The sequence below is a fragment of the Sorangium sp. So ce204 genome (assembly GCF_051526795.1).
GTDB classification, from domain to species: domain Bacteria; phylum Myxococcota_A; class Polyangia; order Polyangiales; family Polyangiaceae; genus Sorangium; species Sorangium cellulosum_B.
The window spans coordinates 13,104,461-13,162,131 of sequence record NZ_CP150317.1 but is presented as its reverse complement, the minus strand read 5'-3'; the positions used below and the strand labels follow the sequence as shown (position 1 = coordinate 13,162,131).

The 57,671-nt window shown below is 70.6% G+C and carries 40 protein-coding genes and 3 pseudogenes (1 of these 43 cut by a window edge); 24 read left to right on the top strand and 19 right to left on the bottom strand.

Annotated elements, in window-relative coordinates:
- Positions 1-3,645 carry the 3' portion of an AAA family ATPase gene (locus WMF22_RS49890; protein ID WP_438034322.1) on the top strand. It extends 1,485 nt beyond the left edge of the window, so only the last 3,645 of its 5,130 coding nucleotides appear in the window; the start codon falls outside the window, past its left edge; its stop codon occupies positions 3,643-3,645.
- Positions 3,646-3,727: 82 nt separating this feature from the next.
- Here the strand turns inward: WMF22_RS49890 and WMF22_RS49885 are convergent, their stop codons facing one another.
- Both WMF22_RS49885 and WMF22_RS49880 read right to left on the bottom strand, forming a co-directional pair.
- Positions 3,728-7,264, bottom strand: a complete 3,537-nt coding sequence (locus WMF22_RS49885; RefSeq protein ID WP_438034321.1) for a PHP domain-containing protein — start codon at positions 7,262-7,264, stop codon at positions 3,728-3,730.
- 154 nt (positions 7,265-7,418) lie between these two features.
- Positions 7,419-8,435, bottom strand: a complete 1,017-nt coding sequence (locus tag WMF22_RS49880; RefSeq protein WP_438034320.1) for a porin — start codon at positions 8,433-8,435, stop codon at positions 7,419-7,421.
- A gap of 927 nt (positions 8,436-9,362) precedes the next feature.
- Between WMF22_RS49880 and WMF22_RS49875 the strand changes: the two genes are divergently transcribed.
- The 3 genes from WMF22_RS49875 (at position 9,363) to WMF22_RS49865 (ending at position 12,328) form a co-directional block, all read left to right on the top strand.
- Positions 9,363-9,818 carry a hypothetical protein gene (locus WMF22_RS49875; RefSeq protein ID WP_438034319.1) on the top strand — a complete coding sequence of 152 codons (456 nt, stop codon included), beginning with the start codon at positions 9,363-9,365 and terminating at the stop codon, positions 9,816-9,818.
- A 552-nt stretch (positions 9,819-10,370) separates the two neighbouring features.
- Positions 10,371-11,648 (top strand): AAA family ATPase, encoded by a 1,278-nt coding sequence (locus tag WMF22_RS49870; RefSeq protein WP_437296869.1) that lies wholly within the window; start codon positions 10,371-10,373, stop codon positions 11,646-11,648.
- Positions 11,645-12,328, top strand: coding sequence for a hypothetical protein (locus WMF22_RS49865; RefSeq protein ID WP_438034318.1), 684 nt, complete (start codon positions 11,645-11,647; stop codon positions 12,326-12,328). Before WMF22_RS49870 ends, WMF22_RS49865 begins: the two co-directional genes overlap by 4 nt.
- A 37-nt stretch (positions 12,329-12,365) precedes the next feature.
- Here the strand turns inward: WMF22_RS49865 and fumC are convergent, their stop codons facing one another.
- Entirely contained in the window at positions 12,366-13,763 is a 1,398-nt protein-coding gene (gene fumC / locus WMF22_RS49860) for a class II fumarate hydratase (RefSeq protein WP_438034317.1), read from the bottom strand.
- A gap of 189 nt (positions 13,764-13,952) precedes the next feature.
- Between fumC and WMF22_RS49855 the strand changes: the two genes are divergently transcribed.
- Positions 13,953-14,945, top strand: coding sequence for a fatty acid desaturase family protein (locus tag WMF22_RS49855; RefSeq protein ID WP_438034316.1), 993 nt, complete (start codon positions 13,953-13,955; stop codon positions 14,943-14,945).
- Between the two features lie 13 nt (positions 14,946-14,958).
- On the opposite strand, the gene WMF22_RS49850 is transcribed toward WMF22_RS49855, so the two are convergent.
- On the bottom strand, positions 14,959-15,825 hold the full coding sequence (locus WMF22_RS49850; protein ID WP_438034315.1) for a hypothetical protein: 867 nt from the start codon (positions 15,823-15,825) through the stop codon (positions 14,959-14,961).
- A gap of 107 nt (positions 15,826-15,932) precedes the next feature.
- Here WMF22_RS49850 and WMF22_RS49845 point away from each other — a divergent pair, with 107 nt between their 5' ends.
- Positions 15,933-19,994 (top strand): RHS repeat-associated core domain-containing protein, encoded by a 4,062-nt coding sequence (locus tag WMF22_RS49845; RefSeq protein WP_438034314.1) that lies wholly within the window; start codon positions 15,933-15,935, stop codon positions 19,992-19,994.
- A gap of 8 nt (positions 19,995-20,002) precedes the next feature.
- Entirely contained in the window at positions 20,003-22,438 is a 2,436-nt protein-coding gene (locus WMF22_RS49840) for a hypothetical protein (RefSeq protein ID WP_438034313.1), read from the top strand.
- A gap of 112 nt (positions 22,439-22,550) precedes the next feature.
- Here WMF22_RS49840 and WMF22_RS49835 read toward each other — a convergent pair whose 3' ends face one another.
- The gene (locus WMF22_RS49835; protein WP_437296861.1) at positions 22,551-23,126 is read right to left on the bottom strand and encodes a TetR family transcriptional regulator; all 576 of its coding nucleotides are present in this window, start codon (positions 23,124-23,126) and stop codon (positions 22,551-22,553) included.
- A 292-nt stretch (positions 23,127-23,418) separates the two neighbouring features.
- On the opposite strand from WMF22_RS49835, the gene WMF22_RS49830 reads away from it, so the two are divergent.
- Positions 23,419-24,270: a ketopantoate reductase family protein gene (locus tag WMF22_RS49830; protein WP_438034312.1), complete on the top strand. Its 852-nt coding sequence runs from the start codon at positions 23,419-23,421 to the stop codon at positions 24,268-24,270.
- A gap of 89 nt (positions 24,271-24,359) precedes the next feature.
- Here WMF22_RS49830 and WMF22_RS49825 read toward each other — a convergent pair whose 3' ends face one another.
- The 4 genes from WMF22_RS49825 to WMF22_RS49810 form a co-directional block, all read right to left on the bottom strand.
- Positions 24,360-25,472, bottom strand: a complete 1,113-nt coding sequence (locus WMF22_RS49825; protein ID WP_438034311.1) for an ABC transporter substrate-binding protein — start codon at positions 25,470-25,472, stop codon at positions 24,360-24,362.
- Between the two features lie 98 nt (positions 25,473-25,570).
- A complete protein-coding gene (locus WMF22_RS49820) occupies positions 25,571-26,863 on the bottom strand; it encodes a S1 family peptidase (RefSeq protein WP_438034310.1) in 1,293 nt (430 codons plus the stop codon).
- Between the two features lie 94 nt (positions 26,864-26,957).
- On the bottom strand, positions 26,958-27,263 hold the full coding sequence (locus tag WMF22_RS49815; protein WP_438034309.1) for a hypothetical protein: 306 nt from the start codon (positions 27,261-27,263) through the stop codon (positions 26,958-26,960).
- Positions 27,264-27,282: 19 nt separating this feature from the next.
- On the bottom strand, positions 27,283-27,759 hold the full coding sequence (locus tag WMF22_RS49810) for a double zinc ribbon domain-containing protein (RefSeq protein ID WP_438034308.1): 477 nt from the start codon (positions 27,757-27,759) through the stop codon (positions 27,283-27,285).
- A gap of 170 nt (positions 27,760-27,929) precedes the next feature.
- Here WMF22_RS49810 and WMF22_RS49805 point away from each other — a divergent pair, with 170 nt between their 5' ends.
- Positions 27,930-28,427, top strand: a complete 498-nt coding sequence (locus WMF22_RS49805) for a hypothetical protein (protein ID WP_438034307.1) — start codon at positions 27,930-27,932, stop codon at positions 28,425-28,427.
- Positions 28,428-28,712: 285 nt separating this feature from the next.
- Here the strand turns inward: WMF22_RS49805 and WMF22_RS49800 are convergent, their stop codons facing one another.
- On the bottom strand, positions 28,713-29,678 hold the full coding sequence (locus WMF22_RS49800) for an NAD(P)-dependent alcohol dehydrogenase (RefSeq protein ID WP_437296854.1): 966 nt from the start codon (positions 29,676-29,678) through the stop codon (positions 28,713-28,715).
- 296 nt (positions 29,679-29,974) lie between these two features.
- Between WMF22_RS49800 and WMF22_RS49795 the strand changes: the two genes are divergently transcribed.
- The 3 genes and pseudogenes from WMF22_RS49795 (at position 29,975) to WMF22_RS49785 (ending at position 32,888) form a co-directional block, all read left to right on the top strand.
- Positions 29,975-30,547, top strand: a complete 573-nt coding sequence (locus WMF22_RS49795; RefSeq protein WP_437296853.1) for a hypothetical protein — start codon at positions 29,975-29,977, stop codon at positions 30,545-30,547.
- Between the two features lie 90 nt (positions 30,548-30,637).
- Positions 30,638-32,311 (top strand): annotated as a pseudogene (locus WMF22_RS49790) (RecQ family ATP-dependent DNA helicase); the annotation flags it as partial.
- A gap of 124 nt (positions 32,312-32,435) precedes the next feature.
- A complete protein-coding gene (locus tag WMF22_RS49785) occupies positions 32,436-32,888 on the top strand; it encodes a hypothetical protein (protein ID WP_438037348.1) in 453 nt (150 codons plus the stop codon).
- A gap of 20 nt (positions 32,889-32,908) precedes the next feature.
- Here the strand turns inward: WMF22_RS49785 and WMF22_RS49780 are convergent.
- A pseudogene (locus WMF22_RS49780) lies at positions 32,909-33,775 on the bottom strand (LysR substrate-binding domain-containing protein); the annotation flags it as partial.
- Here WMF22_RS49780 and WMF22_RS49775 point away from each other — a divergent pair.
- Positions 33,769-34,212 (top strand): annotated as a pseudogene (locus tag WMF22_RS49775) (SDR family oxidoreductase); the annotation flags it as partial. The pseudogenes WMF22_RS49780 and WMF22_RS49775 sit on opposite strands and share 7 nt — an antisense overlap.
- Positions 34,213-34,371: 159 nt before the next feature.
- Here WMF22_RS49775 and WMF22_RS49770 read toward each other — a convergent pair.
- The gene (locus WMF22_RS49770) at positions 34,372-35,265 is read right to left on the bottom strand and encodes a fibro-slime domain-containing protein (protein ID WP_438034306.1); all 894 of its coding nucleotides are present in this window, start codon (positions 35,263-35,265) and stop codon (positions 34,372-34,374) included.
- 391 nt (positions 35,266-35,656) lie between these two features.
- Here WMF22_RS49770 and WMF22_RS49765 point away from each other — a divergent pair, with 391 nt between their 5' ends.
- The 3 genes from WMF22_RS49765 (at position 35,657) to WMF22_RS49755 (ending at position 39,971) form a co-directional block, all read left to right on the top strand.
- Positions 35,657-37,906 (top strand): bifunctional SulP family inorganic anion transporter/carbonic anhydrase, encoded by a 2,250-nt coding sequence (locus WMF22_RS49765; protein ID WP_438034305.1) that lies wholly within the window; start codon positions 35,657-35,659, stop codon positions 37,904-37,906.
- A gap of 231 nt (positions 37,907-38,137) precedes the next feature.
- The gene (locus WMF22_RS49760; RefSeq protein WP_437296849.1) at positions 38,138-38,695 is read left to right on the top strand and encodes a dihydrofolate reductase family protein; all 558 of its coding nucleotides are present in this window, start codon (positions 38,138-38,140) and stop codon (positions 38,693-38,695) included.
- A 499-nt stretch (positions 38,696-39,194) separates the two neighbouring features.
- Positions 39,195-39,971 carry a hypothetical protein gene (locus tag WMF22_RS49755; RefSeq protein ID WP_437296848.1) on the top strand — a complete coding sequence of 259 codons (777 nt, stop codon included), beginning with the start codon at positions 39,195-39,197 and terminating at the stop codon, positions 39,969-39,971.
- Positions 39,972-40,150: 179 nt separating this feature from the next.
- Here the strand turns inward: WMF22_RS49755 and WMF22_RS49750 are convergent, their stop codons facing one another.
- The gene (locus tag WMF22_RS49750; protein WP_437296847.1) at positions 40,151-40,534 is read right to left on the bottom strand and encodes a protein kinase domain-containing protein; all 384 of its coding nucleotides are present in this window, start codon (positions 40,532-40,534) and stop codon (positions 40,151-40,153) included.
- 235 nt (positions 40,535-40,769) lie between these two features.
- Here WMF22_RS49750 and WMF22_RS49745 point away from each other — a divergent pair, with 235 nt between their 5' ends.
- From WMF22_RS49745 to WMF22_RS49735, 3 genes are all read left to right on the top strand, one after another.
- A complete protein-coding gene (locus WMF22_RS49745; protein WP_438034304.1) occupies positions 40,770-41,036 on the top strand; it encodes a hypothetical protein in 267 nt (88 codons plus the stop codon).
- 804 nt (positions 41,037-41,840) lie between these two features.
- Positions 41,841-41,987: a hypothetical protein gene (locus WMF22_RS49740; RefSeq protein ID WP_437296844.1), complete on the top strand. Its 147-nt coding sequence runs from the start codon at positions 41,841-41,843 to the stop codon at positions 41,985-41,987.
- A 53-nt stretch (positions 41,988-42,040) separates the two neighbouring features.
- Positions 42,041-42,523: a hypothetical protein gene (locus WMF22_RS49735; protein WP_437296843.1), complete on the top strand. Its 483-nt coding sequence runs from the start codon at positions 42,041-42,043 to the stop codon at positions 42,521-42,523.
- A gap of 1,194 nt (positions 42,524-43,717) precedes the next feature.
- Here the strand turns inward: WMF22_RS49735 and WMF22_RS49730 are convergent.
- On the bottom strand, positions 43,718-43,864 hold the full coding sequence (locus WMF22_RS49730) for a hypothetical protein (protein WP_438032198.1): 147 nt from the start codon (positions 43,862-43,864) through the stop codon (positions 43,718-43,720).
- 515 nt (positions 43,865-44,379) lie between these two features.
- Between WMF22_RS49730 and istA the strand changes: the two genes are divergently transcribed.
- The 5 genes from istA to WMF22_RS49705 all read left to right on the top strand — a co-directional run bounded on the left by istA (position 44,380) and on the right by WMF22_RS49705 (position 49,729).
- Positions 44,380-45,867: an IS21 family transposase gene (gene istA, locus WMF22_RS49725; RefSeq protein WP_438032199.1), complete on the top strand. Its 1,488-nt coding sequence runs from the start codon at positions 44,380-44,382 to the stop codon at positions 45,865-45,867.
- On the top strand, positions 45,864-46,625 hold the full coding sequence (locus tag WMF22_RS49720) for an ATP-binding protein (RefSeq protein WP_438032200.1): 762 nt from the start codon (positions 45,864-45,866) through the stop codon (positions 46,623-46,625). The genes istA and WMF22_RS49720 overlap by 4 nt, the downstream gene beginning before the upstream one ends.
- A gap of 128 nt (positions 46,626-46,753) precedes the next feature.
- The gene (locus tag WMF22_RS49715) at positions 46,754-47,248 is read left to right on the top strand and encodes an RNA polymerase sigma factor (RefSeq protein ID WP_438034303.1); all 495 of its coding nucleotides are present in this window, start codon (positions 46,754-46,756) and stop codon (positions 47,246-47,248) included.
- Entirely contained in the window at positions 47,245-47,487 is a 243-nt protein-coding gene (locus tag WMF22_RS49710) for a hypothetical protein (protein WP_438034302.1), read from the top strand. Before WMF22_RS49715 ends, WMF22_RS49710 begins: the two co-directional genes overlap by 4 nt.
- 1,156 nt (positions 47,488-48,643) lie before the next feature.
- Positions 48,644-49,729 carry a transposase gene (locus WMF22_RS49705; RefSeq protein ID WP_438034301.1) on the top strand — a complete coding sequence of 362 codons (1,086 nt, stop codon included), beginning with the start codon at positions 48,644-48,646 and terminating at the stop codon, positions 49,727-49,729.
- Between the two features lie 293 nt (positions 49,730-50,022).
- Here the strand turns inward: WMF22_RS49705 and WMF22_RS49700 are convergent, their stop codons facing one another.
- From WMF22_RS49700 to WMF22_RS49680, 5 genes are all read right to left on the bottom strand, one after another.
- Positions 50,023-50,484, bottom strand: a complete 462-nt coding sequence (locus tag WMF22_RS49700) for a hypothetical protein (protein ID WP_438034300.1) — start codon at positions 50,482-50,484, stop codon at positions 50,023-50,025.
- Between the two features lie 200 nt (positions 50,485-50,684).
- Positions 50,685-51,761, bottom strand: coding sequence for an SUMF1/EgtB/PvdO family nonheme iron enzyme (locus WMF22_RS49695; RefSeq protein WP_438034299.1), 1,077 nt, complete (start codon positions 51,759-51,761; stop codon positions 50,685-50,687).
- A 161-nt stretch (positions 51,762-51,922) separates the two neighbouring features.
- A complete protein-coding gene (locus WMF22_RS49690; RefSeq protein WP_438034298.1) occupies positions 51,923-54,097 on the bottom strand; it encodes a M20/M25/M40 family metallo-hydrolase in 2,175 nt (724 codons plus the stop codon).
- Positions 54,091-54,471, bottom strand: coding sequence for a hypothetical protein (locus WMF22_RS49685; protein WP_437296839.1), 381 nt, complete (start codon positions 54,469-54,471; stop codon positions 54,091-54,093). The genes WMF22_RS49690 and WMF22_RS49685 overlap by 7 nt, the downstream gene beginning before the upstream one ends.
- Before the next feature lie 280 nt (positions 54,472-54,751).
- Entirely contained in the window at positions 54,752-57,445 is a 2,694-nt protein-coding gene (locus WMF22_RS49680; protein WP_438034297.1) for a HEAT repeat domain-containing protein, read from the bottom strand.
- Between the last annotated feature and the right edge of the window lie 226 nt (positions 57,446-57,671).

Sequence of the window (57,671 nt, the reverse complement as noted above, 5' to 3'; positions counted from 1 at the left end):
GACAACGAGGTGAGCCCGGCGCACCCGCTCGTCATCACCCTCGACGCCGTCCGCGCCGCGAGCGCGGCCGTGACCGACATCCCCCTCGCCCCGCTCTCGCAGGACGACGTGACGGCGCTCGCCTCGGACGCCCTCGGACGCGCGGCGCAGGACGTCGCCCAGCTCTCCGAGCTCATCCACGACAAGACGCTGGGCAACCCGTTCTTCATGGGGCAGTTCCTGCGCATGCTGGGCGACGACGGGCTCCTCCTCTGCGATCCGGAGACCGGCAGATGGACATGGGATCTCGCAGCCATCGAGTCGCGGGCCGTGACGGACAACGTCGCCGACTTCATGATCGCCAAGCTGCAGAGGCTCGCGCCGCCCACCCAGCGCGCCCTGACGCTCGCCGCGTGCATCGGGCACCGGTTCGACCTGCGCACGCTCGCGACGATCTCCGAGCTGCCGGCCGCGCAGGCGGCGCAGGATCTCTGGGCGGCCATGCAGGAAGGGGTCCTGCTCCCCATCGACGCCGACTACCGGCTCGTTCACCCGGAAGACCCCTCCCACGGCGAGCCCGCGACCGACGCGTCGCTCGCCGTCTCCTACCAGTTCTTGCACGATCGCGTCCAGCAGGCGGCCTATGCCCTCATCGCGGACGAGCACAGGTGCGCCGCCCACCTGCGCGTCGGCCGCCTGATGCTGGCCAGCCAGCGCGGGGAGCCGCAGGAAGAGCGGCTGTTCGACACGGTGAATCATCTCAACGATGGCGCCGCCCTCATCGCCGATCCCGGCGAGCGCGATCTGCTCGCGCGCCTGAACCTGCGCGCCGGGAGGAAGGCCAAGGGCTCGACCGCGTACGGGGCCGCGGCGGAGTACTTCAGCGCCGGGCGGAGCGCGCTCGGAGACGACGGCGCCTCGGGGGATCACGCGCTGCGCTGGGCGCTCACGCTGGAGGCGGCCGAGTGCGAGTACCTGTGCGGCCGCTTCACCGAGGCCGAGGCGCTGTTCCAGCGGCTGCTCGAGGTGGCGGCGTCGGACCTCGATCGGGCGCGGGTCCAGAGCCTGCGGATGAAGCTCTATCAGGTCGCCGGCCGCTACGACGAGGGCGTCACCGTCGGACAGGAGGCGCTGCGCCTGTTCGGCGTCGAGATCCCCGGGGCGAGCGAGGAGATCGGCGCCGCCGTCGCCGCCGAGGTCGCGCAGATCCCGGAGAGCATGGCGGGCAGGAGCATCGAGGACATCCTGCACGCGCCGCTGCTCGCCGACGAGCAGATCCGCGCGGTCATCAACCTGCTCGCCGACTGCGCTCCGTGCGCGTACATCGGGCGGCCGGGCGTGTTCCCGCTCATCGCGCTGAAGATGCTGAACCTGTCGCTGCGGCACGGCAACACCGAGGCGTCGTGCTTCGGCTACAGCGTGTATGGGCTCATGCTCGTCGCGGCGTTCGGCGATATCCCGTCGGGATTCCGCTTCTCGGAGATGTCGATCCGGCTGAACGAGAAGCTCGGGGACGTCGCGCTGCGGGGGACGCTGCTGCACCTCCACGGCGATCACATCAACTTCTGGGTCCAGCACATCCGGAACGATCTCCCCATCCTGGAGCGGGCGTTCCTCGCGTGCATCGAGGCCGGCGACCTGGTGTACGCGAGCTACCTGGCCTTCGAGACCGTCTGGCAGGTCTACGAGAAGGGCGATCCGCTGGCGGAGGTCGACCGCGTCGCCGAGCGCTTCGCGTCGTTCGCGCGCAAGACAGGCAATCACGCCGTCCTCGAGACGATCCGGCTGGAGCAGCAGTTCCTGCGCAGCCTGAAGGGGCTCACGGCGGCCGACGCCTCGCTGAGCGAGGAGGGCTTTGCCGAATTCTCGGAAGAAGCGTGCCTGGCCGCGCTCACCCGGGCGAGCTTCGGGTGCGGTATCGCCTTTTACCACATCATCCGGCTCATCCTCCTCTATTCCCACGGCCGCCTCGAGGAGGCGCTCGCCGCCGCGGAGGCGGCGCGCCCGGTGCTCGGGGCCGTCATGGCGATGCCGATCGAGGCGACCTACCACTTCTATCTCGCGCTCACGCTGGTCGCGCTCGGCGAGCGCGACGCGCGCGAGCGCGAGCGGCACGCCGGGGCGCTCTCCGCGTCGCTCGAGAAGCTCGAGCTCTGGGCGCGCCATTGCCCCGACAACTTCCGCGTGAAACACGTCCTGGTCCTGGCCGAGGCGGCGCGCGCCTCCGGCCGCGACGTCGAGGCGATGGGGCTCTACGACGACGCCATCGACGCCGCCCGCCAGAGCGAGTTCGTGCAGTACGAGGCGCTCGCGTCGGAGCTTTCGGGCCTCTACTACGCTCGCAAGGGCCGGCGGCGCATCGCCGCGCTCTACCTGGACGCGGCGATGCACGCCTACCGGCAGTGGGGGGCAGAGCGGAAGGCCGCGGAGCTCGCCCGGCAGCACGGGCTCGACCCGCTCCCCATCGCACGAGGGCCCGCGGCGGAGCACGAGAAGGCCGCCGCGAGGACGAGCTCCCTGTCGGTGAGCCACCCGCTCCTCCACAAGCTCGCCGACGTCGCGGCGGTGCTGCAGACGACGCAGGCGATCTCCAGCGAGCTCGTGCTCGGGAAGGCGCTCGACCGCGTGATGCGCGCCGTCCTCGCGAGCGCCGGCGGACAGCGCGGCTTCCTGGTGCTCGCGCGCGAGGAGCGATTGTTCATCGAGGCGTCCGTCACCATGGATCCGGAGTCGGTCGAGGTGGAGCTCCGGCGTCCGCTGGAGGAGTCGTCGGCCCTGCCGGTCAGCGTGGTCCACTACGTGGCGCGGACGCGAGAGCTGCTCATCCTGGACGACGCCGCGGCGAGCCCTCGCTTCGCGGCGGATCCCTACCTCGCCGCGCACCGGCCGAGGTCGGTGATGGGCCTCCCGCTCGTCCACCAGAACCGGCTCACGGGCGTGCTGTACGTGGAGAACGCGCTCGCGAGCGGCGCCTTCACCCCGGAGCAGACCGAGCTGCTCCGCCTCCTGGGCGCGCAGGTCGCGGCGGCGCTCGAGAACGCGCAGCTCTACGGCCGGCTGCAGGAGGTGTCCGACAGGCACCGCGCCATGAACGATCGGCTCGAGAGCGAGGTGCAGCGGCGCACCGAGGAGCTGTTCTCGGTCAACGAGCGCCTGTCGCAGAAGGCAGACGAGCTGAACCGGGCCAACGAGCTCTTGCTCGAGGAGCTCCGCGAGCGCGAGCGCGCCGAGCAGGCCCGGGCGGCGCTCCAGGAGGAGATCATCGGGGTGCAGCGGCTGCGCCTCTCGGAGATGGCGACGCCCATCATCCCGATCACCGATCGCGTCCTTGTCATGCCGCTCATCGGGACGATGGACGCGGCGCGCGCCGCGCAGGTGCTGGAGGCGACCCTCGCCGGCGTGGAGCGCCACAACCCGTCCACCGTGATCATCGACATCACCGGCCTGAAGCACGTCGACGCCGGGGTCGCCGACTCGCTGATCCGCACCGCCTCGGCGCTGCGGCTGCTCGGCGCGCAGGCGATCTTGACCGGGATGCAGCCGGAGGTCGCCCGGGCGCTCACGCAGGGCGGGATCGACCTCCGCGGCATCATCACCCGCTCGACGCTCCAGAGCGCCGTCGCCCACGCGATCACGCCGCCCCGGACCGCACGACCCCACGGATGAGCGGGCGGCGCGCTCCGCCGTCGCCCCCGCCCGTTGGTGAGGTCTGCGCGCGGGCCGCGCGCGCGCGGCCATCGTTTGGGCGCTACGGCGACGCCTGCTTGCCCTCGCAGCGGCCCAGCACGAAGATCCCGCAGACGCGCTCGTTCACCAGGCACTGCTGCCCTTCCGGGCACTGCGACGGATCGAGCACGGCCGGGTCGCACGGCCTCGCGCAGAACGGGGGCGGGCCGCGCGGGGCGTCGTAGGCGCCGTTGCCGTCGCGATCGAGGAAGATGGGGTTCGTGACCGCGTAGGGCACCACCGGGTACCAGTCGGGGACCGGCGGCGACGCCGTGAAGAACCGGGAGAGCGCCTCGACCTGCGTGAACGCGAGGCTCGCGACCCGGGGCAGCTGGAGCTCGCCGAACGACACCGGCAGCGCGACCGGCGTGAGGAGGTTCTCGTCGCGCAGGCCCATCGCCACCACGACGACCCAGCCGTCCGACGGCGGCGCCGGCAACTCGAGCCGCTCGTCGACGTCCACGATCGCCGACGGCCCCGAAGGCGGCTCGAGCACCCGGACAAGGCGGCCGCTCACGTAGACCTCGACGCGATCCACGCCGAACCAGCTCGCCGTCTCGATCCGCAGGTCGAGCGGCACCGTGTCGCCCGGGGCGCGCGCCACGCCGCCGAACGTCGCGCCGCCCACGCTCGCGCGGAGGAATGGCCCGTAGGTCGCGAACGCGCTGCCCGCGCGGAGCGCCCCGGTCGCCTCCTCGAGATCGAGCGCCGCCGGCTGGTCGGTCCGCGAGCGGAAATAGGTGCGCGGGAAGCCGGGCTCCAGCGAGGCGCCGTGGCTGTCGCTGCTCCCCACCTGCGTCGGCGAGAAGCCGTGGTCGAGGTAGCGGAACAGGTCGTCGACCTGGCCCGCGTGGAAGGTGCACGGCCGATCCGCGTCCTCCGGCGGGACCGCGCCGCCCTCACCTCCAAGGCAGAGCGCCTCCCCGTCGGCCGCGGTCCTGTCGAAGTCCCAGACGGCGTCCTGCTCCTCGGGTGTCCTCGTCAGGATCCGCTTGGTCACGCTCCAGGCGAGCGCCGAGCGGGCGCGCTGCTGGCACGCCGCGTACCGCTCGCCAGGCTTGCACGCCGGCAGGCCGAAAGGGAGCTCGGCGCACGCCGCGCGGAGCGACGCCTCGTCGTTCGCGGCGTCGATCCGGGACAGGCACCGGTTGAAATCGACGACCTCCTGCACGGTGGGGGTCCGGAGCAGATCGAGCCGCTTCCCGTTGAAGACCTCCATCGCGTCGAAATCGCAGCTGCCCGCCTGGAACAGCGGGTTGCTCGCCTCGAGCGTCGGGATCGACCGGCGCAGCGTGAAGGGGTCGACGCCGAGCTGGTCGATGTACCCGATGAACCCGTCGCGCGGATGAGCGACGATCACGAGCGCGTCCTCGCCCTCCGCCGCCGTGGCGCGCACCCCGTCGATCACGTCCCCGCCCGCGCGGCAGACCCAGTCGAAGGCGCCGTGATCCGGCACGTCGAGCTCGTCGTAGCGGAGCGGGAAGCCGATGAAGTGCCCGAGCTCGAGCGTCGAGACCTCGGCGCCGACCGCCGTCTTCAGGTGCGGCTCGAGCCCCAGCTGCCTCACCGCGGGCGCGAGATCCGTGTGCACGTCGTGGTCGGTGGTCACCGCGACGTCGAGACCCTCGACGACCGCCGAGGTCACCCGCTCCTCGAGCGGCAGGCCGCTGTCGAAGCTCGGGCGCTGGTGCAGGTGCATGTCGATCGACATCCAGCCCGTCGAGTCGACCTCGCGCGGCACGACCGCCTCGATCCGCCGGACCTCCCCGGCGCGCACCTCGAGGTCGGGGATCTCGAACCGGCCGAACTCGGGCCCGCGCGTGGCGAGGACGCGGTAGCGCCCGGGCTCGATCTCGACAGCGCCCTCGCCCGTCGCCGATCGCTCGATCTGCCGGACGCCGCTGCCGAGGCGGCCGTGGCCGAGGTAGACCCGCCTCGTGCCGTCGCCCTCGAGCGGCAGCCCCGCGGCGTCGAGCGCGACGAACGTCAGCTTGGCTGGCGCGAGCCGGCCGCCCTCGTCGACCACCCGGTACGCGATCCGCGCGGGGCTCGGCAGCTCCGCCGCCACCGAGACCGTGGCCCCGGCGCCGAGCGCCACGCGGATCGGCGCCGACACGGCGGTGCCCTCGGGGTTCTCGGCGACGAGCAGGTAGCCGCCGGGCGCGAGCCGCGCGTGGAAGTCACCGTCCTCCACCGGATCGAGCCCGAGGTCGGCGTCGATGGAGCTGAGCAGCCCCACGTCCCCCGAGCGCGCGAGGTTCGCCTCGACGAGCGCGTCGACGCTCGCGAAGGCGGCGCCCGGGTCGGGGTCGCGGAAGACGTGGACCCGCGCGTTCGGCACGGGCGCGCCCGTCGACCGCCACCGCACGGCGCCCTCGAGCGATCCGGTCGGCGTGCCCCGGGCGCCGTAGACCACCTCGGCGACGCTCGCGACGTCGCCCTCGCCCACGGCGAAGTAGCGCTCGTAGGTGAACGACCGCTTCCTGTCGCACGCCTCGTCGTCGGAACCCGCCGCGAGGCAGCTCCGCCCGGCGCTCAGGAAGGCCGTCGCCGCGCTCGTGAAGACGGGGACGTTGACCGTGGAAGGCGGGCCGCCCTCCGTCGCCTTCGTGAAATAGCCGTAGCTGACGTCGCCGCCCGCCGCGGCGACGAAGTCGAAGCCGAGCGGCTGCTGGAACGTGTCCCGGCCGGCGAAGAGGGCGTCGAACACCGCCTTCTCCTCGTCGAAGCCCATGCCGGGGCCGAAGATGTCGTTCTGGTTGCCGAAGAAGACGAAATCGCCGGCGACGATCCCGCCCTTGCGCTCGGGATCTCCGTTCCGCTCGTCGCCAAGGATGCCCCTGAAGATGTCCGAGGGTCCCGCGTAGTTGTCGAGCGAGAGCGGCTCCCCGCAGGCGCACGCGGGGCAGCCGTCGCCGCCCGCCGCGAGGCCGTCCTCGCACTCGAGCGCGCACGAGGCGACGCTCGGGCACCCGAGCACCTCGTCCGGCAGGAGGAGCGTCGTGCGGATCGTGACGAACCGCTCGCCCGGGCGCAGGACGTAGTCGGTGCGGAAGCGCATCGCCGGCTTGAGGCCGTCGAACAGGAGGCCGAGCAGGTCCTCCTGGGTCTTCAGCACGCCGAGCGCGTGGAAGAGGAAGCCGCCGTCGCCCTCGACCCGGACGACCGCCTCCTGCCCGTCCGAGCCGTCGTTGACAACGAAGACCTCGGTGGCGCCCGGATCGGGCACGAGCAGGTTGGCGACCGGGAACGACTCGGCGAAGCGGTCGCGGCCCGACGCGCTCGCGAAGCGCGGATCGGGGCGGCGCAGGTCGGCGTCGACAAGCGAGCCGCCGTAGACGCCCGGCCCCGGCGAGTGGCGGGGGCCGAGGATCGCGACCCGGATCTCGTCGTTTTCCAGGAGGAAATCGCCGACATCGGCCATCGCCACCGGGCCGCCGACCAGCTCGAACCGGTTCTCGATCGGCTTGGCGCGCAGGAGGTTCGGATCGTCGCAACCGACCAGGCCGACCGGGCCGAGGAGGGCGACCAACGCGAGGGCGGAGCGGCGTTTTCGCATGGCGGACTGCTAGAGCGACAAACGGGTTGAAACCCCAGAAAAGAACAGGAATTTGAACCGCCAAGCGCGCCAAGGACGCCAAGATTGTGTTTTGTTCTTGGCGTCCTTGGCGCCTTGGCGGCTCATTTCTCGCTCGATCAACGTGATCGGTGTCCTAGAGGTTGAGCTGCAGCTGCAGCGCCACGGCGTCGTTGTCCAGCGCTATGCCGTGGCGCTCCTGCCGGTGGGTGAAGTCGACCTGCGCCTTGAGCGTGTTGTCGATGAAGTGGTAGCTCGCGCCGGCGGTGAGGGCCCAGCTGTCCGTCTCGTCCGATAGATCGAGGTTGGGATCGAGCCACTCGAACCGCGCGTTCACGCCGAGCTTGATGCGCTTCACGAAATACCCCACCTCGCCGACGAGCCCTATCGACGTGACCGGGGCGAGCTGGCCGAGCGGCTGCGTCGGGGTGCTCTCGGGGTCGCTCTGGTTCCAGAGGAGCTCGGCCAGCGCGTGCGCGCCCGCGGCCTGGACCAGGACGTCGGCGCCAATGCCGTGGATGTCGCGCGTCCCGCCGTCGCTGAAGAAGTAGCTCGCGCCTGCGCCGACGCGGAGGCGCGAGACGGCGAGGTCCTGCACCGAGCGCGGGAGGGGGCCGAGCGGCTCGGTGGCGAGCCGCGCGACGTAGGCGACGTTGTCGAAGCGGTTGCCGAAGCTCGCGGCGTTCTCGACGTAGCCGGCGAAGAACTGATCCGAGCGCTGGAAGCCGTTGAACATGCCGGCGAAATAGCTGAACGCCCTGCCCCGGAGGTGCCCCTCGACGTGGAGGCCGACCTGGCGGGCGGGCGCCATGGCGCGCACGGCGAGGGGCCGCTCGATGAGCGCGCCCTCGCCGGCGCCGGCCATCGCGGAGCGGCTGAACGGCACGTCGTGCGCGCCGAAGTAGAGGTTCGCGAACGGGAAGTGGGCGTAGCCGATCCACGCCTCGGAGAGCCGCGCCGAGCCGTCCGCGCCCCCGGCGAGCTCGCCCGAGACCGCGAACGGCACATACCCGGCGAGCCTCCCCGCGAAGCCGACGCGGGCGCGCCGCAGGCGGAACCCCTGCCCTTCGGCGACGTCGCCTGCCTGGAGGAAGGCGTCCTCGCCCACGTAGGGGACGGCCTGCGCCTGCACGAGCACGAGGGGAGAGAGCACGAGGCGGCCGATCGCCAGCTGGAACGGCGGTCCGCCAGCGGCCGGCGCGGAGGCCGATCCGGCAGGAGGCGGACTGGCCGCTGACGCGGGCGGCGCTGCTGCGGCGGGCGGCGCAGCGCTGGACGGCGCGGCGCCGGCAGGCGCGGCGCCTGCTGGAGGCGGGCTGGCGGCGGGCGCGCCTGGTGCGGCGACAGCGGACGGCGCGACGCCGGTAGGCGGTGCGCCCGGCGCGGCCGCCGGGGTGCCGGGCGCGGCGCCTGCAGGTGGCGTGGCCGGCGCGCCGCCGGGGGGAGCCGCGCCGGGCGGCGGCGCGACCGGGATGGCTGGCGCGACCGGGATGGTCGGCGCCGCGGGCGGGGGAACCGGAAGCGCGTCGGCGGCTGGAGGCTGGGCTGGCAGCTGCTGGGCGGGTTGCGCGCTGGCCTGCGGACACCAGAGCGCCACCGCTGCCAGAAGGAGAGCGGCGAGCGCAGCGCCGTCCGGCGCCGTGCTGCCCCCGCGGCGCCGCGGCCGGGCACATCGAGGATCCGTACCGCGACGAGTCCATGCGCAAGGTGTCATTGGCGTCCGTGCTGGCCGGCGGGCGAGAGGAATCGCGACGAACTCGGCGACAGCGCCGCTGGCAGGCGCCTTCGTCTATCCCACGTGTCGACAGGGTGTCAACGCGCCGCCTCGCACCCGCGCGCACCGGGCGTGTTGCCCTTTCCGGGCAGCTGCGATGGGCGTACACTGATCGCTCCCGAACCCCGCGGCGCTCGACGTCGATCGCCGCCCGTTCCCGGAGGCGGGCTCGCCCCGCCGCCGCGCGGAAGGCCGGAATGACCGGCGCTCCGCGCGGTCGACCTCTCGCTGGATGTCCGTCAGCCGCGCGAAGGCGCGCAAAGGAGGTGGTGAATGAGGGTGTGCAGGAGAGCGCATGGAGCTGCCGTGGCGCTGCTCGCGGTGCTGGCTGCGCCTGGCCTGGCGCAGGCGCAGGAGGTCGGGCCGCCGCCCCGGTCGCCCGCAGAGCGGACTGCGACGGTGCTGTCCGACGCACAGTTCAAGGCGCGGTTGGAGACGCTGGCAGCGGAGCTTCCGTCCGCGCAGATGGGACGTAACTGGAAGCGTGTGGTCGACGAGGCGCTACAGCGGGTGAGCGACTTGCCGCAGGCGAGCGCGCCGGCGCTTCCGTCCTCGGATATATTCCAGGATCCGGAGGCGCTGGTGGGGCTCGACGACCCGACGCAGGGGTTTCCGGAGGCGGGCGCGACATTCGAGCTGGGCCGCTATGAGGTCACGCTTGCGCCGGTGGTGCTCCCCGTGTCGCCGGTGGTCTGGAACCTGCCTGGCGAGCAGGGGATCCTTCCCGGCGCGCACGTCCGGCTGCCGTGGGCCGTTCCTTAGTCCAGCCTCCGGGTTGAGAAAAAACTCTGGCCGGAGGCTGTCGACAGCCTCCGGGTTGAGAAAAAACTCTGGCCGGAGGCTGTCGACAGCCTCCGGGTTGAGAAAAAACTCTGGCCGGAGGCTGTCGACAGCCTCCGGGTTGGGAAAAAACTCTGACGGGAGGCTCTCAACAGGGCTTTGCCCTGAGATCCTTGTTCTTGGGCAGGGTTTCTGGGCGAACGGACGGCTTCTAGAGCCCCCACGGCGCCCGAAGAGGGCGCTGGCTCTCCCCAGGCACCGTTCGCCACTGGGAGGCGGCTCGGCGAGATCGAGCGGGCCGTGCTGATGAAGCGGACGTGGGGCTTCGACTCGCTCCGCTCCCCCAGTGCGATCGCAAGGTTGCGGGCGCCCGCCAGCGCTTTCCCCTGCGACAGAGAGGTTGCCGTCTCCGCGGCCTCTGGTGTACGTCGGCAGACGCGGGCAACGGTTGCCCCGCGCTCGCGAGCCGCGCCGCCGACACGATGCCGGGCACCATCGACAAGAACCCGAAGCAGATGAAGCGAACCCGCGCCCATGCTTGAGTCGATTCACCTCAAGAACGTCGGCCCCGCGCCCGAGATGACGATGAATTTGGCGCCGAGGCTGAACCTCGTCACGGGGGACAACGGGCTCGGGAAGAGCTTCCTGCTCGACGTGGCGTGGTGGGCGTTGACGCGGACGTGGGCCCGTCACCCCGTCGTCCCCACGACGAGAGGCGCGTCGATCTCGTATTCGTACACAAAGAAGACACCCAGGCCCTACGCCTACACGAGCAAGTACGACCCCGCCTCCGAGCGATGGAGCGTGAGCCAGGGTCGCCCCGCGATCCCTGGGCTCATCCTCTATGCGCAGGTGGACGGCGGGTTCTCCGTCTGGGATCCGGCGCGGAACTACTGGACGGAAGACGCGCCCGATCGCCCGAACGCCTACCTTTTTTCGGCGTCCGAGGTCTGGGCAGGGAACCAATACTGCGAGGGCCTGCTTCGCGACTGGGGTTCGTGGCAACGCGAGAAGAGCCGTCCCTTCGAGCTCCTGAGCAAGGTCCTCGGAGCGCTGTCGCCATCGAGCGACGAGAAGGAGAAGCTCCAAGCGGGCGATCTACGCAAACTCACGGTGAGCGACCCGCTCAGGTACCCGACCTTGCGCATGCCCTACGGCGAAGACGTCGCCGTCATCCACGCCTCGGCCGGGATGCGCCGGATCATCGCGCTCGCCTACCTGCTCATCTGGACGTGGGAGGAGCACCTTGCCTCTGCGAAGGTGCGCGGCGAGCCACCGGCGAGAGAAGTCGTCTTCCTCATCGACGAGATCGAGGCCCACCTGCATCCGCAATGGCAGCGACGCATCGTACCGGCGCTCTTGCAGGTGATGGACATCCTCACCGGGCAACACGGTTCGCGTGTCCAGCTCGTCGCCGCGACGCACTCCCCGCTCGTCCTGGCTTCGGTCGAGCCTCTCTTTGACGCCGACAAGGACGCCTGGTTCGATCTCGATCTGGACCGCACGAGCAAGCCCTATTCCGTCAAGCTGACGCCGCGGACCTACGTGCGCCACGGCGAGATCGGCAATTGGCTCACGAGCGAAGCGTTCGATCTGAAGGAGCCCAGATCCCTCGAGGGCGAGCGAGCCGTGAAGACGGCTCTGGCGCTGATGGACCGAGAGGCGGCCTCCGACGCCGCCGTCGTCGCTGCGGACAAGGCGCTGAGAGACGCCGGTCTGCCCGACATCGACCCGTTCTGGGTGCGATGGGGGTACTTCCGCGACCGTCGAGCAAAACAGGCACCGGCGAAGCCGAGGCGGAAGCGGGCGTGATCCCGGTTGTCCTGGCCGCCGAGCCGCCCAGCTTCGATGCTCTCGTTCGCAAGCGAGGCAAAGAGGCGATCGCGAGGCTCTTGGGCAAGCCTGTGAAGGGCAAGGGGGGCCGCAAGCCGAAGAAGACCTACCCTCGCGAAGAGGACATCCCTTCGGAGAAATTCCCGGCCCTCTGGCGTCAGCCTCGTGAAGCTGACAGCAAGAGCACGCTCGACGACATGATGGACCTCTACGGCCAGCGGTGCGCGTACCTCGCCATGCACATCGAGAAGGCGACGGGAAGCCCGACGGTCGACCACTTCATCCCGACGTCGGCGAACTGGCGCCTCGTCTACGAGTGGTCGAACTATCGGCTGAGCGCCGCCTGCGTGAACACGGCCAAGGATGTGCTGGATGTGGTGGACCCATTCAAGGTGCAGGCAGGATGGTTCGAGCTCGACTTCGCGACGTTTCACGTTCAGCGAGGACGCGGCGCGCCGAACGCGCAGCATGCGAAGATCGACAACACCCTGCCCATGTTGAACCGTCGTGAATGTTGGCAACAACGGGAAGAATACGTGAAGCTCTATCGGCTCGGCCCGGGAAACAAGGGGATCGATCTCCCGTTCCTGGAGCACCGCGCGCCCTTCATCGCGTCCGAGCTGCGGCGCCAAGGGATGCTCGTGCGAGGTGACGCCTGAGGCTCGCGCCCGGTTGGCGCTTCCGTCCGCTGCGGCCTCACCCCTCCCCGGAAGGCCCGATCATCCTCTCCGGCCGAACGATCTCGTCGAACTTCCCCCCGTCGAGGATCCCGAGCGCGAGCGCCGCCTCGCGGAGAGTCGTCCCTTCCGCGTGCGCCTTCTTGGCGATCTTCGCCGCGCTGTCGTAGCCCACGTGCGGGTTCAGCGCGGTCACCAGCATCAGGCTCTCGCGCAGGTTCCGCTCGATGCGCTCGCGGTTCGGCTCGATGCCCCGCGCGCAGTGCTCCTCGAACGACGCGCAGCCGTCGGCCAGCAGCCGGATCGACTGCAGCACGTTGTGCACGATGAGCGGCTTGTACACGTTGAGCTCGAAGTTGCCGCTCGCCCCGCCGATGCCGACCGCGACGTCGTTGCCGAGCACCTGGGCGCACAGCATCGTCATCGCCTCGGCCTGGGTGGGGTTCACCTTCCCCGGCATGATCGAGCTGCCCGGCTCGTTCTCCGGGATCGTGATCTCGCCGATCCCGCAGCGCGGCCCGCTCGCGAGCCAGCGGACGTCGTTCGCTATCTTGGTCAGGCTGCAGGCGAGCACCTTCAGCGCGCCGTGCGCCGCGACGAGGGCGTCGTGCGACGCGAGCGCCTGGAACTTGTTCGGCGCGGTGACGAAGGGCGCCCCCGTGAGCTCGGCGATCCTGGCGGCGACCTTCGCCGGAAACTCCGGGTGGGCGTTGAGCCCCGTCCCGACCGCCGTGCCCCCGAGCGCCAGCTCGTGGAGCGGCGGGAGCGCGCGCTCCACCGCGGCGATGCCGGCGTCGAGCTGCGCCACGTAGCCGGAGAACTCCTGCCCGAGCGTGAGCGGCGTCGCGTCCTGCAGGTGCGTGCGGCCGATCTTGACGATGTCCACGAACGCCGCGCTCTTCTGCGCCAGGGTCTCGCGCAGCCGGCGGACCTCCGGGAGCAGGCGCCGCTCGATCTGGAGCGCGGCGACGACGTGCATGGCCGTCGGGAACACGTCGTTCGAGCTCTGCGACCTGTTCACGTCGTCGTTCGGGTGGACCGGCGATTTCGAGCCCATCACGCCGCCGCTCATCTCGATCGCGCGGTTCCCGATGACCTCGTTCACGTTCATGTTGGTCTGGGTGCCGCTGCCCGTCTGCCAGACGACGAGCGGGAAATGGTCGTCGAGCTTGCCGTCGATGACCTCGTCGGCCGCCGCGACGAGGAGCGCGCACCTGTCGGCCGGCAGGAGCCCCAGATCGCGGTTCACGAGCGCCGCCGCCTTCTTCACGGTGGCGAGCGCGGCGATCATCTCCCGCGGGAAGCGCTCGCCCCCGATCCGGAAGTTCTCGAGGGAACGCTGCGTCTGCGCCCCCCAGTAGCGGTCGTCCTGCACCGCGATCGGCCCGAAGCTGTCTTTCTCGATGCGCGTCCCCATGGCCGCGTCTTAGCGGCGGCGAACGCGCCCCTCAAGCGGCGCGAAGCCCTGTCGCCGGCCCGCGCGCAGGCGCGTAGGCGCATTCGCGCCGCGGGGGCAAAAAGCGGGCGTGCTCTTGTTTTCCCGCCTGTTTTTTGCGAAGTTCCGGGCCGCGCACGCGCGAGAAACACGGAGATCAGCATGGCCGGCATGGACACAGTACCGCGGGAGCTGCTGCAGGCTGCCTACAGGCGCAACCCGATTCACCTGCTCAAGATCCCGCTTCATTTCGCCATCTGGGCCGCGGTCACGTGGGTGCTGTACGCGACGCAGCACCACCCGCTCGCCATCCCGATCGGGGTCGCCTGCTCGTGGTTGATCGCCAACATCGTCCGCGGCCTCGGCGCCGTGGCGCACGACGCCGTCCACGGCAGCTGCTCGCGCTCGAAGCTCGCCTCGTACGTCATCGCCCTGCTCTGCTGGGCGCCGACCGGCATGAGCGTGACGCTGTACACGAACTACCACCTTCATCATCACAAGATCGCGAACACGTACCCTGACGTCGACAACTTCGTGGTCACGGATTACACGCGGAACCCCGTCCTCGCGAGGCTCCTGCTCCTCGCCGTCTACACGTTCGCCTATCCGCTCTACTTCCTCGGCTGCATGGCGCGGTACGTGAAGCGGCTGTCGCCGCTCCAGCGCGTCAAGATGAACGTGGAGCTCCTCGGCTTCTACGGGCTCATGGCCTTCTTCTTCTGGGTCATGCCGCTCCAGGTGTTCTTCTTCTTCTATGTCCTGCCGTTCGTCTTCGGCGCCATCCTCGCCAGCGTGACCTCGATGATCGAGCACTACGAGATGCTCCCGGGGGAGGACGCCTACAGCTCTCGCACCTACGGGACGAGCGCGCGCGTCACGAACTTCCTCTGGAACAACGTCACGTACCACAACGAGCACCACAAGTTCCCGGGCATCCCGTTCTACAACCTGCGCAGCTTCCACGAGGCGGCGTATCCCTACTACGATGAGCGGGTGAAGTCCGCCTGCCACCCGTCGATCGTCGGCGTCGCCCTCTCGCTGTACGGCCGTATCCTGAAGCTCGACATCGCGAAGCTCGACGAGCGGTACCGCGGCCTCAACAAGGACGACGAGCGGCGGAAGATGATGGCGCTGAACGGCATCCAGCCCGGCGCGACCGCCTGAGCTGGACGAAGGCTCAGTCCGCGGCGAAGCAGTAGATACGGCCCGCGCCGCCCACCGCCACGAGCTGCTGCTGGCTGCAACCCGCGGGGGCGTGCACGGAGTTCCACGAGTTGTAGGGGGCCTGGCTGTTCATGTTCGGACCGAGGCCGTCGGAGTGCCCCACCTGCGGCCCAGGCGTGGCGGTGGACGACGTCCAGTCGTTGCACGTGGCGGCCAGGGCCGTGCCGTCGGCCGCCGAGCCCGTGAGGATGTCGTGTTCGATCGGCGTGGGAGAGCCCTGCCACTGGCCGTTGATGCGGTTGCCCTTGTGATCGACGAAGAGCTCCGGGTTGCCGCCAGGCAATGCGTGCAGCGCCTCGACACTGGCGGCCACCGTGACCCCCTTGGCGTTGACCCAGGGCCCCTTGCCGATGCGATCGCGGGCATCCTCGGTGCTCGTGCTCAGGTACGCGCGCCACGTGCGGCCGCCGGCGCCCACTTCGGCCGCCAGCGCCTGGCAGGTCGCGTCCGCGCCGGCGATCCCTCCGAGATCGCCGCCGCTGTCGCTCGGGGTGGATACGAAGAAACCCAGCGATGACGTGCCCGGGTCCCCGCCGGCCCCGGTAGCGGGCCCGCCTGCTGTCCCCGCGCCGCCCTCGCCTGCGCCGCCCGAGCCTGCGCCGCCCGAGCCGCTCGTCGCACCCGCCCCGCCAGCGCCGCCTCCTCCGACGCCCGTGGTCCCGGACCCGCCGCTGCCCCCGGTACCGCTGCCCGAGGCGCTGCTGGCCGACGTGCTGCTGCTGGTCTGGTCATTGCTCGTACCGCTGGAATCGGATTCATCCGAGCAGGCCGTAGAGGTAACGAGGAATGCTGCGGAAAGGACGAGGTAGATCTTGTGCACGGCAGAGCTCCTGAAAGGGCGAATGGCGCGCACGATACCGACAGCTCACCCCTTGCCGCAACAGGATGCGCATTTCCGGCACTGTGCCCCCCTGTTACGCTCGCGCCATGGCGCGCACGGCCCCCGTCCCGAATATCCCCGCGATCCCCGGCATGAACCCCGGCGTCTTCATCATGGGCGGGGGCGGCGGCGGCGGCGGCAAGGGCGGCAAGGGCGGCAAGGGGAGCGGCAAGGACCAGGGCGCCGACGGCTCCGACGGGGGCGACGGCGCCAGCGGAGGGGGGAAGTCGGCATGCGGCGGCGCGGGCGGCGATGGCTCCGGCTGCCCGAACCACCACGGGTCGAAGAAGAGCGGAAAGGTGTCGAAGGGCGACCCGGTCGACGTCGCCACCGGCCGCGTGTTCACCGATCCCGTGGTCGACCTCGAGCTGCTCGGCCCCCTCGGCTTGCGGTTCGTGCGCCGCTACAGCACGAGCGCCCACGAGCGCGACATCGGCCTGGGCTTCGGCTGGATGCACTCGTTCGCGTGGGCCGTCGAGGTGCGACGCCAGACCACCGTGCTGTGGACCGACACGGGCGCGGCGGTCTCGTTCGACCCCATCGCCGAGGGGGACGCGGGCGTCGGCCCCGACGGCTGGGTCCTGACCCGCGACGCCAGCGGGTTCGTGCTCGATGACGCCGCTGGCACGTTCTACCTGTTCTCCGAACGCGACGGCGCGACATACCGCCTCTCCGCGGTACGCGACGCCCATGGCAACACGACGCGGCTCACCTACCGCGAGGGGCGTATCGAGTCGATCACCGACGCCGCGGGCCGCATGGTGCGCGTGCGGCGCGCGCCCGACGGCCGCATCGCCGCGCTCGATATCAAGAACGCCCCCGAGCGAGGGAGGTGGGTGACGCTCCGGAGCTACACCTACGACGAACGCGGCGACCTCGTCGCCGACTCGGACGCCGAGGGCTGCGTCACCCGCTACACCTACGACGATCACCGGCTGACATCGCGCACGGATCCCGAGGATCTCACGTTCCATTTCCGGTACGACGAGCGCGGCCGCTGCGTCGAGACCTGGGGAGATCACCCCGATCCGGAGCGCCTGGGCCTCGCGAAGGGCGTGCCCGATAGGCTCGCCGATGGCACGAAGGCGCGGGGGATCTACCATTGCGCGCTCGTCTATGGCGAGGATGGGTATTCGGAGGTGGCGGACTCGATCACCGTTCACCGCTATTTCGCCAACGAGTTCGGCAAGCTCGACAAGGCCGTTTCCGGCGGGGCCGTCTACTGCCGCACCTACGATGAAAATGGCAATCTCCGCTCGTTCACCAACCCGCTCGGGGCCACCACGACCTGGGTCCGCGACGCCCGCGGCCGCACGCTCCGCGTGAGCGATCCGCTGGGCCGCATCACCGTCATCGAGCGCGAGCCGGACGGGCACATCCGTCGCGTCACCGATCCAGGCGGCGGCGTCACGGAGGTGACGCGCACCCCGGGCGTCCTGTACTGGACCGATCCGATCGGCGCGACCTTCGAGGTCCGCATCGAGGCGCGGGGGCTCATCACGGAGACCGTCGCGCCGAACGGCGCGCGCACGCGCTTCGCCCACGACGCGCACGGCAACGTGATCCAGAAGATCGACGGGACAGGCGCCGTCACCGAGCACGTCTACGATTACTGGGGACGTTGCCTCTCGGTGCGCGACGCGCTCGGGCACATCACGTCGTACGCCTACAACGATCGGGGCGATCGCGTCGCCGTGCGCCACCCGGACGGGGGCGTGACCCGCTATGTCCACGACCGCAACGGGGACGTCGTGCGCGTCGATCACCCGGACGGCACCTCGACGCGCTTCGATCGCGGAGGTCTCCACAAGGTCTGCGCGATCCGGCGCCCGAACGGCGAGGTGAACCGGCTCGGATACGATCGCGAGGGCCACCTCGTGCAGGCCGAGAACGCGCGGGGGGATGTGTACCTCATGCGCTACGACACAGCGGGCCGCATGGTGTACGAGCGGACGTTCGCCGGGCTGGAGAAGTACTACCGGCACGACATGGCCGGGCAGCTCCTCCACGAGAAGACCGGCGCAGGCGAGCTCACGGAGTTCACCTATGACGCGGCCGGACAGCTGGTACGGCGCACCCTGCCGGACGGGGCCACGGAGTCGTTCGAGTACGATCATTGCGGCCAGCTGATCGCCGCCGTCACGCCCGCCGGGGAGCTCACGTTCACGCGCAATGCCGTGGGCTGGGTCGTGGAGGAGCGGCAGATCGCGTCGGGGGAAGCGTTCTCCGTGCGGCGCACGTACGATCTCATGGGCAACGTCGTGCAGCGGACGACGTCGCTGGGCCACTCGGCCGCCTTCGCGCGGGACGCCTGCGGCCGGGCCACGCAGGTGGTGCTGGACGGGCGCACCGCGGTCGGGGTCGCGCACGACGCGCTCGGGCGCGAGATCGCCTGCGCGCTGCCGGACGGAGGGCGCATCCAGGTCGTCTACGACGCGCTCGGCCGCATGGCGCAGCGCTGGGTGGGCCACCCGGCGCAAGCCAGCGCGGGCGCCGGCCGGCCCGAGTGGGTCGGCCCTCGCCCGCCGGGGACGACGGTGTACCAGGCGTTCCGCTACGGGCCGTGCTCGGAGCTCGTCGAGTCGTGGGACGACGCGCTCGGCCGGAGGCTGTTCGAGCACGACCCCGCGGGACAGCTCCTGGGGATCCGCGATGAGCGGGGCCGGGGGCAACGCTTCGCGTACGACGCCGCGGGCAACCTCCACGAGCCGGACGGCGAGCAGCGCGCTTACGGCGCCGGGAACCGCCTGGTGCAGAAGGGCGGCACCACGTACGCGTGGGACGAGTCGGGCAGGCTCACGAGCGCGCGCGACGCGGAGGGGCGGCTGACGCGGTACAGGTGGAACGCCCTCGGGCTGCTCGCCGCGGTCGAGAGGCCCGACGGGAGGGTGGTCGAGCTCAGCTACGATCCGTTCGCGCGACGCATCGGGAAGCGCACGCTCGAGCGAGCGCCCGACGGGCGGCGGCGCGAGGTGTCGAGCGTGCGCTTCGTGTGGGACGGCGGCGTGCTCGTCCACGAGATCAAGCGCGTGGCGCAGGCGGCGGGGGATCCCGTGGTGGAGGAGCGCACGTACTGCTTCGAGGAGGCCCGGTACGCCCCCTGGGCCCACCGCGACACGCGCGTCGCGGACGGGCGGCGCGAGGAGAGCCCGTGGTTCCATTACCTCAACGACGACGTGGGCGCGCCGGAGCGCCTGGTCGGCCCCGCGGGCGAGGTGGTGTGCGAGCTCGACCGATCCGCGTTCAGCGCGAAGGTGAAGGAGGGCGGGCGGACCACCACGCCGCTCCGCTTCCCGGGCCAGTACGAGGACGAGGAGACGGGGCTCGTCTACAACCGCTACCGCTACTTCGATCCCGCGCTCGGCCGGTACCTGAGCGCGGACCCGGCGGGGCTCGACGGCGGGTTCAACGGCTTCGACTATGCCGGCAACGCGCCGACGCGGTTCGTCGATCCGAGCGGGCTGATGCCGTTCTCGACCGTCCGGAACGCGGCCGGGAAGAACCCGGAGGGCAAGGATTTCACCGATCCAAAGAACCGACGCGGGGTGGCGGCGGATATCGAGGGCAAGAGCCAGGGAGAGCGCGGCGGGCCGAACGCAGAGGCTCACCGCGAGAAGTTCGGCAAGGACGACGCCATCACCGAGGCTGTCAAGAACGCGCAGAGAGCGCGCGAGCCGCAGAAAACCCCGACGGGGGACACAACGTGCTCGGAGGTGGACGCGCTGCACAAGATGGCGCGCCAGATCCGCGCCGAAGGAAACGCCCAGCGAACCGCGAAGGGGAAACCTGAGATGACGAATGAGGAGGTGCGCGCCGAGCTTCAGAAGCGCTTCAGGAACGGCGCGACGATCGAGACCACGAACGAGGATGGCGAGGGCATGGCGCCTTGCCCCATGTGCGCGCAGATCTTCCGAGAGCTCGGCCTCCATCCGGCCAACATCGGAGAGGACGCGAAGGGCGGCGTGCTCGGCCCGAATCAAAAGAAAGAGACCAAGGTGAACAAGACGGGTCGGTGGGACGGTACTTTCACGCAGAGCAGCCAGGATACAAACTCTCGACGAGAGAACATCCGGACGGTGCGCTCCACGACCCCCCCGTTCACCACCTGACGCGTGCGATGACAACCCCCCCGCCCCGGATCCCCGCCCCCGCGCCCGTCGAGCGCGCCTTCCGCTGCGCCTGGCGCGAGGCGTCGCGCACCAAGCTCGACACCGAGGAGCACACCGCGCTGGCCGCGCTCGGCCGATGGCTCGACGAGCCGGACCTGCCCTGTGCGATCTTGCACGGCCCGCGCCCGAGCCGGCGCGCGGTCGTGGCCGCCCACCTCGTCCGTGCGCAGCAGCAAGGCACCGCCTACGCTGCGCAGCTCGTGCCGATCGGGCCTGATCTCAGGCTCGAGCGCGACCTGGTCGCGCTGCTCACCTCGCGGCTGCGCGCCGATTATGTGGGCGGCCCACCTCGGCTATTGCGCACGCGGATCGCGGAAGAGCATCTGCGCGTGGGGCCGACAGAGGGCGAGCCGTCGCTGCTGCTCGCGATCACCGACGTCGAGGAGGCGGAACCGCTCGTCTCCTGGCCAGCGCTGTTCTCCGCCGTGGGTCCCCGCGTCAAGGTGCTCGCCACCGTCGAGGGCGACGACGCCACAGCCCGCGCGTGGATCTCGCGCCTCGGCTTCGATCTGGCGCGCACGCGGATCCATCCGCTGCCGGTGCGGCCCTGGCCTGTGCCGGGCGACCCCGCGGAGTTCCTCGAGACCGCAGGCGCCGCATCAGCCAAGCTCCTCGGCCTGCTCTCGGTCGCCTACGGCCGACTTCGCGACGACGAGATCACGACCGCCCTCGGGGCCCACATCGAGGGTGCCCTCGCCGGGATCGAGCCGCTTGTCACGGTCATCAAGGGCACGTACGCGTTCCGCTCGAACGCGGCCCGCCGCGACGTAGAGGCGCACCTCGACCACGACACGCGGGACGCGTCACGCCGCCGTCTACTATCGCTCCCGCCGGCCGGCTATCCGTGCGCCTACGCGCGCGCCCACCTGGAACACGCCGCCGCGCCGCTCCAGGCATTCGCCGCGCTGGTCACCGAGGAGCACCTCGCCCGCTGGATGGCCCGGCCCGAGGCCTACCTCGGCTTCGTCGCCGACCTCGAGCGCGTGCGCCGCCACGCCATCGAGCCGCTTCCAATGAGTCACGAGGCAACGGCCCTCGCGGTGCGCGCGGCCCTTGTCGAGGCGAGCGTGAACCAGTGCGCCCGCCGCAAAGACCACGGTGCCCCGGTGGGCGTCGAGCCGTTCGCTCGGAAGGCGCCGATCGCGGACGAGCGAGATCAGGCCAGGGCGCTCACTGCGCTCGGCGCGGCGATGACGGCCGGCCCGGCGCGCGCCGAGGTGCTCGCGTGGGCCACGGACGCCGCACGGCACACCACGGACGTCGAGTTCCGCGGGGATGTCCTCCTGAGCCTCGCCGACGTCGTCGGGGGCGAGGCGGGATACGCGTTCGCGCGGGAAGCGCTCGCCGCGTATCGGACCACGGAGAACGCGGAGGAGCGAGCGCGCCAGATGCTCTTCGTGGCGAAGTGGTTGCCTCAAGAGGAAGGGATCGCCGTCGTGCGCGAGGCGCTCGCCGTCCTCCGTGACAGCGGCGGAGATCCTGGCGATCTCGACCTGTTCGCCGACCGCTACCCGCGTGCGGTCGCCGAGGCGCTCTGGCCCGACGCGGAGGCGCTGCCTGGGCCCGCGCGGGCGCGAGCGCTCGCCGCGCTCGCGCGCGGCCTCGGCGATCCCGAGCGCGTACGCGCCGCCTTCGCCGCGGTGGAGCAGCACGTCAACCCGTACGACCTGCTGATGCAACGGACTCTCGCGGAGCTCGTGCCGTTCCTCGACGCCCCGGAGGCCCGCCGCGCCGCAGCGCTCGCACCCCAATTCGGCGAGCGCGCCGCCGAGCTCCTCGAGAGCCTGATCCCGCGCCTCCGGGCGCTGGGCGATCCCGCCGAGGACCTGCTCGAGGCGCTGCCAGTCGAGGCGCGCGTGCGTGCGCTGGCCCGGAGCCTCCCCTTCGCCGCGGAGCCGGCGCGGCAGCTGGCGCGGATCGACGAGGCCATCCAGCAGGCCGAGCCGCGCGAGCGCGGCTGGATGCTCTTCGACGTCTGCCCCTGGTTCGCGGCGACGGGCCACAGCGACGCGCTCCTCGCCGAGGTCGCGCTGCTCAGCGACGGTGGCCGCCTGACCGCCCTCGGCATCCTGGCGCGCCACGATCCCGCGCACGCCCCCGAGTTCACGCGTCAGGCCCTCCCACTGGCCCTGCGCTTCGGCGCCGACGAGCCGAGCCGCCTGCTCGACCTGGTCCCGCTGGCCCGCCATTTTCCGGCCGAAGGGGCCGTCGCCGCCATCGGCCTCCTGCTCGACGCGCTCGCAGGCGAATACCGCGGTGCCGCGCTCGCAGGCGACGGCGTGACCCTCGTGAAGCTCGCGCCGCTCATCGCCGCCCTCGCGGGCGACGACGGCCTGGCCGGCGCGGCGCACGAGGTGGTGCGGGTCGCCGCGTGGTTCCCCTGAGCGCCCCGGTGCTCGCATGCTGCCGTCGTCGCCTGCCGCGCGCGCGCCTCGACTGGCAGCGCGCCGGCGGCATCCTCGGCGGCGGATGGCGCCCGGGCCCGGCACGGACCAGCTACCGCTTCTTCGTCGCCATCGCCTTCACGACCGCGTCGACCGCCGTGACCAGCGAGCGCCTGAAGGCGTGCAGCCGCTGCTCCGCCGCCGATCCCTTCGCGACCGGCTGGTTTGGCGCGAAGCTGAACCAGGACATCGACAGCCCGAGGAGGAGGACGAACAGGTCCTCGGCGCACAGCTTCGGTGTCGCCCCGAGGTCGTAGGCCGCGGCGAGCTCCTGCACCTTGGCGGTCGCGACGTCGTGCTGCGCCTCGTCGGGGAGCTCGAGCTGCCTCCACATCATCATCCGCACGCTCTTCGGATTCTCGACCAGGTGATCGAAGACGCCTGCGACGAAGGCCGGCAGGTCCGACGGGTCGAAGGGCACGGCGTCGAACGCGATCTGGCACCGCTCGTCGAGCACGCTGCGGAACAGGCCCTCCTTGGAGCCGAAATAGGCGTAGATCGCCTGCTTGTTCGCCGAGGCCCGCTCCGCGATGCGGTCCACGCGCGCGCCGGCCAGCCCTCGCTCGGCGAACTCGTCGAGCGCAGCGTCGAGGAGCCTCTTCTTGGTCGCCGCCGAATCGTAGCGCATGGGTGGCTCCTTCATGGAGCACACGCCGTGGCGCGCGGCAAGGAGAGCGCGCCGCCGCCTCGCCCAGTTGACACGGCCAAGGCCGCTCCCTAGATTTAAACCATCCAGTTGGTTTAACGCCGATGCGCGCGCGCCATCGATGACGATGACGATGACGATGACGATGGCGCCGCGCGGTGTCGAGATTGCAGGCGCGGGCGTTGCCGGAGCGCCAGGGCGCTGCCGGCCGCGGCGCGGTGACGACAACGGCGCGCAGAGAACAGATCTTTCCACAGGAGCCACGGAGTAACGCATGAAGATTGCCATTGTCGGCGCCGGTAGGATTGGAAGCACCTTTGCCTTTCAGCTCGCGCGCGCGGGGCACGAGGTGACGGTGGTCGCCCGCGGAGAGCGGCTGGAGCAGCTGCGGCGGGACGAGGCGATCGTGAGCGCCTCGGGCGAGCGCGCGGCGGTGCGCGTGAGCGCCGCGCTCGACGCGACGACGGCGTGGGATCTGGTGCTCGTGACGGTGCTCGCGTTCCAGGTCGACGCCGTGCTCCCTGCGCTGACCGGGAGCGCGGCGAAGGCCGTGATGTTCATGTTCAACACCTTCGAGCCGCTGGGCCGCCTCCGAGAGGCGGTGGGCCCGGCGCGCTTCGCCTTCGGCTTCCCTGCGATCCTGGCGACCCTCGAGGACGGCAAGCTGACGTCGAAGGTCGTCACCCGAGGCATGGTCACCACGGTGACGGACGCGGCGTGGGCGAAGGTCTTCACGGACGCCGGCATTCCCGCCGTCGTGCACGCCGACATGGAGAGCTGGCTGCGCACGCACGCGGCGCTCGTCGCGCCGGCGATGGTGGCTATCGTCACGGCGCACGCGCGGAACGCAGGCGTGTCGTGGGCAGAGGCGATGCGCCTCGCGCGCGCCATGGAGGAAGGGCTCCGCTTGGTGCGCCACCTCGGAAACACCATCACGCCGGAGCCGATGGTGACGCTGAGCCGCCTGCCCACGCCGGCGGCGGCCGCGCTCCTGTGGGGGCTCAGCAGGGTCGACGCCGTCCGCAAGACGGGGGCCGTCGGGCCTGGCGAGCCGCGCGCGCTGATCGACGCGATGGCCGCCGCGGCGCCGGGTCAAACGCCGACGCTGCTCGCCATCCGCCCCTGAACCCCTGAAGGAGAAGGCAGCGAGCCCATCTGGACTGCTCGCTCTCGAGCTTCGAGCGGCGCCTCCGGCAGGCGGAGCTGCGTGCTCTCTCAGCCGGCGTGAAGGATCCGAAAGCGATCGGGTTCCGCCGGATCTCGATCGACGACCTGGACCGGCGGCCAAGCCCACTGCCAGACGCTGATGCCTGGCGCGCGGGAGAACCGGATCTGCCCGCGGGTGCCTTCGACCGCGACGCGCGCCCAGGATCCGGCGGTGCGCGCCCGGTCCGCGCCGTGAGAACGCAGCACATCGGTGAGGACGGCGACCGTGTCGTAGCCCTCGAAGGCGACGAAGGAGGGCGCTTCGGCCAGCCGCTCGCGCAGGGCCGTCTCGACTCGGGCGCCGAGCGGGCTGAGGCGCTCGGGCAGGTAGCGCAAGAACGGGATCGCGGCGCTGTCGCCCCCCAGCAACGCCGCCCATTCGGCGAACTCCGGCTGCCCGGCCGGAGCACCCATCATGATCTCGGCGAGGCCCTGGTCGCGGCGGACAGACTTGACGATCGACACCGCCGGCTCCGGGTAGCCGACCAGAAGAAGGAGGGCTGTCGCGCGATTGCCGGCGAGCTCGTCGCACACGGCCGCGGGGGTGAGCGCGCGCATGTCGAGCTCGATGACGGTGCCGCCGCGTGGAGCGAGGTGGTCCCGCAGAACGCGGGCCCCAGACGCCCAGTAGACGCTCGAATCGGCTGCTACGGCGATGCGCCTGTGGCCCGCGCCGAGGAGGAAGTCCGCGTAGATCCGCCAGCCGTGGGACTGCGCCGGGGCGAGGCGCGCGACCCATTCCGTCGGCTGTTCGGTGAGCGCGTCGAGGACCGCTGACGAGCAGAGGAACGGCAGGCCGAGGGCGTCGGCCCTGGCGGCAGCGGCGCGAGCGACGACGCTGTGATACTCCCCCGCCAAGGCAGCCACGCCCAGGCGAGCCAGCTCATCGACGGCCGCCGCGGCCCGCTGTGGATCGGCCGCGGTGTCTCGGACCACCAGCTCGATGGGTCTTCCGGCGATCCCGCCGGCGTCATTGACCTCGCGAACGGCCAGCTCGAGTCCAGCGAGCAAGTGCCGGCCTGCCTCGACCCAGCCGGGCCGACTCAGCGGAACGAGAGCGCCGAGCTTGACGGATGATCCGTCGGTCCGCTCCGCTTCAGGTGGCGACAGTGGCGTAGTCATGCGTTGGCGTCACCCGTGTAACGATTCGTTACACCATACCTGCCACGCAGAGTAGCAAGGCCCGATAGCACGGGTCCATCCATTCCGCGCGCTCGCTCCTACAAGCGCTCGACGAGGTAGCTCCGGGCCTTGTCGTCGAAGTTGTGGGCGGCGAGGTTCGCGTCTGCCGTGAAGACGCGCTCCTCGGCCGAGTACCGCCAGAGCCCGTCGTAAAGCGTCACCCGGAAGCCGGGGGGGACGCGGACGGAGCTGACCGCCTGGTCCCATGGGCTGCTGATAAAGTAGCTGGAGCCGACGCCGTAGATCATCGAGTCGCCCGAGTAGTTGGCGTTCTTGTAGAAGGTGACGACGTCGAGCTGCGGGTCCGAGGCGTTCGAGACGACGAGGCTCGAGATCGCGTCGTTGAAGCCCGCGGCCAAGAGGTCCGTGTCCGAGGTGAAGATGCGCACCTCGCCCCCGAAGTTGTGGTGGATGAAGGCCGTGACCCGGAGCCCGGCGGGGACCTTGATGGCGCTCGCGCGGTTGTCGCCGATGACCGTCAAGTCCGAGAGGTTGTGGTGGCCGATCCCGAGGCCCTGCGAGATGCCGGAGAAGTTCGAGAGATCGTAGAGCACGACCTGGTTGCTGGGGTGGACGGTGGGGCCGCCGGCGATGGTGGCGTCGATCCAGGCGCGGTGGCGCGCCACGTCGACGCCGGTGACCGTCGCGTGCAGGTTCGAGCCGTTCTGCCCGTTCGTGGCCGAGAACACGGCGACCTGATACCCGTCGACGAACCACGGGCCACCGGAGTCGCCGCTCCAGCCCGCGCCCGTCACGCCGTTCGCCTTGAGCTCCTCGACGGAGTGCCAGCCGTTGATGTTGATGGTCGCCTTCTTGAGCGACGGCGCCATCACCAGCGGCGTGCCCTCGCTCCCCCAGCCGTAGGCCGTCGCGTCGCTGCCGATCCAGGTCGACGTCGCCCCGGCGAGCTGGACGAACGGGCCATCGGCGTCCTCGGTCAGGTGGAGCAGCGCGATGTCGGCCGCGGCCGAGGGCACCTCGACGGCGTCGACCTCGATGCGCTGACCGCTGCCGTACGTGTTGCTGCCGACGCGCACGGCCGACGTCTCGCCCTCGTCCGCGATGCAGTGCTGCGCGGTGAGCACCCAGCGCGCCGCGACGAGGGTGCCTGTGCACTGGTAGAAGTCGCCCGTGCTCCGCACGTCGTAGAGCTGCACGGCCCAGGGGCTCGCCTCGGCGAGCTCGCCGCCGATGATCGCGGACGAATGCGACCCCAATGCATCGAGCGTCTCGTCGGACGCGCCTTCAATCGAGCAGCCCGTGGAGAGGCCGAGCGCGGCGCCCGCGCACACCACGAGACCAAGCGGATGACCAAGTTCTCTCTTCTTCATTCTGCCTCCACATCATGATTCTGTTCAGACGATCGTTCGCGCCGACGGAGTCCGCCTCCGCCAGGAGCCAGCGCTCGTCAGCCATCAGAAGCGATCAGAGCGACAGGGCTTGTGATTGCGTCGTGCCGAGCTCGGCGACGGCATCTCCAAGCAGACCCATGGGGGCACCAGGCTGAAACCGGTGAAGGGGCAGCCGGAGCGGCAGGCCCGGAGGCGAGCGTACGAAATCCGCCCGCGACGGCTCAAGAATCGCGCCCAGAGTATGCTGCGCTACCCGGAGCGGCGCCAGGCGGCGATCTGGAACAGCCGCGTTCGAGGCGTGGAACAACGAGGCGGCATCGCGCCGCACCTCGCGCGCGCCGGCAGCCACCAGCGACGCCTTGACCCCCTCGGACGTCACCTCCGGCGGACGCGATCGATCAACGATACGGTCCCTGCCGCGGCGCCTCACCATCGAGCGCCGACACGTGCTCGTCGAGCCCCTCGAGGTCCTTCACGTGCCACTCGACCAGCATGCAGCCCGCGCAGATGTACGCCTCGAGCTTGCCGACCCTCCGGCTCCTCCAGATGCTCGGCTGCGCGATGGCGAGCTCGCTCCCCCCGTTGGCGTCCGCGTCCAGGACCTTGGGCGCGTGGAGGATCTTCCTCGCGCCGCACGCGGGGCAGCGGAGCTCGTCGCGCATCGACGCGGATCGCCGCTCGAGCAGCGCCTGGACCTCGCGCTCGAGCCGCCCCACCCGCTCCTCGAGGGAGCGCTCCGCCGGCGCCCTCGCGGCGTGGGGATCGGTGACGGGATCCGCGACGGGCGCGCTCGCGGCGCGGGGGAGCCGGGCGCCGCAGCCCGGGCAGAAGACATGGGCCTCCGGGTTCGAGCGGCCGCACGTGGGGCAGTGCATGCCGACAGGATACGGGCGATTTCCCGCCCCTCGTGTCAGAAAAGCGGTCGCGCTCTCCGAGCGGGGAGCTCGGCGAGCCCCTTCTCCGCGAGGGGCTCGCACGAGGCGCAGCTGCCCGAGTGGCGCGAGCGACCAGCCTGACCCGAGCCCAGGAAAGACAGCGAGAAACCATGTCTTGGTTCAAGAGAGAGAGGCGTTCGAAAGGCGACCCGCAGGCGAAGGGGAGAGGCGCGGAGGCGTTCCGAGAATACCTGGATGAATACAAGCGTGAGCTTCTGACGCTCATTGCTGAACGAGAGTTCTCCAAGCGTGCGGCCGAGCCTCTCGCGCCGTGGCTCTGCTACCATTTCCCTCTCCAGTTCGATCGGCGGGAGCTCGACGCGCGGGGCGTCGACTTCCTCGTCTACGCCGAGAAGGACAGCTTCTTCTGGCATACGCTGGACGGGGCTGCGTGCATGAAAGCGTTCCTCGCGCATTTCAGGGCGCTTCCTCTCGATGGTCGAATCGCGTACTTCAAACGCTTTGATCTGGGGCCAAGCTGGGTAGACCGAGAGGCGTGGTTCGATCTGGCGTTCGATGACGAGCGGGTCGGCGATCCGGACTACGACCTGGCGCACGCCGAAATCTTTGGGCCGCGCTCGACACGCGGTGAAGCGCCCCGCAGCTAGTGCGACCAACAGGCTGAAATCGCCTGAAAATCGCAGAAATTTCGAACCGCCAAGGCGCCATGAGACGCCAAGATATTTGTATTAGTCTCATGGCGTCTCGTGGCGCCTTGGCGGCTAATTTCTCGCTTGAACGACGTGCTCGGCGCTCCAGAACATCGAAAAAGCTACGGGAATCACCGCCATTGATGAGATGGCGGCCCGGGTCGTTCACGAGACGATCGGTCGCCTGCTCGGGCTGCCGGTGGCACCGGAGCGGTCAGCTAGCCTGGACCGAACGAAGGCCTCTCACGGGATGAGCTTCAGCACCACGTTCCCCGTCTTTTGTCCGGACGCGACGTAGGCATAGGCCTCCTGGATCGCATCCAGGGTCACGGTACGGTCAATGACGGGCCGAACGTGGCGCTCGGCAACGAGCCGGCCCATCACCGCCAGAAACGCCTTTCGGTCGACGGGTATCGGGAACACGACCCGCTGTCGGCCGAGCGCGGGCGTGATCAGCGCCAGGATTGGATTCTGCCAGCCAGGTCCGGGCTCCGAGGAGACGTACACGCCCCTCGGGGTCAACAAGCGCTTGCAGGCGCCAAACGTGCTCTTTCCGACCGTGTCGAACACGTAGTCATAAGCCTGCTCGTCCCGGGTGAAGTCCGCTTCCTCGTAGTTGATGACCCTGTCGGCCCCCAGCGACCTCAATAACTCCAGGTTCCTGGTGTTCCCCACCGCGGTCACGGTGGCGCCCCGGTACACGCACATCTGCAGGAGCGCGGATCCGATCGCCCCGGTAGCCCCGTTGATCAGCGCGCGTCGCCCCTTCTCGAAGGCCGCTCGCTCGAGGATGCTGTGAGCATACCAGGCGCCCTCCAGCGAGGCTGCGGCCTCTTCGAAGCTCAGGCCGGTGGGCATGCGCGCGACCGAGTCATCTCCAGAGATGACGAGGTACTCCGCGTGAGACCCGACCCCGAGGTCGTTGATCCCCCAGACATCGTCGCCGACCGCAAACCCGCTGACGCTCGCGCCGACCGCCTCCACCCGCCCCGCGAAGTCGATACCGAGCGTCCTGGTCCTCGGCCTGCGAAGACCGGTCACGAACCGCATGATGAACGGGTGAGCCGAGAGCAACGCGAGGTCGGTGCGGTTCACCGTGGCTGCGTGGACCCGAACCAGCAGCTGGTCATCGGCCGGCGTGGGCACTGCCACGTCTTCGATCCGGATGACTTCCGGTGTGCCATACCGTTCCCGTCGGGCGGCTCTCATGGGTTAGTGATACCGGACGTAGCTGAGCGTGTCCATGATGCTCATCGTGGGCAGCCAAGCCGCCCGCGGTCGTGCTCCCGGCCTCGGCGCTCCAGAACATCGATCAGGTTTGCCGTTCTAGCCGTGCTTCGGCTGACGCGTCGAGGCCGTTTGCAGAGGCGCGGTAGATTGGCAGGCTTCTGATCAATACCGAAGTGCGCCGTCCGTCGCGACGGGACCCATCGCCGCCATGAACGTCACCAGGATAAGGTCGCAGGTTGTCTTCGGACGCGAAGGTGCTATCCTGTTCTCTCATCATGGACGTTATCTTTCGACGCACCGGCGAGCGGCGGTACGCCGTCGTCGTGGAGGTCGCCGGCAAGCAGCCCCAGGCGATGGATCCGGCGCCTGGGTTCGACGACCACATTCCGCACGACCTCGTCCACTACGTCGTGGAGGCCGAGCTCGGCTTGACGTCGGGCGTCTTCGGTCGTGCCGCGAGCGGCGGCGGCACCTTTATCTCGGCCGCGCCGGGCGACCGGAGCCCGCGCGAACGGGCGCGCGAGCGGCGCAAGCAGCTGCGCCGGGAGACATCGCTTCGCAACGCGGACGAGGGCAGGCAGCACGACATGGTCACGTCGGAGCGCCTCGCCGCCGCCTGCGACCTGATCTGGAGGCGCCGCCAGGGGCAGCGCCCGGATGCCTCGCGGCCCGCGCCGCGCGCGTCGCTCTCGGGCGAAGATGCCCGGCGAGTCGATCGCGTCGTCGTCCGGCTCGAAGAGCTGGCGCCTCTGTGGAACCAGCTGCCGGTGGGCGGTGAGCTCGCCTTCACATGGCCGAGCGTCGTGCCGAGGGCTCCAGGCCGGCGAGACGAGCGCCGCGTGGGCTGATATCGGTGATGTCGGTTCCGCGGGAGAGCCGCTCACTGACCCGGGCTTGTCGCTGTGTTCCTCGGCGCGAGCGAGGTGTAGGATGCCCCCTTGAACCAGCCCACACCATCCGGCCCCGATCTGCTCGACGTCCTCGAGGCGCGGTTCGGCTTCCGCGAGCTCCGCCCGGGCCAGCGCGCGGTCATGGATGCCTTGCTCTCGGGCCACAGCGCGCTCGCGGTCTTCCCGACAGGCGGCGGCAAATCGCTCTGCTACCAGCTCCCCGCGCTCCTGCTCGACGGGGTCACGATCGTCATCTCTCCGCTGATCGCGCTGATGAAGGATCAGATCGATTTCCTCAGCGCGCGCGGCATCGCCGCGGTCCGGCTCGACTCGTCGCTGTCAGCCGACGACGCGGCGGAGGCGCACAGGGATCTGCGCTCGGGCAAGACGAAGCTGCTCTATGTCGCCCCCGAGCGGTTCGTGAGCGAGCGGTTCATGGCGCTGCTGAAAGAGCTCAAGATCGCCATCTTCGCGGTGGACGAGGCCCACTGCATCTCCGAGTGGGGACACAACTTCCGCCCCGACTACCTGAGGCTCGCGGACACCGCCCGGGCGCTCGGCGTGCCGCGCGTGCTCGCGCTGACGGCCACGGCGACGCCCGGGGTCGTGCGCGACGTCTGCGCCACCTTCGGCATCCGCGAGGAGCACACGGTCATCACCGGCTTCTACCGGCCGAACCTCGAGCTCCGCGCGACGGCGGTGAGCGCGACCGCGCGCGACCGGGTCCTGATCGAGCGCCTGCGATCCCGGCCGCCCGGCTCCACCATCGTCTATGTCACGCTCCAGAAGACCGCCGAGCACGTGGCCGAGGAGCTCGCTTCTGCGGGGCTGCCGGCGCGCGCGTACCACGCCGGGATGGAGGCGGCGGAGCGCGCGCGCGTGCAGGACGACTGGATGCAGAGCGACCGCGGCATCGTCGTCGCCACCATTGCGTTCGGGATGGGGATCGACAAGCCCGACGTGCGTTATGTCGACCATTACAATCTCCCGAAGAGCCTCGAGAGTTACAGTCAGGAGATCGGCCGCGCCGGCAGGGATCAGGCGCGCTCGGTGGTCGAGGTCTTCGTGTGCGGCGACGATCTGCCGGTCCTCGAGAACTTCGCCTACGGCGACACGCCGACCGAGGACGCGCTCCACGGGGTGGTCGGCGCCGTGCTCGCCGCGCCCCAGGTGGAGCTCGGCCTGCACGCGCTGGGAACGCGCCACGACGTCCGGCCGCTCGTGCTCCGCACCGCGCTGACCTACCTCGAGCTGATGGGCGCGGTCCGGCAGCTCACGCCGTACTACGCCGGCTACGAGGTGCGGCTCCACCGCAGGCTCGAGGAGGTCATCGCGTCGGTGAAGGGCGAGCCGGCGCGGTTCCTCGAGGCGCTCTTCGGCCATGCGAAGAAGGGGCGAGTCCTGTACGCGATCGACCCGGCCGCCGCCGCCGCCGCGCTGGAGCAGCCGCGCGAGCGGGTGGTGCGCGCGCTCGAGTACCTCGAGCGGCAGGGGCTCGCGGAGCTCAAGGTGTCGGACATCCGGCACCGCTTCGTGCGCGTCGCCTCGACGGACGACGCGGGCGCCCTCGTCGGCGAGCTCCTCGCGCGCTTCGCGAGGCGCGAGGACGCCGAGATCGGGCGCGTGCGGCAGGTGATCGAGCTGCTCACCTCGGAGCGCTGTCACGCCGCCGCGCTCGCCGCGTACTTCGGCGAGCGCCTCGACGCCGCGTGCGGGCGCTGCACCTTCTGCCGCGCCGGCGTCGCCGTGACGCTGCCGGAGCCGGCGCACGCGCCGCCCATGCCGGTGGGGCTCGACGTCGCCGCGTTCACGGCCCTGCGCGCGGCGCACGCGGGCGCCCTGGGCCATCCTCGCCAGGCGGCGCGTTTCCTCTGCGGCCTCTCGAGCCCGGCGACCACCCAGGCCAAGCTCGCGCGCGATCCGCTCTTCGGCGTCCTCATCACGCGCCGGTTCGCCGAGGTGCTCGACTGGTGCGCCGGGCTCCCCCGCCTCGCCGGCGCCGCAGCGGCGACCTGACCGAGGCCAGCTCCGCCTCGGCATGCTCGACACGCTGCTGGCGATGATCGAGACAGGCGAGATCGCCCACGACCAGACCCGAATCGAGCTGCTCGCGGCCATCACCGCGATCCTCGACGCCGGCCGCGCGGTGGACGACCTCCGCCGAGACGTCACCGCCGAAGACATCGCCGCGAGCCTCATCGGCATCTTCACGGTGGCCCCCAAGCCCCAGCGAGAAGCTCTTGCCAGTCGCCTGTTGGACCTCCTCATGGACGGACTGCGGCCTCCCGTCCGCCGGTAAGAGCCGTCAGCCTCCCGGGTTCATTTCGGCTTCGCGGGAGAGCCCTTCTTCCCTCCCACGTCTTCGTCCCAGTACGGCGTCCCGAAGGCGGTGACGAGATGGTCGGCGAGCGCGCGGAGCTTGGCCGAGGGGCGCCGCCCCTCCGTGTGCGCGATGAAGATGAACTCGGGCTCGGGCTGGGCGCCGACGTCGATGACGCGCAGCTCACCTGCCCTGAGCGCCGCGCCCACGATGAACATCGGCAGAAGAGCGACGCCGAGGCCGGCGACGGCGGCGTCCCGCATCATGTCGCCGTTGTTGACGCGGAGGCCGACGCGCGCCCGCACGAGCACGGCGCCGTCCGGCCCCGGGAAGCGCCAGTCGGCGATGCCGCGGTTCGTGTAGAAGATGCCCCGATGCGTCTCCAGCTCGGCGATGGACGCCGGCGCGCCGTGGCGCGCCAGGTAATCCGGCGAAGCGACGAGGACGCGCTGGCTCGGCGCAAGGCGCCAGACCACGAGGCGCGAGTCGACGATGGGCCCGTGCCGCACCACCGCGTCGTGGCCGGCGGCGGCGGCGTCCACGCGCCGGTCATCCAGATCGAGCGTCAGCTCGATCCTCGGGTGCTGTAAAAGGAAGGGGTAGAGCGCCGGGCCGAGGTGCATGCGCCCGAAGGTCACCGGCGCCGACAGCCGGAGGGGGCCCGCCAGGGTGCCGCGCCGCGCGGCGAGATCGGCGGTCGCGTCCTCGACCTCGCGGACGATCCGGACCGCCCGCTCCAGGAACGCCGCCCCATCTTCCGTGAGCGACAGCTTGCGCGTGGTGCGGTGGATGAGGCGCGCGCCCACGCTCTTCTCGAGCTCGGCCAGGCGCTCGCTGACGACGGACTTCGACAGGCGCCTTTCGCGACACCCTCGCCGTGAACCTCACCGGCGCGTTCCTCGGCGCCAAGCACCAGATCCTTGCGATGCTGAAGCACGGCGGAGGGTCGGTCATCTTCACCTCGACCTTCGTCGGCTACACCGTCGCGTTCCCGGGCACCACCGCGTACGCCGCGAGCAAGTCCGGCCTGATCGGCTTGACGCAGGCCCTCGCCGCCGAGTTCGGGCCGCAAGGCGTGCGGGTCAACGCGATCCTACCGGGCGCCGTCGACACCGCGATGTACCACGAGGTGAACAGCACGAAGGAGTCGCAGGCGTTCATCACGAGCCTCCACGCCCTCAAGCGCGTCGCGACCCCGGAGGAGGTGGCCCGCTCCGTGCTCTACTTCGCTTCGGACGACGTCTCCTTCGTCACCGGGACCGCCGCGCTGGTCGACGGCGGCCTCTCCATCACGCGCACCTGACGCGAGGAGGCGAGGGGGAGTCGAGGCGAGGAGGCGAGGGGGAGTCGGGGCGAGCCCCGCCGGGCCGAAGTGAGGAGAGGCGGCCGCGCGGGCTCCTGCGCGCTTGCGGACACAAGCTCGCGACGTGCACCACCGAGGGGGGTCAGCGGGCGACCGAGCTCAGTTGACGACCGGGGTGAAGCAACCGATCGACGTGTCGATGCGGAAGTTCGACTCGGTCGTGTGGCGCTCGGCGAAGAAGAAGTCGAGCGTGTAGCTGTTGCCCGGCGTGATGCCGAACTCCTCGGCGCGCGCGTCGAGGTCGATGGTCGCGCTCTCCGGCCTGTGAACACCGCCCAGATCGATCGCGAGGTGGCCGTTGATGAAGGTGAAGAGGTCGTCGTCGCCCGAGAAGGTGAACACCTCGCCGCCCTCGTATTCAAACTTGGTGCGGAGCTCGAGCGTGAAGTGGTAGTTGTGGCTCCGGTCCTCGTTGCCAAACCCCATGTCGTCGATCGGGAAGAAGTCGGTGCTGTCGTACGTGGACGTGCCATTCCCGTTGTCGGCGAGCGGGATCGATATCTGGACGGCGGTGTTCACGTCGGCCACGTCGCGGAACCACTGATCGAAGGCCTCCTTGCCGGTCGTGGTCCGCGTGCCCTCGCTGTCGCCCGCATACACCGGCTTGCCGTCCGCGCCGAGCTGAGCCTCCACGAGGCCCCGGTCGCTCCCGAACCGGCCCGCCTCGAAATCAGGGTGCGTGTCCTTGAAGTCGCGGGCGATCGCGATGAGATCGCTGCCGCACGGGTCGTCGCCCGAGCTCGGGTCACCGCCCGAGCTACCCCCGATCTCGCCGAAAGAAGGATCTTGCCCGAAGTCGCCGCCGCTCGCCGTCCCGGAGCCGCCGCTCGCCGTCCCGGAGCCGCCGCTCGCCGTCCCGGCGCCGCCGCTCACCGTCCCGGAGCCGTGGGAGGCAGCGTCACCAGCGTCGCTGGCCCCTCCTGCACACGCGGTCGCCGCCACGAGGGTCACGCACGCCGACACCGCCACCACCATCCGCCGATAAGCCATCATGTCTCGCCCCTTTTCCCGACCGCCAGAAGCCATCGAACCCGCACGGGACGACGTCGGAGGCCCCACGTCGCCAGCATCCTTCCCGGTGGGCAGCGGTGGGTCGAACGGGTCAAAAATTCTTCGACAAAAAAGCTCGGCGTCCCCGGCCGCAACCCCGGAGACCTTCTGCATCAGGAGCAGAAAGTTCAAACGTATCTGAAGCTCGTCATGGCCTGTCTACGCCGCGGGACGTGGCCCTCCGCGCAGGAGCTCCAAGGATTGCCGCCCTCGTCGACGCTCACCTGCGCGAGCCGATCGGAGACGCCGACCCGCGAGCGCACTTCGACCTTCCACCCGGCGCATCCTTCCGGGCATCCTGCGCGCCATGGGCGATCGGCCGAGGCCGTTGCTGATGCCGCGGCCAGATCTCGGCCTGCGCGCGCTCCTCCCGGCATGGCGCGAGGCGTCTCGCCGCGCGACGCGGTGGAGCGACGTCATCGCGGGCGCCGCGGCCCTCGGCCCCTCGTTCGCGCTCGCGCTGCTCGCCGCGCACCACGCCGGGCTCCCCCCTGCGGCCGCGCTGACCTGCGCCGTCGTCGGCAGCGCCGTGGTCGCGCTCTTCGGCGGCACGACGCTCGGCCTCGCCGGGCCAGGCCTCGCGATGGGCTTCGCGCTCGCCGACGTCGCCCGCGACTACGGGGCGGCGCCCCTCGCGCTCGCGGGCGCGATGTGCGGCCTCTCTCAGCTCGTCGTCGGGGTGCTCGGGGTCGGCCGCTTCGCTCGCCTCGTGCCCCTCTCCGTCGTGCACGGCTTCGTGCTCGGCCTCGGCGCGCTGCTCGTCATCCAGAGCCTGCCCGACGCGCTCGGGCTCGCGGCGCCCGCGGACCTCGACCCGCTGCGCGCGCTCGACCACATCGGCGCCAACCTCGGCGGCGCGCGCGCCCCGGCGCTCGCGATGGCCATGCTCGCGGGCGCGGCCACGTGGCTGGGCGCCCGCTACGCGCGGCGCGCCCCGGTCGCGCTGCTCGCGATCGCGGCGTGCACCTGGGTCACACGACGAGCGCACCTGGATCTCCCCACGCTGTCCGATATGCCGTTCGCGCTGCCGCTCGGCCCGTGGCCCGGCGAGCCCGCGCACGGCGTGGCGCAGTTCGGTCGGGCCGCGCTCGTCCTCTTCGCGCTCGCCTCGATGGAGACGCTGCTCTCGGCGAGCGCCGAAGAGGAGCGCGTGCCCGGCGCGCGGCCCGACCTCGATCAGGAGATGATCGGCTACGGGCTCGCGAACATCGTCCTGTCGCTGCTCGGCAGCGTCCCGGCGGCCGGGTCCATCGCCCGCTCGTCCGTGCTGCGCGCCGCGGGCGGCGTCCACCGCGCCGCCGCGCTCTTTCATGCCCTCGTCGGGGCGGCGCTCGTCGCGGTCGTCCTGCTGGTCGATCGCTCCGTGCCGCTCGCCGCGCTGGCCGGCGTCGTCATCGCGATCGCCGCGCCGCTCCTCGACTTCCGGCCGCTCGTCGCGGTCTATCGCGTCTCGCGCTCCGGGGCGGTGGTGCTCGTGGCGACCGCGCTCGTGATGATCTTCGGCGGCCTCTTGCGCGGGATCGAGGCCGGGCTCCTGGCGACGCTGGCGCTGGCCTTGTGGCGAATCGCTCGCTTCCGCGCGGCGGTCCACCAGGGCAGCGCGGGCGCCCCGCACCAGGTCAACTTCAGCGGCCCCATCACGTTCCTCGTGGTGCTCGAGCTCGAAAAGACGCGCCGGCGCCTGGCCGCGCTCGACCCGACGGCGGACGTGATCCTCGATATCCGCGGCGTGCTCGTGATGGACCTGACCGGCTGCGAGCGCTTCCTCGCTCTCGTGACCGAGCTCTTCGATCGCGGCGTCCGCGTCGTCGTGCTCGGCGCCTCCCCGGCCTGCCGAGACAAGCTGCTCGCGGCCGATCGCAGGAAGATCCTCGACGGACGCCTGGCCATCACGGACCGCGACGTCGACGCGATCCTCGGGCGAGCGCGCGCGTTCGAGATGCGCGCGCAGGTGGTCGCGAACCTCGAGCGGTTCCGGATCGAGGTGCGCGAGCACTACACGCCGCTCTTCGACCAGCTCGCCGACGGGCAGCACCCTCATACGCTCTTCGTGACGTGCGTCGACAGCAGGATCACGCCATCGATGCTCACGGGCACGCACCCGGGCGATCTGTTCATCGTGCGCGCCCTCGGCGCGATGGTGCCGCCCCCGGGCGAGTCGACGCGGCCGGGCGAGGGAGCGGCGGTCGAATATGCGGTCGGCGTGCTGGGCGTGCGCAATATCGTGATCTGCGGGCACTCGTCCTGCGGCGCCGTGAAGGCCGCGAAGAGCGGAGAGGTGCCTGACGAGCTGCCGACGCTCAGGCGCTGGCTCGCGGAGATCCCGGAGGCGTCGGGCGATCTGTCGGGGTACGCCGACGTCGATGAGGCGGCGCGCGCCGTGATCGTGCGCCAGCTCGACAACCTCCGGCGGTTTCCGCTGGTGCGCGACCGGCTCGCGAGCGGTGAAATCGAGCTTCACGGCTGGTTCTATGACGTCCGTCAGGCCGAGCTCTTCGAATGGGACGAGGCCAAGGGGGCGTTCGCCGTCATGGAGGGTCGTGGCGCGAACGAGGTTCGCTCGGAGCCACCGCCCTTGCGCTGAAGGACATCGATCGACTCGCCAGACGTTCGGCCATGGATCTCTCCTTCCCTAGTGCAGGGGGGACTCAGGAATCCCCGCGGCTGCACATCTTGCCAGGACGTCAGATTGGGCCTGTGCTTTGCGACACCACGGACTCGAGCGTCTTGCGAGGTGACAAAGCCGAGAGCCTCGCGGTGCGCGGCGCAATACCGGAACATTGACCGATGCCTCGCTCCGAAGGAGACTCGCCGCATGGGACTGCTGACCTTCGCCATCAACGTCACCCTGGACGGCTGCGTCGACCACCAGGAGGGGATCGCCGACGACGAGACGCACGCCCTCTTCACCCGCCTCATGGACGAGAGCGGCGCGATGCTGTGGGGCCGCGTCACCTACGAGATGATGGAGAGCTACTGGCCGGCGGTCGCCCGCGGCGACGAGGAGGCGCCTCCGGCGATACGCGCGTGGGCGGTCAAGCTGGAGACCAAGCCGAAGTACGTGGTGTCGTCCACGCGCAAGGACTTCCCGTGGACCAACAGCCACCACATCGCCGGCGATCTGCGCGTGGGCGTGCAGAAGCTCAAGGACGCGATCCCGGCCGGCGTGCTCCTCGGCAGCGGCAAGCTCGCGACCGAGCTGGATCGGCTGGATCTCATCGACGAGTACAGGTTCCTCGTCCACGCCAGGCTCGCCGGCCACGGCCCGACCCTGTACCAGAGCGGGCTGCCCGCCACCCGGCGGCTCGATCTGGTCTCGGCCAAGCCGCTCCGCTGCGGCGCGGTGGCGATGCACTACCGGCGCGCGCGCTGACGCAGAGGAGCCCCATCGCGCGCAGCTCGCGGGCCAGCGCGTCGTCGGGAGCCTTCTCGCCGCGCAGCACCGCGGCGATGTTCGGGGTGATCGCGCCGCGTCAACCGGTGTTTCTGGCGGGACTGTTCCGCGGGGGCGAACCGTCGCGATCTGTCGCGTCCCGGGGATCTGGGGAGAGCGTGACGACGGATCGCCCCTCTCAAGAGGCATGGCCCCAACCGCCGAGCCCTGGGCCCGGGGAGCTAGCGGCGGTCGATCCGTCGCCTCGATCCGCCGTGGTTGCGTCGCTCGCCGGCCCCCTGAGCCGCGCGATAGCCCTCAGGGATGAGGAGGCGGCCCGGGTGGTTCACGATGCGATCGGGCGGTTGCTCGGTCTGCCGGCGATACCAGAGGGGCGAGCGCGCTCGCGCCCGTAGGTGAGCCTGGCGGCGTGTTGACGGTCACGAGGGTTCGCGCCACGCTCGAGCCCAGGCGAGGTCTGAGGTAGGCTTCCCCGCGCATGAGCCTGCTGCTCTCGATGACCTCTTGCCCCAACTGCGGCGCGCCGCTCTCCGTCGAGCCGGGGCTGCGCAACGTCATCTGCATCTTCTGCAACACGAGTCTCTTCGTCGAGCGGCCCGCCACCGGCGCCGCCGTCGCGCAAATCAGGGCGCAGAGCGTCTCGACGGACGACATCGAGCGCGTCAAGCAGCTGCTCGTCGACGGCAAGCGCGACGAGGCCATTGCCCACTATGCGCAGGCAGCATCCGTGTCCAGAGACGAAGCCGAGCGGGCCGTGGAGAGCGTGTTCCTCTCGGCCTACTGGACGCTCGTCCGTCACATGCCGATCAACGGCTTCGGCTTCTTCCTCCACGCGGTCTTCGTCTTCGGGGGCGCCGGGATCGCCGCCTGGGCCGCAACACAGGCAGTCGAGTCGCCGGCGTACCTGGCGCTCGTCGCGGCGGGGGGCCTCTTCGCGATTCTACAGCTCGCGCGGTTCCTGCGGCACCTCACCTCCACCCTGGTCGCATCGTTCGGCTCCCTCGGCCGCGGGCGCGTCCTCCGTTGCTCGGTGGTGCGGGAGTTCGTGAAGCAAAATGGCTTCCTCGTCGTGGTCGTCTTCGAGGTCGTCCCCGACGACGGCAGTCCGGCCTTCGTCGACCAGGAGACCCTCCTCGCCGGCGAGGAGTCTCTCCGGAAGCTCTCGCCGGGCAACGTCGTCCGCGTGCGCTTCGATGGCGCTCGCGAGCGCGTCTTCCCGACCACCCCCGTCACCGTGCTGGCGACGGGGGTCTGACGCGGGGCGATCGCCGGAGAGCCGCACGGGGTACGGGCGCGGCCTGCTGCCCGCCTGTCAGCTTGAGCGCGGAAGGTCGCCGCTGAACGAACGCTGTACCGCTATCCCCTACAACCGAGCGAGTCGGCCATCTTCGAGCAGCACCCAGGGGGCTGATGCCGAGTACGCCTCGACCCCGGCTACCGGCAAGCCCGCTCGGTGTGCGCCCCAGCGCCACGCTGGTAGAGCGTGGCGCCAAGGCCGTAGACGTCCGAGCGCTGGTCGGCGCCGTGCACCTGGCCGCGCGCCTGCTCGGGCGCCATGTACGCGGGCGTGCCCAGGAGCGCCCCGGCCTCGGTGAGGCTCTGCTCGACTTCGGCCTCGCAGGCGAGGCCGAAGTCGACGACCACCGGGTGGAAGCTCCCGTCCTCGACCGGCTCGATCAGCAGGTTCGAGGGCTTCAGATCGCGGTGCACGATGCCGAGCCTCTGCGCCTCGGCCACCGCGCGCATCGCCCGCACCTTTGCGGGCAGCGACATCTCGCTCGCCGCCTCGTCGAACCTCCGGCCACGCACGAGCTGCATCGCGATGCACGCTTTGCCCGCGACCTCGCCGACCTCGTAGACCTTGCAGCGCTCGGGTGGTCGATGCGCGCTTGGGCGCGGGCCTCTTGCAAGAGGCGCCCGCCGCGAAATCTCCCCCGAGGCCGACGCGGCGGGACCGCGCTCGAGGCCTCCGGTCGGGATTCTCGCGCAAGCCAGGAGCCTTTCGACAGTGCCCGGGTAGACAGGCCGCTGACACGACGTAGCCCTTGGAGCCATGGAGCACATCATGGACGCCGCTGCGGAGGAGCGGCTTCGACAATATATCGATGGCCTTGGCGAGATTCTCGGGCACCCCCAACGCCGCGAGGCATTCGCGCTCTACACCTTGGGGCTGTTCAGCGGCTTGGAGCGCAAGAGTGTCGAACCGGTGGCAAGCCCGAACCACACCGGCGGTCGCAGTGAAGATCTCATGTCCTGGACACGCATTCATATACCTATATCTACCTGGGTGGAGCTTGGGGGGGGGCAGGTCACCGAGTAGAGTAATGGGTCACCGAGTGGAGGAGCGGGCCGTTGCTTAGCGCCTGATGCAGCAGCACCTCTTGCTGGGCCACCTGCAGCCATCGCCCGTCATGTGAGAGAAGCCGCGCGTGCCGCAGTAGTCATCACACTTTCCGGACCAAGCTATACCGCAGCTGCTCGGGTGAAAACAGTTATCGGCAACGTTGACAGTCTCCGCTTGGGGCGCGGCAAAGGCACTGGCGGCAAGGGCAAGGTCGTACCCGCAGCGGTTCGCGGTCGGCACGGAGGACTGGGGCTCCATGGGCAGGGTGCCATCGACTGGAGAGGCAGCGTCGGCGCCGCAGCCAGACGCTACCGCGGCCAGGGTGAGGAGCAGGCAGGGAATGAATTCAACAATGAATTTGCGCATGTCACCTACTCCGTTATCTCCCCGGCCTCACTGGACCGGAACTTCTGTTTCTCATGCCCCAGAGCTGGCCGAAGTGCCAACTGCAAGAGAAAAGCTCGCAGGAGCTTCATGAGACTCTCGTCGCTCCACCCCCGTTGCATCAGCCCCACAACGACGGCGGCCTCGATGGATCTCTAAAGAGCTTTCCGGGCTCCACAAGCCCGACCCGCGACGACGACGCCCGGCTCGATCCGCGCGCGCACCTTCGCCACGTGGGTGGTGATCCGCGCTTGCCACGGCGGATCGAGGCCGACCTGCCGCTCCGCCCCGAGCTGCACCCGAGGGAAGGCGAAAGGCGCCATCACCGAGGACGGTGCCGCGTCCAGGGCTTAGGAAGAAAAAAGCGACAACTTCCCATCCTCACCGCCCGGCGAGGTGCACGCGATCGCGGCGGGACGCGGGCATGCCTGCGCGGCGCGAGCCGACGGCACGGTGTGGTGCTGGGGCTGGAACCCGTACGGGCAGGTCGGTGACGGGACACGCGAGGACCGGCTCGTGGCCGTGGAGATCCTGGTGGCGTGAGATCGGGCCTTCCTGCTGCTCGCTCCGCGGGAAATCGCCCGTATCCTGTCGGCATGTACTGCCCCACGTGCGGCCGCTCGAACCCGGAGGCCCACGTCTCGTGCCTGGGCTGCGGCGCCCGGCTCCCCCGCGCCGCGAGCGCGCCCGTCGCGGCTCCCGTCACCGAGCCCCACGCCGCGAGCGCGCCGGCGGAGCGCTCCCTCGAGGAGCGGGTCGGGCGGCTCGAGCGCGAGGTCCAGGCGCTGCTCGAGCGGCGATCCGCGTCGATGCGCGACGAGCTCCGCTGCCCCGCGTGCGGCGCGAGGAAGATCCTCCACGCGCCCAAGGTCCTCGACGCGGACGCCAACGGGGGGAGCGTGCTCGCCATCGCGCAGCCGAGCGTCTGGAGGAGCCGGAGGGTCGGCAAGCTCGAGGCGTACATCTGCGCGGGCTGCATGCTGGTCGAGTGGCACGTGAAGGACATCGAGGGGCTCGACGAGCACGTGGACGTGTCGGTGCTCGATGGTGAGGCGCCGCGCCAGGGACCGTATCGTTGATCGATCGCGCCCGCCTCCACGTCGTTCCGCGACACGATGGCCGGGCCACCTCTCGCATCTTGCCGAGGCCTCCGAGGCGCTTCGGCACGCAACCATTACGAGCGGGCGATCTCAGCAGTACCCGCGGGCGCTGGTGACGTCCGAGAGGGTAATGGCGTCGCTGGAGGCGGCCGGCGCGCGCGAGGTGCGGCGCGATGCCGCCTCGTTGTTCCACACCTCGAACGCGGCCGTTCCAGATCGCCGCCTGGCGCCGTCCCGGAGTTGAGAATCCCGCGAAGATTCTTGCCCCACCTGTGCTGCATTGGTTGCAAGCTCGGTCGCGAATACGCGCCCAGCCTGAGCACCGCTCGTCGGCGCCCGAATCATGCCCGACTCCGGATCCGGTCCCAGGCAAGCAGCTCAGCTGCCCCCGCACAACCGGATCCGGTGCCGGAACGCGAGTTCAACTGCCCCCGCACAACCGGATACGGTGCCGGAACGCAAGCTCAGCTGCCCCGGCACAACCGGATACGGTGCCGGAACGCAAGCTCAGCTACTCCCGCACGACCGGATCCGGGCCCAGGTAGGCAGCTCAGCTGCCCCGGCACAACCGGATACGGGTAGTGCTGCACTTTGGATCTGAGTGCCGCACTTTGACTCCGGCCCCGCACTGACGGGCTAAGTTCGGCCGGAAGTAGTGCAGCCCGCGTCGGCGCCAACCGACCGGGCTGCGTGGCCGAACCCCGTTCATCCCGGAGTCCGACAGTGCAGCTATACCTGATCCCACCCGACGGTGGGCAAGGCGGACGTGTACCTACACGGCGCCGCTCCTTCGTCACCCGTTCCCTCACCGAACCCGAGCGCAAGCGCCTCCGGGCGGCGCTGAAGAACCTGCGTGCCGCGTACGGCACGTGGGCATGCCTTGCCGAGGTGATGGGCATGCCGACCCGTTCGATCCGCGCGATCGCCTCGGGCCAGTTCGCCGGGTCGCCCGGCACCGCCATGCGGGCCGCGCGGGCCGCTGGAACCACCATCGAGCGCCTCCTAGGCCGCCCCGTCGCAGCTGACCGCTGCCCAACCTGCGGGAGGAGCGGGTGAAGCCCCGGCGGAAGGGGGCCGGACGCCCGCCTGCCGCACGACATCCCCGGAAGCTGTCGGTGAGCATCGCGTCCCGCGTCCGATCGGTGAAGACCGCGGCCCCATGATCGGCGGCGTTCACCGTTCACCGCCGGTCCCCACGCCGATCTGGGCCACGCTCGCCTCCGCGGCGTAGACGTTACGCCCGCCGAAAAGTCGAAGGCCCGAGGGCTGCCACCCTCGGGCCTTCTGGAGCTCCGCGTTGCCGGAGTCCCCCACCTTCATCACAAGCCGGGCTCCAGGTCCAGAAAGCGGCGTCATGGAGCCCGTTGCCTTCGTCCGCCTACCGCCTCGCCCACTGCGCCCGCTGCCGCGTCCAGCTTCGCCTCTGCCGTCGCTGCGATCGCGGCCAGCGCCTCTGCCCCGACTGCCGCCCGCTCCAGCGTCGTGAGTCGCTCCGCCGCGCCGGCGCGGCCTACCAGACGCAGCTTCGCGCTCGCCGCCTCCATGCCGCTCGCCAGGCCCGGTATCGGGACCGGCAGCGGGACAAGTTCTCCGCGCAGAAAGTGACGCATCACAGGGTGACACAAGCCGCGGCCGCGTCGATGTCCCAGCTCGCGCCGGAGATCACCCCCGGCCGAAAGGACAACAATGACGATTGGATCCGAGATGTCGGCCGCTGCTCGCTCTGCGGAGCGCGGCTTCCGCCCTGGGCCCTGCGCGAGCGGCGCGCTCGGTCAGCTGTTCACCGACGCGCTCCCCGCGTCCCACGAAGCCCTCCGCGGTGACGGGAGGCGGCGGTGATCGCGAAAGAGAAGGAGGCCGAGGTGCTGCGCCTCTACCACGGTGAGAAGTGGCCCGTGGGCACCATTGCCGCTCAGCTCGGGCTGCACCACACCACCGTTCAGCGCGTGCTCGGGCAAGCGGGCGTCGACCCGAAGGTCGTCGCGCCGCGCCCGTCGATGGTCGACCCGTTCGTGCCCTTCATCGTCGAGCAGCTCGGCAAGTATCCCTCGCTGCGCTCGAGTCGCCTCTTCGGCATGCTCAAGGAGCGCGGCTATCCGGGCGGTCCCGATCATCTGCGCCGAGTGATCGGTCGTCTCCGCCCCAAGAAGCCGGCAGAGGCATTCCAGCGGCTGCGCACGCTGCCCGGCGAGCAAGCGCAGGTCGACTGGGCGCACTTCGGCAAGCTGGCTGTCGGCCGGGCGCTGCGCCCGCTCTGGGCGTTCGTCATGGTGCTCAGCTACTCGCGGCGGATCTTCCTGCGCTTCTTCCCCAGCGCAGCGATGCCCTTCTTCGTTCGCGGGCACGTCGAGGCGTTCGCCGACATCGACGGCGTCCCGCGCGTGCTGCTCTACGACAACCTCAAGAGCGCTGTCGTGGAGCGTCACGGCGACGCGATCCGGTTCCACCCCATGCTCCTGGCTCTGTCGGCGCACTACCGCTTCGAGCCGCGCCCCGTCGCCGTCGCTCGCGGCAACGAGAAGGGCCGCGTCGAGCGCGCCATCCGCTACGTCCGCGAGGCATTCTTCGAGGCCCGGACCTATACCGATCTCGACGACCTCAACCGACAAGCGACCGAGTGGACCAGCTCCGCAGCGCTCGATCGCTCCTGGGTCGAGGACCGCGCCCGCACCGTGCGGCAGGCCTTCGACGACGAGAGCCGTGTGCTGCTCGGGCACCCCGACACGCCGTTTCCAGCCCATGAGCGCGTCGAGGTCGAGATCGGAAAGACCCCCTACGCGCGTTTCGATCTCAACGACTATTCTGTTCCCCACGACCGGACGAGCCGCACGCTCGTCGTCCTCGCCGACCTCGAACAGGTGCGCATCGCTGACGGCAACGAGATCGTCGCGACCCATGTCCGCTCGTGGGACCGCGGCCAGCAGATCGAGCAACCCGAGCACATCCAGCGCCTGGTCGACGAGAAGCGCCGCGCCCGCGAGCATCGCGGCCTCGATCGCCTCGCCCGCGCCGCCCGCAGCAGCCAGGCATTCCTGCGCATCCTCGCCGAGCGCGGAGACAACGTCGGCAGCGCCATCGCCCGGCTTCTGCACCTGCTCGACGCCGTCGGCGCCGCCGAGCTCGAAGAGGCGCTCGTCGAGGTGCTCGAGCGCGACACCATTCACGTCGGCGCCGTGCGCCAGGTGATCGACCGCCGGCGCTCCGAGCGCCACCTGCCGCCTCCAGTCTCGATCCCCGTCACGCGCGGCCAGCACGCCGCCCTCGTCGTCACGCCGCATTCGCTCGCCACCTACGACGCCCTGAAGAAGGACCCGACGCCATGACCGATCTAACGCCCACCGAGACCAAGGCCCGCCTGAAAAGCCTCGGCCTGTTTGGTCTGCTGGCCTGCTGGGAGGAGCTCGCCGAAAAGCCCTGGCTTCGCGAGGTGCTCGCCATTGAGGAGCGCGAGCGCCAAAAACGCAGCCTCGATCGCCGCCTCAAAAACTCCCGCGTAGCCGCCTTCAAGCCCATGGCGGACTTCGACTGGTCCTGGCCCAAGAAAATCGACCGCGAGGCCGTCGACGACCTCTTCGCTCCCGGCTTCCTCGCCACCGGCCACAACGCCGTGCTCGTCGGCCCCAACGGCGTCGGCAAGACCATGATCCTCAAGAACGTCGCCCACCAGGCCGTCGTCCGCGGTCACACGGTCCGCTTCTCGACCGCGAGCGACATGCTTGCCGACCTCGCCGCGCAGGAGTCCTCGGCCGCGCTCGCGCGCCGGCTGCACCGCTACACGGTTCCAGCCCTTCTTTGCATCGATGAAGTCGGCTATCTCTCCTACGATGGCCGCTACGCCGACCTGCTATTCGAGGTCGTCACCCGTCGCTACGACGCGCAGAAGCCGATCCTGCTCAGTACGAACAAGGCCTTCTCCGACTGGGGCCAGGTCTTTCCGCACGCCGCCTGCGTCGTTACGCTCGTCGACCGGCTCGTGCACCGGGCCGAGGTGATCGAGATCGAGGCCGAGAGCTACCGGCTCAAGGAAGCCAAGGAGCTGAGTGCCATCCGCACCAAGCAGCGCCGCACCAAAAAGCACTGAGCGGCCTCTTCACCGGTGAACTTCACCGGCGTCGGGTGCGGGTTTCACCGGCACCGGGCGCGGATTTCACCGGTGAACTTCACCGAATCTCCGCGGATTGCCGCGATCATCAACAGAAGCGACCGACGATGGCAGAGATCCTCGCGGAGCGCGGCATCATCTTGGCGACGCTCGCGGGTATCCCGAAGCGGGACCGCCGCGACGTGGAGGCCGAGGTGTTGCTCAACGCCTGGAACGCCGTCCGCCGGGGGATGTACCGCCCGGACCCGCGGGACAAGCCGCGCGACGCGCTGCGGAAGTGGCTGCACGGCATCGCTTGGCGCCTCGCCTCGCACTACGTGCACAGCGCGTGGGCGCGACGCGCCGTGCTGCATCCGTCGCCGCTCGGGCTGCTCCGCGATCCTGTCGGCATCGACATGCACGCCCAGATCGAGGCGCGTGAGGTGCTCGACGCCATGGCCAGCCTGCCGGACTGGCAGCGGGACGCGTTGCTCTCGGTCGACAGCCCGGAGTCGCTCGTCCAGTACGCCAAGCGCCGCAGGATGAACCCGTCGACTGCGGCGTCGCGATTGCGGATCGCGCGGGAAGCGCTCGCGCTGAAGCTCCGGAGGTGGAGGCGATGACCAACCGTGAGACACGCCGCGTGCTGACCGAGGAGGACCTCTCCTACCTCGTCGAGCGGCTGCGCATCTTCGACGCGCACGCCGGGGCGCGTCCGTACAGCCGCGCCGAGCTCTGGGGCTCCGTGATGGAGCTCTACCTGACCGCCAAGACCCGAGCCGACCGCGAAACCTTCGCGGAACTCGTCGGCGCCCTGCGCGTGCTAGACGCGCTGGAGCGGCACTTCCTGCGCCGCGAGTAGTTGGTCCCCACCCCATCGCACCATCATCCGCTGCGTTCAGTTGCCGACCAACAGCCACGCGTTACTCAGCGCCGCCATTCTCGACGGATGCTTTGCGCGGCGCAACTACTGTTTCGACGCTCTGTGCTGCTTTCGACGATTGCGTCTCTTGCGCGGCCGTGGATGCGATAGTTTGCGTCTGTTGCTTCAGTTCGCCTATTATAAGATCAACAACGCGGCTTTCGCTTGGGGCTCTTATGCTATGGTAAATGGCTTTTGCGGACCATGCGAACGCCACGGCGCCGCCTAGCATAAAGCACGCTTCCCACGTCTTGTCTGACACAATGAACGTCTTGAAGCTGGCCGTTGTGAACGCAAGCACAATCGTAATGAATAGCCCGACCGGGGTGTGCCACGCGTTTCTCTTGCCGATTGCGCTAAGGTGGTTGGCCAAACACAGATGGACCTTATCCTCCGTCACTACCAATAGTTCCTGGGATACATTGTAATGCATCCTTCTAACCATCGGCGATCGAGTCGCAAGAAGCAGTTGGCTCGTGTCGAACGGATGAGCGGGCTCATTCACGGTTGCTCCTCGGTCCTTAGCTCATCAAGCAGACCAAGCACGCCCAGTGCGTGAAGCGAGGTGTTGCCGCATTTGGCACATGCGACTGCGGCCATTGGCACATTTGGACTGCCAACAACTATTCCGCCTGGGTCCTGTTGAAGAAGAGGGGTTATGAACCCGTCGAGAATAACGTGGTTCTTGTTGCCGCATCTGGCACACGGAGAGACCGCGTTGCGCTCCGTAAGCCGCTGGGCGATTAGGTTCTTAAACTCTGGCGAGAACGGCATCGAAACTCCGGGGGTCCACCACCTCATGCCCATGCTACACCCCCCTCGCCGCCGCGGCCAAGTAACCGCCGCCCCCCGGGTCGGGGCGGCCAGTGCGCCCCATTAGTATATTTAGGACATTCCCTGTCCTAGCGCCCCCTCTTCTGCGTCCTTGCCAGCGGTTTTCCTCGGCAAAACCGCTATAATCAGAGGACCTTAGACGAAAACGCCCCGCTCCCAGCGGCAAACTAGGAGCAGGGCGGCAGAAGCCGAGCGGTGCGACCCGTCCGACGTCCTGGCAGACCGGATCGTGGGCCCTCCGCCGGGGAAAGGCAAGGGTCCCGTGGCGAACGTACTCCCGGCGGAGAAGCGCCTGCGTGTGCTCGCGGCGCTCCTGGACGGCAACAGCATCCGGGCGGTCGAGCGCATGACCGAGGTCAACCACCGCACCATCACGCGCCTCCTGCTGGCGCTGGGGACCGGTGCGGTGCGCCTGCATGACCGCCTCGTGCGAGACGTGCAGTGCAGCCTTGTCCAGGTCGATGAGGTCTGGTCCTTCGTGCAGAAGAAGCAGTCCCGTGTGACCGAGGCCGACCCGCCCACCGTTGGCGAGGCGTACACCTTCGTTGCCATCGACGCGACCAGTCGCATGGTCATCTGCTGGCGTGTCGGCAAGCGCGACCAGGCGACGACGGACGCCTTCATCAAGGACCTTCGCGCCCGCATGCTGGTCATGCCGCAGCTGACCAGCGACGGTTTCGCGCCTTACATTTCCGCCGTGGGTACGTCGTTCGGACCGAGCATCGACTACATGCAGACGGTCAAGAACTACCGCTCTGGCAGCCGTGGGCGTCGCGACGATGACCACCGGTACGAGCCGCCCCGCGACCCCTTCATCACGAAGTCCGTGGTGTACGGCGCGCCCGACCCGGCCAAGGCGTCGACGTCCTACGTCGAGCGCCTGAACGGCTCCACGCGCCACAGCAACGGGCGCATGCGGCGGCTCTGCTACGCCTTCAGCAAGAAGGCCGACCACCACGCGGCGGCGGTCGCCTTGAACTACGTGGCGTACAACCTGGTCCGCGTCGTGCGCACGCTCCGCGTCACGCCCGCCATGCAGGCCGGCATCACCGACCACGTGTGGTCGCTGGACGAGCTCCTGGACACGCTCACGACCGAGGAGGAGGGGACCGCTCCCGAAGCGCAGCCGCTCACTCATCGCGAGCCCTCCGCGCCAGCGAGGCCGCTTCCGAACAACCGGGGCTTCCTGCGCCTCGTGACCGAGCCGACCCCGGCGTTGAAGCAGCGCCGCAAGAGCGAGCCGCCTCCTCCGCCGGCATCCCCGGTCCAGGCCGTTCCTCCTCCTCCGCCCGAACCGCCCAGAGGGCCGGTCCAGCTGTCCCTGTTCGATCCCCCGGAGGGGTCGTGAGTGCTGCACTTTGCGCGCGTAGGGTGCTGTACTTTGAGCGCGAGTGCTGCACTTCGGGCCAAAGTGCAGCACCACCCGGATACGGTTACCGGGAGGCTGCCCGCTGCCCCGCCACGACCGGATCCGGTCCCAGGCAGGCAGCTCAGCTGCCCCGCCACGACCGGATCCGACCTCGGGGAGGCTGCCCGCTGCCCCGAGGAGACCCCGATCCCTGGGATGGCGCGCGAGGCAGCGCTCCCGTGAGGGTGTCCGGCGGCCGCCGCGCACGGCGCGCGGCCGGACCCCGGCGCTCCCTACTGCCCGCCAGGCACGCAGATCGCCGTCGCCGAGCCCGCGCCCATGCACGAGAAGCCCGCCGCGCAGTCGGTGTTCGCCGCGCAGGGGAAGGCGCACTTGCCCACGGCCGTGTTGCACTTGTGCGTGCCGCAGACCATGTCGTTCGAACACGGGAGAGCGAGCGGGCCCGGCTGCCCCGTCGTCGCCGGAGCGGTCGTGCCCGGCTGCTGGTACTGCCCGGGTTGCTGATACCCCGGCTGCTGGTACTGCCCAGGCTGCTGGTACTGCCCGGGCTGCTGGTACTGCCCGGGCTGCTGGTACCCCGGCTGCTGCTGGTTGTACGCGTTGTACTGCGGATCCGACGGATCCTCGGCGTCTCGGCCCCGGCTGCACGCGGAGGTCAGGAGCCCGAGGCCTCCGAGGGCAAGGACGACCGAGGCGGCCGAGCGCGCGCTGGTGAACCACATGGATCGCTTCATCAAGGTCTCCTCGAGGTGCGGGGCGCTCCCCGCGTGAGCGACGGGCCGGTGACGGCCCGCCGCTGAGATCTGAGCCCCGGCCCCCGGAGGAGGAGCCGCAGGCCCTTCGCCGGCGAGCGCCGCGTCGCGGGCCCGCTGGACAGGAGCGTACCCCCGGTCGGCGGCCGCGCGCGCCTCAAAAAGGACGCGCCACCGCGCGCTCACCGCGCCGCAGCATCCTTGCAGCAACGAAACCCTTGCTCGTAGCCGTAGTCCTCTTCCTTGTGGAACCCCACCGTGGGGCGGCAGCGGCCGCGCATGGGGCCCCACCAGCCGCCCTTCAGCCCGCTCCGCTCCGGCGACTTGCGGCCCGGCCGCACGACCCACTCGTTGATGTTGCCGTTGAGATCGTAGGCGCCGAACGGCGACACACACGCCGGCATCGAGCCCGCAGGCACGCGCTGATCGAGCCGCTCGAGCTCCGCCTTGCACTTGGGATGCCGCAGGCACCGCTCGTAGTGGTAGAGCGTCACCTCGCGCTGGCGAAAGGGCCGGTCGATGTTGCACTTGGTCGCGTCGCGGACGAAGCCGTACGTGTACGGGAGCATCTCCTCGCCCTCGCAGGCGAAGTTGAACTCGTCCTCCGAGCAGAGGCGCTTGCCGGCGCCCTCGCACGCCTTGACGGCCTGGCGCCACGAGACGAGCAGCGCCGGGAGCTCGCCCTTCCTGTTGGGCCACTCGTAGCGGTCGACGCAGAAACGCATCGGCGCGCGCTTCTTCGAGAGGCACTCGCTCGGCCGCCTGTACTCGAGGCACCGCTCGCTGACGCTGCTCGGGCCCTCGGCCTCTTTGTAGGGCGTCGCCCGTCGCGCCTGGTCCTTCTCGTACTCCTTGTGGTGCTTCAGGCAGATCTGGTCGACCACGGGGCAGTAGTCGCCCTCGACGAGGACCATGTCGTCCGGGCACCCCTCGGAGCTGCCGGGCAGCCCCGCGTCCGGAGCGCCGCCGTCGAGGGCCTCCGCCGCGGCGTCCGGCGAGCCGCCGTCGAGGGCTGCCGCCACGGCGTCCGGCGAGCCGCCGTCGAGGGCCGTCGCCACGGCGTACGTCATCGCTGCCCCAGCATCCGGCGGCTCCGCCGGGGTGTAGGCGAGCTCCGCCGCGGCGTCCGGCGGCTCCGCCGGGGTGTAGGCGAGCTCCGCCGCGGCGCCCGATGGGTCTGCCACAGCGGCGTCGGGCGGCGCGGTCTCGGCATCCGCATCCGCAGCTCCGCCGGCGCGCTCGGGCCTTCCAGAGGCCACGGCGCCGGTCCCCGCGGGCGGCGCGGGCGGCGGGCTGTCGCAGGCGAGGATCGCGGCCGTGAGGCCGCAGAGGAAGGCGAGGCTGACCGCGCAGGGCCCGCGTGGAGCCCTGCGCCGTCGAGGTGGCGCGACGGGCGGCGCGGCGCGGCGAGAGCGCCGGCTCATCGGCCGGGGGCGGGGATGACCTTGAGCGGCACCCGGGTCCCGCCGCGATCCACCTCGATCTCGACCTCGCGGCCGGGCTCGAGATCGCCGAGCGCGAACATGAAGTCGTGGATGTTGGTGACGGCGTGGGCGCCGATGCGCACGATCACGTCCCCCGCCTGCATGCCAGCGCGCGAGGCCGGCGCGTCGGGGCGCACGCCCGTGAGCTTCACGCCGGGCCCCTGGTACGCGTAGTCCGGCATCGTGCCGAGCGACGCGCGGAAGCCGCCGCGCATGCTGCGGTGCGGGTCGGCGGGCGCGTCGGTGAAGGCGAGCCGCGCGTCGCGCCGCGACAGGGCGAGCGCCATCCGCGCCGCGAGCACGGAGCACCGCGAGACGCCCGCGACGTTGATCTTGTCCGCCGTGTCGCTCGGCCGGTGGTAGTCCTCGTGGACGCCCGTGAACAGGAAGGCGATCGGGACGCGCGACGCCGTGAACGACGCGTGATCGCTCGCGCCGAAGCCCTCGACGCCGAACTGGAGCGTGAGGCCGAGCCCGCGGGCGGCGTCGTCCACGATCGACTTCCAGTCGGGCGAGGTCCCCAGGCCGTCGACGAGGAGCTTGTCGTCCCGCATCCGGCCGACCATGTCGGCGTTGATCATGGCCACGACCGGCTTCATGCCCGCGAGCGGCGCCGGCGGGTGATCGACGAAGTGGCGCGAGCCGATGGTGCCGAGCTCCTCGGCGCCGAACGCGATGAACAGGAGGTTCCGGGCCGGCCGCTCGGGGAGCGAGGCGAACCGCCGCGCCACCTCCAGGAGCATCGCCGTCCCCGAGGCGTTGTCGTCGGCGCCCGGGTGGACCGCATGCACGCCGGGCGCGCGCGAGAACGACGTGCCCCCGTAGCCGAGGTGATCGTAGTGCGCGCCGACGACGACGTACTCACCGGCGTGCGGCGAGCCGTCCCGCGCGGGGAGCAGGCCGATCACGTTCGACGCCGGCGCCATGCGCGCGGTGACCTTGGTCGTGATCTCGACGGTGGTGCCGTCGAGCGGCTTCGGCGCGGCGGCCTTGGTCGCGGCCGGCTTCACGGCCGCAGGCTTCGCCGCGGCCGGCTTCGCGTCTGCCGGCTTCGCCGGGGCCGGCTTCGCGGGCGGCGCGAGCCCGGCCGCGGGGAAGAGCGCGCGGGCCGCGGAGCGCGTGATCACCACGGCCGGGATGCCCATGCTCGCCGCGTCGTCCGGCACCCGCGGGAGCTCGTCGCCCGCCGCGACCAGGATCACCCCCGCGGCCTTGTGCTCGCGGGCGGTGCGGAGCTTGTAGCGGACGCTGCCGAAGTCGCGGAGCGCGTCCGCCGGCCGCGGAGCATGATGATGAGGATCGGCGGTCGCAGCGCCGCCGTGCGGATTGGCAGGCGCAGCGCCGCCGTGCGGATTGGCAGGCGCAGCGCCGCCGTGCGGATTGGCAGGCGCAGCGCCACCGTGCGGACCCGCGGGCGCAGCGCCGCCGTGCGGATTGGCAGGCGCAGCGCCGCCGTGCGCGGCCTGCGCCGCTCCACCCGGGCGGCCCTCCAGCGTGGGCACGCCGTCGAGCACGATCGCGATCTTCCCCTCGATATCCCGGCCGGCGTAGTCGTCCCAGGAGAGCGCCGGCGCGGTCACTCCATGGCCGACGAGCACCGCGGCGCCCGACACCGTGCCGCTCGCGCTCCCGTCGGCCGTGACCAGCTTGCCGGCCTCGACGCTCTGCTTCCGGCCCGCGCGCTGCACCGCGAGCGCCGCGGGCGCCACGTCGGCGCCGACCCGCGCGTCGAACACCTGCCGGTACGCCTTCGCGTCGCTCCCCGGCCCGCCCAGCGGCGAGAGCTTGAGCTCCGCGAACCGGCGCGCGATGAACTCGGCCGCGAGATCGGCGCCGGGCTCGCCGGTCCCGCGCCCCGCGAGCTCGGGCGACGCGAGGTACGCGACGTCCGCCGCGATCCGCGCCTCCGCGGCGGGATCGACCTCCATCGAGGCCAGCGCGGCGGGCGCCGGCGCGGCAGGCTTCGCGGCCGGCGGCGCGTCAGGATGGCGGGGCGGCGCGGCCGGCGGAGCGCACGCCGCGACAGCGGCGAGCAGGCCGGCGGCGAGGCCGCGGCGGAGACCCCATGCGCGGGGCGACAGCGGGGCCGCGGCGCGCCCGGCGCTCACCACGGCGACGCCTTCTGCGCCGCGCGGACCAGCTCGAGCGCGCGACGGCCGATGTACTCCTCCACGTCGGCGGGCGCGATGTGACGGTCCTTCGCGAAGTCGAACTCGCGCGGCTTGCCGTCGCCGAACGTCACCCGGACGATCGCGGACTCCCGCAGGAGCTCGAGGGAGAGGCTGAAATCACCGAGCGCGAGCCGGTGCTTGTCCTGCTCCTGCGTGAGCGCGATGGGCTGCCCCTTCTCCCGCAGCCTCTCGTGCGCGAACTTCAGCGACTCGGCCCCCAGCGACACGGCCGACTCCGCGGCCGCGAGCGCCTCGGCGACCCGCTTCTTGTGCCGCGCGAGCTCCTCTGCCTCGCGCTCCGCCTTCGATTTCACGGCTTCGATGAGCTCATCACGCCAGGTCGCCACAGTGCACCTCGGCGCGAACACTCTTCCGAAACGTGCGTTTTGTCCAGCCCGACACGCGCCGGTCACCCGACCACCCCGGCCAGCCCGGCGCGCGCCGGAGACGGAAATGGCCGCGCTGCCAGCACAAAAACAGGAAGCCCGGGAGCTCCGGAGAGGACGACCTCCCCTCGAGCGCTCCCGGGCTGCCTGCCCCCGGATCGTGCGCCGCGGCTTCGTGCGCGCGCCGGCCGCGCCGGACCGCGCGCCGCTACGGCGTGTCGGCGCCCCCGGCCTTCGCCGGGGCGAACTTGCTCAGGTCCTCGGCCACGGTGGCCTTCGGGTTCATGAGCTCGTGGAACGCGCGCTTCGCGAGCGCGCCCGTCTCACCCTGCTCGTGCCGCAGGGCCATGAGCACGCCCTTCTCCTTCATGAACTTGAGCGTCTCGATCGCGCCCTTCTTCTTCGCGCCGTCGCCGCCCTTGGCCTCCTGGAAGAGCCGGTAGCGCAGCACGACGCGGGTCTCCGAGTGCGGGCCGTTGTCGTACTTCAGGTTGTCGAACTGGGCCTGGAGCCGCTGCCGCGCCCACTCCTGCGGCGCGTCGGCGACCTTCACCCGCGTGATCGCCTCGGCGTTCGCGACGTACCGGTAGAGGTTGCCGCGCTTGAAGTCCTCGTCCGACCAGTAGCCGAAGGCGCGGTAGTAGTGGTCCTTCAGGTCGTCCAGCGCGGACTTGTCGAAGTCGGCGTACATCGCGACCGTCCGCGCCGCGGTGTCGCTCGTGCCGCCGAGGATGAGCGCGAGCGCCGCGGCGTTCCGGACCTCGACGTCCTTGAGCTTCTCGAACAGCTGCCCCTGCACCGCCTCGTCGAAGCCGCCGATGCCGATGGCGCGCGCGATGGCCATGCGCACCCCGGGGTCGACGTCGGCCGTGAGGAGCGTGACGAGCTCGGCGGCCGCGCCGGGCACCGGCCGGAGCGCGAGCGACGACGCGTAACAGGCGCCGATGAGCTGCTTGCGCGGCTCCTTCTTGCTCGCGAACTCCTTCGCCTTCTTCGCCACCTCGATCATCGCCTTGTCGTCGGCGCACCAGGCGATCGACTCGCAGGCGGCCTGGCGGGCCTCCTCGTGCCACAGCTCGTCCTCGATGAGCTTCGTCAGCTTCTCCACCGCGCGCGGATCGCCCCACTCGGCGAGCCCCTGCGACGCGCCGTAGGCGACCGCGCGGAGCGCCATCCCCAGCATCGAGAGCCCAGCGCCCTGGAGCCCGTCCTGGGTGATGTCCATCTTCGGATCCTTCTTACGGCTGAACTGATCGAGGAGCTTCGGGTACGAGGGCTCGTCCTTCATGCGCCCGATGTACCGGAGCGCGCTCTGCGCGGTCTCGAAGGCCGTGGGGAACGGCGGCAGCTGCCCCTCCTTGGGGAGCGGATCCGTCGGGAAGGCCCAGTCGCGCATGTCCTTCAGGATCTTCTCGGAGCGGACCGTGGCGAGGAAGCGCAGGCCGTTCGCGTGCGGTTGCGGGCGATCCTTGAGCCACAGGATGACCGGGGCCTCGGCCGCGGCCTTGAGCTCGGCGGCCTTGTCCGCGTGGATCGTGGCGAGATCGGCGAGCATGCGGGCGCCGACGACGCGCGGCAGATCGGTGCGCGACAGGTGCCCGCCCTCGTCCGCCTCCCAGAACTTCTCGAGCTTGTAGAGCTTGAGCGGGTCGGCCAGCAGCCGCTCGCCGAGGAACTTGGCGGCGCGGATGTCGCCGACCTCGGCGAGCCGCGTCCCCGCCTCGCCCTGCCAGTGCAGCGGCGGCTTCTTGGCCTCGATCCACTTCACGAGCGGGTCGGCCGACCGCGGGTCGGCGAGCTCGCGCAGCATCTCCATGATCTGCTTCGTCTGGAACCAGGTCGTCTCCTCCGGGTCCTGCTTCACGCTCTCGAGGGCGAGCACGAGCCCCTCGCCGCCGATGCCGTCGCGCAGCGCCTCGAGGAAGCGCTGGCGGCTGGCCTTGTCGGCGTTCGCGAGGGCCTCGAGGAGCGGGGCGCGCGCCGTCTCGTCGCCGATCCGCCCGAGGCCGTTCGCGGCCTCGCGCGCGACCTCGACGTCCTTGTCCTTCACGAGCGTGATGAGCGCGCTCGTCCACTTGGGCTCGGCGTTGCGCGACAGGACCGTCGCGACCAGCTGCCGCACCGACGAGCTCTCGTCGGTCGCGAGCTTGGAGAGCTCCTCGAGCGACACGAGGCCGGCGAGCTTCTCGGGGTCGAAGGCGATGCCGCCGCCGAGCCGCTCGACCTTCGAGAGGAACCCCTTCCTGTACTGGTCCATCGCGTCCTTGAACGCGGCCGGCTCCTTGAGCTCGACGAGGGCCCAGACGAGCTGGGGCCTGTCGCTCTCGTCCGCGACCTTGAGCGCCTCGAGCAGCGCGTGCTTGGCGCCGTCGGCCTTGGGCGAGCCGTAGTACGCGAGCACCTGCGCGGCGACGCCCTTCACGCGGTGGTCCGGGAGCGCGAGCGCGTTCTGCGCGTGCGTGACGCCCTCGGGATCGTCGGCCCACGCGAGCTGCATGAGGGCCTCCTGCTGGAGCGACAGCTCGGAGCTCGCGGCGGCCCACTTGCGCCACAGGGGCAGCTGGTCCTTCTTGGGCAGGACGAAGATGTTCTTCTTCTCCTTGGAGACGGCGTCGACCGTCATCTTCTGGCTGTCCTGCTTGACGCCGAGCCAGATGGCGCCCGCGGCGCCGAGCGCGACGACGAGGCCGACCACGATCGACACGGGGCTGAACCGCCCGCGCTTGAAGTTGCCGTCGTCCGCGAAGCCACCGCCGCCTGCGGGCGCCGGCGGGGCGCCGGGCAGATCGTTGTCATCGGGGGGCCACTTGGCCGCCTGCTTGGCCGGAAGGGGCCCCGGCGGCGGGCGCCGTCCGCGCGGCCCCGCGGGATTCTCTCGTGAAAGATTCGGACGATCGAGCATGGTTCCTCCAGCGCGCGGGCGACGACGTGACCCGAACGGCGGTGGCATCGCGCGGCGTGCCGCGCTGCGCCCCCGACCCCTCCCGGTGGCGGCGGCGTCGCGCGGCGAGCCGCGCTGCGCCCCCGCCCCCGGGCCAGGCGGCGAAGCGCCCGGCCGGTCGAGGCGCCGGACCGTACCAGAGCCGCTCGGACGTAGGCCCAAAGATTTGCTATGAAGCCCAGGGCCC

Bases quoted from the DNA above. Each gene is read 5' to 3' on its own strand.
- WMF22_RS49885 (WP_438034321.1), bottom strand. From the start codon at position 7,264: ATGCGAAAACGCCGCTCCGCCCTCGCGTTGGTCGCCCTCCTCGGCCCG.
- WMF22_RS49870 (WP_437296869.1), top strand. From the start codon at position 10,371: ATGCTTGAGTCGATTCACCTCAAGAACGTCGGCCCCGCGCCCGAGATG.
- fumC (WP_438034317.1), bottom strand. From the start codon at position 13,763: ATGGGGACGCGCATCGAGAAAGACAGCTTCGGGCCGATCGCGGTGCAG.
- WMF22_RS49855 (WP_438034316.1), top strand. From the start codon at position 13,953: ATGGACACAGTACCGCGGGAGCTGCTGCAGGCTGCCTACAGGCGCAAC.
- WMF22_RS49845 (WP_438034314.1), top strand. From the start codon at position 15,933: ATGGCGCGCACGGCCCCCGTCCCGAATATCCCCGCGATCCCCGGCATG.
- WMF22_RS49840 (WP_438034313.1), top strand. From the start codon at position 20,003: ATGACAACCCCCCCGCCCCGGATCCCCGCCCCCGCGCCCGTCGAGCGC.
- WMF22_RS49835 (WP_437296861.1), bottom strand. From the start codon at position 23,126: ATGCGCTACGATTCGGCGGCGACCAAGAAGAGGCTCCTCGACGCTGCG.
- WMF22_RS49830 (WP_438034312.1), top strand. From the start codon at position 23,419: ATGAAGATTGCCATTGTCGGCGCCGGTAGGATTGGAAGCACCTTTGCC.
- WMF22_RS49825 (WP_438034311.1), bottom strand. From the start codon at position 25,472: ATGACTACGCCACTGTCGCCACCTGAAGCGGAGCGGACCGACGGATCA.
- WMF22_RS49820 (WP_438034310.1), bottom strand. From the start codon at position 26,863: ATGAAGAAGAGAGAACTTGGTCATCCGCTTGGTCTCGTGGTGTGCGCG.
- WMF22_RS49810 (WP_438034308.1), bottom strand. From the start codon at position 27,759: ATGCACTGCCCCACGTGCGGCCGCTCGAACCCGGAGGCCCATGTCTTC.
- WMF22_RS49805 (WP_438034307.1), top strand. From the start codon at position 27,930: ATGTCTTGGTTCAAGAGAGAGAGGCGTTCGAAAGGCGACCCGCAGGCG.
- WMF22_RS49800 (WP_437296854.1), bottom strand. From the start codon at position 29,678: ATGAGAGCCGCCCGACGGGAACGGTATGGCACACCGGAAGTCATCCGG.
- WMF22_RS49795 (WP_437296853.1), top strand. From the start codon at position 29,975: ATGGACGTTATCTTTCGACGCACCGGCGAGCGGCGGTACGCCGTCGTC.
- WMF22_RS49770 (WP_438034306.1), bottom strand. From the start codon at position 35,265: ATGATGGCTTATCGGCGGATGGTGGTGGCGGTGTCGGCGTGCGTGACC.
- WMF22_RS49765 (WP_438034305.1), top strand. From the start codon at position 35,657: ATGCCGCGGCCAGATCTCGGCCTGCGCGCGCTCCTCCCGGCATGGCGC.
- WMF22_RS49760 (WP_437296849.1), top strand. From the start codon at position 38,138: ATGGGACTGCTGACCTTCGCCATCAACGTCACCCTGGACGGCTGCGTC.
- WMF22_RS49755 (WP_437296848.1), top strand. From the start codon at position 39,195: ATGAGCCTGCTGCTCTCGATGACCTCTTGCCCCAACTGCGGCGCGCCG.
- WMF22_RS49750 (WP_437296847.1), bottom strand. From the start codon at position 40,534: ATGCAGCTCGTGCGTGGCCGGAGGTTCGACGAGGCGGCGAGCGAGATG.
- WMF22_RS49745 (WP_438034304.1), top strand. From the start codon at position 40,770: ATGGAGCACATCATGGACGCCGCTGCGGAGGAGCGGCTTCGACAATAT.
- WMF22_RS49735 (WP_437296843.1), top strand. From the start codon at position 42,041: ATGTACTGCCCCACGTGCGGCCGCTCGAACCCGGAGGCCCACGTCTCG.
- WMF22_RS49730 (WP_438032198.1), bottom strand. From the start codon at position 43,864: ATGAAGGTGGGGGACTCCGGCAACGCGGAGCTCCAGAAGGCCCGAGGG.
- WMF22_RS49720 (WP_438032200.1), top strand. From the start codon at position 45,864: ATGACCGATCTAACGCCCACCGAGACCAAGGCCCGCCTGAAAAGCCTC.
- WMF22_RS49715 (WP_438034303.1), top strand. From the start codon at position 46,754: ATGGCAGAGATCCTCGCGGAGCGCGGCATCATCTTGGCGACGCTCGCG.
- WMF22_RS49710 (WP_438034302.1), top strand. From the start codon at position 47,245: ATGACCAACCGTGAGACACGCCGCGTGCTGACCGAGGAGGACCTCTCC.
- WMF22_RS49700 (WP_438034300.1), bottom strand. From the start codon at position 50,484: ATGAAGCGATCCATGTGGTTCACCAGCGCGCGCTCGGCCGCCTCGGTC.
- WMF22_RS49680 (WP_438034297.1), bottom strand. From the start codon at position 57,445: ATGCTCGATCGTCCGAATCTTTCACGAGAGAATCCCGCGGGGCCGCGC.